The sequence below is a fragment of the Pseudomonas sp. IC_126 genome, from assembly GCF_004331835.1.
Classification (GTDB): Bacteria; Pseudomonadota; Gammaproteobacteria; order Pseudomonadales; family Pseudomonadaceae; genus Stutzerimonas.
This window is the reverse complement of the sequence record NZ_SJSS01000004.1, coordinates 1-56,745: the sequence shown is the minus strand read 5'-3', so window position 1 is coordinate 56,745 and position 56,745 is coordinate 1. Positions and strand designations below refer to the sequence as shown.

Genomic DNA, 56,745 nt, shown 5'->3' with positions numbered 1-56,745 from the left:
ACTGGCGGGTCAGGGCGGCTCCGCGTTGTGCGGCCTGACGCATGCCGTCCATCAGGCGCTGGCGGCGCTCCGGGTCCGCTCGTCGGTCGATCATGTCGAGGCCGCCGGAGATGACCATCAGCAGGTTGTTGAAATCGTGAGCGACGCCGCCGGTGAGCTGGCCGATGGCTTCGATCTTTTGTGTCTGGCGTAGCGTCTCTTCGATATGCGCGCGTTCGGCCATTTGCGTGCGAAGTTCGAGGTTGGCCTTTTCCAGTTCGCTGGTGCGCTCCATGACCAACGCCTCCAATTCAAGGGATACCTGTTCGCGCTCCTCGATCAGCGCCCGTACCTCGTACTGGCGATGCCTTCCACGCAACGCGGTCTGGAGCGCGCTGCTGAGGGTGATGCTTTGTACCGGGCGTTCGAGCAACGAGACGTTGCGCAACGCCGCCACCATACGCTGACGCCAGGCGGCGACGGCCGGTTGTTGATGTTTGCTGGTCAGGACTACGAACGGGAAATCGGACCAGGTCGGTTGTTGATCGACCCAGGCCGACAGCGCATTGAGGTCCTGACCGAAAAGACCTTCCTCGGCGATAAATACCGCGTCGGCATCCGTGCCGGCGTGCTTCAGCACTTCATCGACGCTGTGGCAGACGATAGCGTCCATGCCGCTGCGGCGGAGCAGATCGGCCGAGGCGGGACCGTCCCGTCCAATGGGGGCGTAAACGGCTACGGTCGGGCTTTTTGGCTCAGGCGTCGTCATGCTCGTCTTTCATGAGAGGAGAGGCGTCGCCGGTGTACTCAGGCGTGCCCGATAATATGCCGCTGAAGTTCGACAGCGGTTGCCCAACCTTGATGCCGGAAGCGCCAAGTCGGAATTCCCGGATAGTGTTTTCGTGGCGGCCGCTGCGTTTTTTGACCACTGACATCGCGCGGCGAACTACGCTGGCATGCTCGAAATAGCGCAGCATGATAACCGTATCACTCAGATAGCTGAGATCAACGGGCGTTTCCATCGGTCCGATCAGGCCATGCTGTGCCATCACCATCACGCTCATCACGCCTTGCTGGCCCAGATAGCTGAGTAACTCATGCATTTGCAAAATCTGGAAGCGGCCGTCTGGCATCGCGTTCAGATAGCCGTTGAGGCTGTCCAGCACTACCACCCGCGCGCCTTGTGCTTCGACGCTGTGGCGCACCGCGGCGGTAAATTCGCCGGGTGAAAGCTCGGCAGGATCGATCTGTTGCAGGTGCAGCAGCCCTTTTTCGAGCCAGGGTTCGATATCGAGTCCCAGCGCCCGGCCACGGGCCAGCAGGGTGCCGATGCCTTCGTCGAAGACAAAGAACGCAACCTGCTCGCCACGTTGGCACGCCGCGATGGCGTAGCCCAGCGCCAGCGAAGATTTGCCGACGCCAGCCGCGCCGATCAGCAATGCGTTGGTGCCGCGCTCCAGGCCGCCGCCGAGCATCTTGTCTAGCTCATCGTTGCCGCTGGAGGTCAGTTCGCCGGTAAAAGCCGCATGATGCTCGGCGGCGATGAGCCGCGGATAAATAGCCAGTCCACCCTTTTTGATACTGAAGTCGTGGTAACCGCCTCGGAACTGGATGCCCCGCATCTTGACCACCCGCAGCCGCCGCCGCTCGGCGCCGTAATCGATGGCCAGCTGCTCGAGCATCACCACACCGTGGGAGATCGAATGCAGCTGTAAATCACCGCTTTCCGAGGTCTGGTCATCGATCAGGATGACCGTGCAACTCCGGGTCGTGAAGAAGTGCTTGAGGGCCAGCACCTGCCGCCGATAGCGCAGCGGGCTCTGCGCGAGCAGGCGCATCTCGGACAGGCTGTCGAATATGACCCGGGTCGGGTTGGTTTCACTGACTCGATCGAAGACTTGCCTGATGGTCTCGCTCAGCTCCATCTCGGCCGGGTGCAGCACCGTCAGTTCAAGCTCGGGGTCGAGGCTGGCCTCGGGTGATACCAGCTCGAACACATCGATACCTTCGAGCGTCCAGCCGTGGCGCTTGGCAACGAGCTCCAGTTCCCGCTTGGTTTCCGAGAGTGTCACATAGAGCACCTGTTCGCCTTGGCGCGCACCCTCGAGCAGAAACTGCAACGCGAGAGTGGTCTTGCCGGAGCCAGGGCTGCCCTCGTAGAGATACATCCGGTTGGGGTCCAGACCGCCGCCGAGGATGTCATCCAGGCCTTCGCTGCCGGTCGAAATACGCGGCGAGTCGTCGTCTTGGGTGAAGGTAAGATCAGGGGATTCGGTCATTCCATACTCCTTTCGCGGGCTCTGCAGAAGGTCGCCGCGTTCCTTTACTTCTGGCGCTCCGACCATAGAGCGGTTGCCGATTACGAGGCAAAGTACGCCCAACAATAGCCGGGCTAAAGCCGCTCGATGGACGCTGCGGTGGGATATTGCGCAGATGATATGCGAGAGGCGCCGTTATTCAATCCGACTCGGCTTTTACCAGGCCGTTCCGCATGGCCAGCGCGTTAGAGCGGCATTCCTGGCGTCGCCGCGACGGCGACGCGAGGTGAAAAGCCGGGGTGGTGGGCGTTTCGCTGACGCGAAAAGCTGCTCGAATGGGGCAGCACTGAAGCCCTCATCACCCATCGTCGACCGCAGCGTTTCCGCGCGCTTTCGCATTTACAGCTTGAAGCGGCTCACCATGGCGATCAGGCGGTCGTTGGATGCGGACAGGCCATCGGTGCTCTTGCTCACCGTCACGCCAGATTCCACCAGTTCGTCGACCATATCCCGCACCGCAACCATGTTCTGGTTGATTTCCCCGCTGACGGCACTCTGCTCCTCGGCAGCCGCAGCGATTTGCGCGCTGAGGTCGTGGATGCGGTTGACCGAATCGGCCATTTCATCGAGCCCGCTATTGACGCGCGTGGTCCGCTCGGCGGTGGCCTGGCAGCTGCCTTTGGTTTTTTCCATCGCGTCTACCGCAGCATCGACAGCGCTCTGCAAGGCCGCGAGCATCTCGTTGATTTCCGACGTGCTCTGCTGTGTCCGACCGGCGAGCGCGCGCACTTCGTCGGCGACCACGGCGAATCCGCGTCCTTGCTCGCCCGCACGGGCGGCCTCGATGGCGGCGTTCAGCGCGAGGAGGTTGGTCTGCCCGGCAATTTCACCGATCACGCCCAATACATCGTTGATGCGGCGCGCGTCCTGCTGCATCGCCTGGACGCGCGCGGTGGCCGAGTCGACTTCATTGACCAGCGCCAGCACGCTTTGCGCCGCTTCGTCGACGGTGCGACGCGAATGCGCGGCGTGATCGTTGGCAGCCTGGGTGAAATTGGCGGTTTCGTTGGCGCTCTGGGCGACCGAGTCGGCCGTGGAGCTCATTTCGGTGATGGCCGTCACCGCCTGATCCGTTTCGCTGGCATGGCGAGCCAGAATGCCGTTGGTGTGATCGGATTGCTGCTTGAGCTGTTCGAGTTCGACCGAAATCTGGCGGGACGAGGTGGCCAGGTCGGCGATCATTTCCTGGAGATAGGCGATAAAGCGGTTCACTGCGACACCGATGCGGTCGACTTCATCGTCGCCCTTGATCTCGATGCGGCGGGTCAGATCCGCATCGCCGGATGACAGCGACTGGATGTTGGCCGACAGCAGATGCAGTCGACGCATCAGGTTGCGCAGCGCGACGACCATCAGCAGCAAAAGGAAACCCACCAACGGCAATTGCAGCCAGCCCAAGGTGCCGAGCACCGAGCGGGTCTTCTCGGTCAACAGGTGGCTGGGCAGCGCGGTTGCGAGCAGCCAGGGCGTGCCCTCGATGGGTTTGAGGAAGAACGAGGTCTGCTCGCCATTCTGGCCTTCGAACTCGGTGAAGCTGCGCTGGTCGCCACGGTCCAGCGCGGCCTTGATCTGCGCCACGAACGGCGTGCGTGACGCCAGCTCGGAGACGTTTTTCAGGACGATCTGTTCGCTCAGGGCAGGCAGGTTGCTGAGAATCTTGCCGTCCGCCTCGACGATCATGATCTGGCCCTGGATTTCCTTTTCCTTGGTCGCAACCAGTTCATTGAAGAAGCCCAGCGTCAGGTCGATCGTCGATACGCCATAGACGCTGCCGTTCTTGTTGATCGCCATGGCGCAGTTGGTGCGTGGTTCGGCACTGGCGTCGTCCTTGTAGGCGGCTGCCCAGGCGCAGCGCCCGCTAGGCGTTTGCGCGCCGGCCCGGTGCCAGGGCTGCTCGAAGTAGTTCAGCGACTCGGCGCTGTTCCAGTGCGTGTTGATCTTCAGCTGACCGCTGGCGTCACGGTGATAGAAGGTGCTGTGTTTCGCTACGCCGGGCGTCCGAGCGTTGGGCAGCGGCCAGATGCCTCCGCCGAACACCTTCTGATCGCCGTACTGGTCGATAAGCCCAGGCAGCACCGCGTCGATCTGGTCGCTGTCGAGCAGCGCGACGGTTTGGGTAATGGCGCGGGACTGGCTTTCGATCCGCGCCAGGTTGAGACGAATTGCCTGGGCGATTTCGTCGACCTTTTCTTCCACCAACTGGACTTCGGTGGCTTTCAGCTGAGGCGCGACGAATTGGTTGATGCCTAGCAGCGTCAGGCCAATGGCGACAAGGATGAAGGCCGCAAAAGTGGTGAGGTAGCGTGCCTGGATCGTTTTCAAGAAGGTCATGGTTGTGCTCGTTACAAGGGGCTACGGCGGAAGAACGCCCATACGTTCGCGTTATCGGCGCACCCTTCTGAAGCTGTAGGGCTATTGGTCGACTCGGTACGTTTGGCGAGCCGGGGACGCGAGCGTTTCTCGATGGCTGCATTGGCGGCAGGTCCGCAAGCGCTTCGAATCCTGTTTAAAATCGCGCGCTTTCTCTAACTAACGATGACCTTCATGCACGCCGATGCCCTTGTCACTTTGCAGAACCACCTCGCCACTGCCTTGATGCAGCTGCCCGATGAGACCCGCCGTCTGTTTCATGGACGCGGTCGCTGCTGGGAGGGGCTCGAGCATGTGACGGTCGATTGGCTACAGGGCATCGTGCTGGTTTCGTTGTTCCGCGCATCGGCGGACGCCGAGTTGGATGCGTTAAGGCTCGGCTTGTCGACGCTCACCCAAGGTGCCGAGTGGCAGAACAGTGGGGCGCATAGCCTGCTGTTGCATCACCGCTATCTGCCCGACAGCCACATGGAACAGCTGCTGGGCGAGCCGGTCAACGAATGGCTGATCAGCGAGAACGAGCTGCGCTACAAGCTGGATCTCGGCATCAAGCAGAACAACGGACTGTTTCTGGACATGCGCTACGGCCGTCGCTGGGTGCAGGAACAGGCGCACGGCAAGCGGGTACTGAACCTCTTCGCCTACACCTGCGGTTTTTCCATCGCTGCCATCGCGGGTGGCGCCGAGCATGTGGTCAACCTCGACATGGCGCGCGCCGCGCTCAGTCGCGGGCGCGACAATCATCGGCTCAACGAACATGACCTGAGCAAGGTCAGCTTCCTCGGCCACGAGCTGTTCAAGTCGTGGGGCAAGGTGAAGAAAAGCGGCCCGTATGACCTGGTCATCGTCGATCCGCCATCGTTCCAGAAAGGTAGCTTCGCGCTCGACAAGGATTACCGGAAGATCCTTCGGCGCTTGCCTGAGCTGCTGACGCCCACGGGTACGGTGCTGGCCTGCGTCAACGATCCCGACGTGGGTCCCGAATTCATCATCGAAGGCGTCGCTGCCGAGGCGCCGGACTTGGTATTTCAACAGCGTTTGCCGAACCCGCCGGAGTTCCCGGATGTCAACTCCGACAGTGGTTTGAAGGCACTGGTTTTCAGCCGCACGCCGGAGTAGCGTCGGCTGACGAGGGGAGTCGAAGCATTTCCTGTCGCTGTTACTCTTCGCTGCAGCTTCACCGGCCATTGGCTGACCGCTACTCTGGCCTGCGGCTTTGCATCTTCACGGCGGGGCGAGCACTCACAGCAACGTCGCGGGCGCGAATTCGACCCGCCACAGGAGATACCGCCATTCCTGATTCAGGCCAACAAGTACAGGCAATTTTCAACGCTGCCAGCGATTGCGCCATGCTCACCACCGATTGCGACGGCATCATCACGGCCTGGAGCTCGGGTGCCGAGCGCATCTTCGGCTGGACGGCGCAACAGATGTACGGACAACCCTTCGACCGCCTATTCAGCGGCGATGGCCGCAATGCGGAACTGCTGCGCGAGCAGATGCAGCGCGCCCTGCAGCAGGGCAGCACCAGCCACGAACGTTGGTATATCCGCGCCGATGGGTCACGTTTACATGGCGCGGGCACGCTCACGCCGCTGTTTGGCGAGAAGGGGCATTTCGGCTTCCTGAAAATCCTGCGTGACCGCACGGCGGAGGATGAGGCCGCGCGGCGATTGACCGAGAGCGACAACCGTTACCGCCTGCTGTTCGAGGCGATCGATGCGGGCTTCTGCATCATCGAGATGAAATTTGACGCGCAGGGTAAGCCGATCGACTATCGGTTCGTTGAAACCAATCCGGCCTTCGTACGCCAGAGCGGGCTGGTCGATGCCGGCGGCAAATGGATGCGCGACCTCGCGCCTGCACATGAGCAGCACTGGTTCGATATCTACGGTGAGGTGGCGCTGAGCCGCCGCCCGGTGCGTTTCGAGAACCATGCCGAGGCCTTGCAGCGTTGGTTCGAGGTGCAGGCGATGCCGATCGGCGAGCCGTCCGAACAGCGTGTCGCGGTTCTGTTCAACGACATCTCCGCACGTCGCAACGCGGAGCAGGCCCTACAAGCCCTAACCGCCTCGCTGCGCGAGGACGTCGCAACCCGTACCAAGGACCGTGACCAGCTCTGGGAGTTGTCCAGCGACGTGATGCTTCGCTGCCGTTTCGATGGCGACATCATCGCGGTCAATCCAGCCTGGGAACGGTTGCTGGGCTGGCCCGAGGAGCAACTTCTGGGTGCCAATATTCTCGACTTCATCCACTCGGACGACCTGGCGGACACGAGTGCGACCGTTGGACAGTTGTCGGAGGGGCGCTCCTTTCTGCATTACGAAAATCGCTACCGCTGCACCGATGGCAGCTATCGCTGGCTCACCTGGTCGGCCCGGCCGGCGGACGGTGTGATCAATGCCGTGGGGCGCGACATCACCGCAGAAAAGGAACAGGCGCAGGCGCTCGCCCAGGCAGAGGCGCAGCTGCGCCAAAGCCAGAAGATGGAAGCCGTCGGCCAGTTGACCGGCGGCCTGGCGCATGACTTCAACAACCTGCTGACCAGTATCGGCGGCAGCCTGGAACTGCTCGAAAAGCGCATCGAGCAAGGCCGTGTCGAATCGCTCGCGCAGTACGTGACGGTGGCCCAGAACGCGACCCGCCGAGCGGCGGCGCTGACGCACCGCTTGCTGGCGTTTTCTCGCCGCCAGACGCTCAACCCGATGGCCACCGATGTCTGCGAGCTGATCAGTGACCTGCGCGAACTGCTCAGCCGCACGGTCGGCCCTTCGATCACGCTGCAGACGCAGTGTGCCGAGGATCTGTCTCCAACGCTGGTGGATCGCAACCAGCTGGAAAACGCCTTGCTCAATCTCGCCATCAACGCCCGTGACGCGATGCCCGACGGTGGGACGCTGACGATCGGTGTCAGCAACATCTGGCTGGACGACCGCAAGGCGATAGATCTCGACGTGCCGACCGGGCAATACGTGCTCGTATGCGTCACGGATACCGGAGTCGGCATGTCCAAGGAAGTCGCCGCGCAGGCATTCGATCCGTTTTTCACCACCAAACCATTGGGCATGGGAACCGGTCTGGGATTATCGATGGTGTACGGCTTTACCCGGCAGTCAGGCGGGCAGGTGAAGATCCAGTCCGAACCGGATCATGGCACCACGATCTGCCTGTATCTGCCGCACGTAGTCGCGAATGTGCAGCAGGCCGATACGGTGATCGATCCCAAGTCGACACTTCAGGTAAGCGGTGGGTCAGGCGAGACGATCCTGGTCGTCGATGATGAACCGGCGGTGCGCCTGCTGGTGGTGGAGGTTCTCGAGGAGTTGGGCTATCGGGTGCTGCAGGCAATCGATGGTAAAAGCGGCCTGAGTATTCTTCAGAGTGGCGAACCGGTTGCACTGCTGGTCACGGACGTCGGGCTAACGGGCGGTATGAATGGCCGCCAGCTAGCCGACGCCGCTCGCCAGTCCGACCCCGCGCTGAACGTGCTGTTTATCACCGGCTACGCGGAAAGCACCGTGATGGGCAACGGTCAGCTCGAACCGGGCATGGGTCTGTTGACCAAGCCGTTCACGATCGATGCGCTGGCAGAGCGCATCGAAGCGTTACGCGGCAGGAACTGATGCCGCCATCGAGCCTGACCGTAACCGCCGGTTTGGCTCGCGACGGCGCCCGAACGCCGCCAGGATCAGTAATGGGCCTTTACGATGAAGTTGGTGACATTGTTGTCGGTGTTGAACGCAGCGCTGTCCTGCACACCGTATTTGTCCGACCAGTAGTCGTACTCGATACCGACGTATAGCTTGCCAGGGGTGTAGTCCAGCGCTTTGCCCAGGTCGTACTTGACCTGCGGGTTGATGTGCAGGTTCTTTGCGACGAAGTCGTTGCTGGTTTTGGAGCCGGCATCATTGACCACCCAGTCGATATAGCCATCGAAGAGGATGTCGGACTTGCCCAGCGGGAACGTGATGGCCCAGGTTGGCGTGATCTGCCATTGGCCGCTGGCCTGGCCGGTGATGCCGTCCGGCTTACGGTAGTAGGTGTTGATCGACAGACGATCGAAGCCCGGTACGGCCAGGTCGATGGCGGGGCCGAGCAGGTAGTTGCGGTTGCGTCCTTCGCCTCGCTCATAGGTCGCCGAAAGCAGAACGTCGGTGACTGGCCCAAACGATAGGTCTCGCCCGGTGATCTTGCCCAGTGAAAGACGGGGGCTGAATTCCCCGTAATAGGTGCGGCCATCATTGCCCGAATGACCGTTGAACCACTTGTGGTCGACGAACAGGAACATGTCGCCCCAGGTCCAGCCACTGGCATGTTCGAAGGTAATGGTCTGCTGGATATCGGCCTCACGCCCATCCTCGCCTGAGTCGACGGCGAAATTTTTGCCGTAGAGGTAGGTCAGGCTGTTGTTCTGCCAGAGCATTGGGTCGGCCATGGCTTGGCTGGCGAAAGTCAATCCCGCCGCGAAGACGGCGGTGCTGAGGCTGCATTTCATCGATGTGCTCCCTTGTTGCAGTTGCGGCTGCTTTATTTTGAGCTTTGTCCAAACGGGCAGGCGTTGTGCTCGAAGCAGTGCCGCGCCAGTCGATCAAGCGCAGCGGAAATACCACAGAAATCGTTTTATTTCATCGTTTCGTGAGGGCGCAACGCTGTCGCGTGGCGGTTTTGGGAGAAGCGGTCGATAACGAGCAAGCGAATAAGCGGCTCGTATCGGAGCTGTTGTACGCGTTTCGATTCGAATTCGGTTGCGGGTCGATCGCCCAAGGGAGCGTGAGTCAGAGGAACGCAGGCGGCGGCCCCAGAAACGAAACTGCCGGCGCAAGGCCGGCAGTCGCGAGGTGTAGCGCGGATCAGTGTTGGGTAACGATCGCCATGTTATTGAGGCCAGCCTGGCGGATCAGGGCGTTGTTGCCCATGCCGCTCTGGTCGACCAAGGCCTCATGGCCGGTGCCATTTTGAATGACGGTCGCCAGATGGCTTTCGCCGTACTGGGACAGAATGGCCATGTTGTTTACACCGTCCTGGGTGATGCTGGCCAGGTTGAGATCGCCGTCCTGGACGATATCGACGTCGTTACCAGCGTTGCTGCTGGAACCGGTGATGCGGTTGCCTTCACCTTCTTGCACGGCGCTGAGCATGTTGTACGTACCGGACTGGTTGAAGTTCAGCTCGTTGGAGTTGCCCAGCTGGTCCACCGTCGCGTTGTTGTAGCTACCATGCTGACCAACTGTGGCGACCTGATCACGGCCGTCCTGATCGAGCACTGCGCCGTTGCCAAACCCGTACTGATTGGCAGTGGCGGTGTTGCCATTGCCGCGCTGGGCGAGGTTGGCGTCGTTCTCATTGCCCTGCTGATAAACGAAGGCGTTCTGGTAGCTGCCGCGCTGATCCACGTTCAGGTTGTTGTTGTCACCACCCGAATAGGTATAAGCCTCGTGGTTGGCGCCAGTCTGGCTGACGGATGCATTGTTGAGGTTGCCGACCTGCTCGACTTCGGTGATCGAGCCAGCACTCCAGTTCTGAGCGATCTCCGCGGCGTTCTCGTTGCCTTGTTGGTCGATCATGGCGCGGTCGTTCGAGCTGAACGACTGGCTGACGCTTGCATCGTTGAGGTTACCGTCCTGGTAAAGCTCGGACTTGCTGCCGTTGGCCAGCGCCTGATAGCTGTTGGCGTAGTTCCGGTTGCCCAGCTGCTCTGTAACGGCGTCGGCGCCACGGGTGGCGACCTGTTCGGTTTCGGCGATATTGGCGTTGCCGTGCTGATGCTGGTCAGCGCTGCTGTCCCAGGTACCGCCCTGGCTGATGCTGGCCTCGTTGCCTTTACCGTTCTGCCATTGCTCCGCGGTGCTGCGCAAAGCGACCGTCTGGTTGACCTCGGCCTTATGGAAGTTGGCGATCTGGGTTTGCAGGACCGAGGACGAGAACGAGCTGTTCTGCTCGACCATCGCGCCGTTGCCCCGGCCGCTTTGCAGCTGCGTGGCCGTGTTCGAGCTGCCAGCGCTCTGCGTGACTTCGGCGATGTTATCGATGCCGTTCTGGCGTTGTTCGGAGGTGTGCTCAGCGGCGAAGGCCTGGGCAGTGGCGATAGTCAGGATGGCAGCTACAAGGGGTTTGATCTTGAACATTGTTATCTCTCCATGGAATGTTTTCAGCGGTACTTCCTGGTGGTGCTTTGTTTCAGCGGTACTGGCGAACCAGCACGCTCAGACCCTGGCCGTTCTGCGTGACGCTACTGCGATGCCCGGTACCGGTCTGTTCGATCAGCGCGTTGTTGTGCGCGCCGTATTGCTCGATCCGGGCCTGGTTGTAGGCGCCTGATTGAACAATCAATCCCTGGTTGTGGCTGCCGTGCTGCTCGATGGATGCAGCATGCGCATAGCCGCTCTGAAGGATGAAAGCTTCCAGAGCGCTGTCGGTTTGAGTGATAGAGCTGGTCAGGCTGTCGCCAAGCTGGGTGACGAGTGCGAAGTTCCCATGCGCGGCGCCGATGGCTGGCCGGGTCGATGCAATCGAATGGTTCTGGCTCGATGCGATTTCGCTGGGCCACAGATCGAGTGAGGATGGACGATCGGTCGCGTGGAGGGCTGGGCTGGCTAACCCTGCGAGAAGCAGCGGCAGCAGCGCTTTGCGGGCAATCCATTGCGCCTGGCTCATCAGTCATCCCTGGTTGAATCGCGGTAGGTCATCCTGTCCTAAACCGCGATCCGGCAAATCCATCAAACGGATGAAACCGCTGCGTTTGTTTCTGGGCTGTTTCATGCCCAGAAACAGAACGACCTACAGCTTGGTCGGCGCCGCGAGGTACTTCGCCAGTTCGGCCTCGATTGCGGGTGTCGTTTCGGCGGTCTGCCATAGCCGACGGTCGACGCCTTGGGCGATCAGGTGGGCGACCGCCGCCTCGATCGCCGACAGCACGCAGAGTTGCGCCGGTTCGTTGGTGGTATAGCCGGCCTCGGCCTCGAGCAGCTCCTTGAACTCGATGAACTTGTAGACGTTGGCGCTGCGCCCGATGGAATAGATCGTCTTGGTCGTCATCACGTTGGAGAGCACCTGGCCGCTGCGCACGTCGACGGCGCGCAGATTGACCGTGACCTGATCGACCCGGTACTCCTGCGATACGCCGATACCCAGATACCGCGCGCCCTGGCCACCGCTGCGCACGTTGGTTTCGTAGGCGACGATGGCGCCTTCCATGATGATGTTGGCGGCCAGCAGCGAGGGCAGTTCCGACTGTATGTTCGGTGCCACGTCCGGCTTGGCCTGGGAGGCGCGGATGATCTTGCGCTCGGTCAGCACGTTCTGCAGGCCCTCGCGCTCCAGCACGATGAACCAGCCGCTGGCCTGCATGGCATCGACCAGCATGCTTGCCGCGCCCTGGGTGACGGCGGTGGAAAAGGAACTCGCCGGGCTTGGTTTGTACTGCCCGGTCTGGTCGCGGAAGCCGTAAACGGCGGCGACCAGCGGGCCTTTGGGGCGGGGCAGTTGCAGCAAGTCCTGATAGGTCGAAGTGCGCGGGGTAAGGGTGGGTGTTTCCTGGTCTGCGGACATCGGTTCGCGCACTGCGCAGCCCTGCAGAACGGCCATCATCCCGATGGCGACGAATAGGCTTCTCATGGCCTTTGCTCTCCTTGATCAGTTTTCGCCGATGACGATTTCGGACACTTCGCCGGTCAGCCGGTCGGTGATGCTTACAACCAAGTTGCCGAGGTCGTCGTTGATGACATTTACGATGAAGTCATCCGTTGTGACCGACCCGGTCTTGCCGTCTCTAGCATCATTAAGCAGATCGCCAAGCAGCCGTGATTCCAACTGACTGGTGAAACGGTCCAGCGCCGAGGTGCCGGACAGCGAGGAGCGGTCGATCGCGTCCGGGTCCTTGGTGTCGTTTTGGGCCTGGGCATTGCCCAGCAGCCAGGCGCCGTTCAAAGGGCTGCCGCCAAAGGACGGATTGACTGGCGTATAGACCAGTTCGGTTGCCGTAACGGCAGAGCTGAGCAACAGCCCGGCCAGGAGAATGCCGGTGGTTTTTTGTTGTGGCCGGTTCATAACTCATCCTTCGCAAGATCAATGGTGTCTTCGAACATTGCTTCAACTTTCTTACGGTTTATCTCTTGCAGCACGTAATCCGCCGCGTCATAAGCGGTTTGCTCCATGTCGCCGACGTTCGGTTGCAGAAAGCGGCGGTAGAGCGGTTGGTTGTTCTGCTCGACCCATACCAGAATGCCCCAGCGTGCCGACGGTCTTTCCTTGACCGCCAGGTTGAAGTCCAGGGAGCTGGTGTCGTTCAGGCGTTCGCAGAACTTGCGGTAGAACTCCTGACCGGATCGGGTAACGGTGTTGTTGGTAATGAAGCCCTTGAGCTCTGCTTCTTCGGCATATGCCTGCGCAGCGAAAAGCAGCATCAGGCACAGGCACGCGGCCTTCATGTGCCGGCCTCGCTCACGTGCCCCAGCACCAGCGACGCACCCTGCGCGCGGTTGGATGCGCCCAGTTTGCCCAGCGCGTTATGGATATGGCTCTTGATGGTGTGAGTGCTCAGGTGCAGGCGGTCGGCGATTTCCGAGTTCGAAAGCCCCTTGCCTGCTAGCGCGAGGATCTGCTTTTCGCGCACCGATAAATCATCGATGGCGCGCGACGCATGGGTCAGTTGACGATAGCGACCGAGCAGTTTTTCCATCAGCGCGCGGGGCAGCCAGTCGCCACCGTTGAGCATGACAATGATGCCGCGGCTGAAATTGCTGCGGCTTGTGCTTGGGTAGAAGACGCCCTTGATCCAAGGGTGTAGTTCCAGCAGCCGGCGTGCCTGTTCCGGCTGCGCATTGACCAACGCGGTGACGGTATCGCGCAGCTGCCGGAGTAGGCGCAGGCATTCGTCATCGGTAAAGCTGCCGACGTCGACAAGTAGCAGGTCTGCATCGCTCACGCCGGGGCGAAGCGCGTTGCTGCGCGTCAGACGCAACTGAGCGCTGTCGTGAAGATGTTGGTGAAATGAGTTATCCAGCAGCTCGCTGTTGGACAACAGGACGAGACGCGCTGAGGGGGCGACGAGGGCCGTGCGGGCTTCATCGATCATGTGCATTTCCTTTGCTGTTCATGGCTGTGTCGGGCTGCGCCCGCGATCCTTGCCGGAGGCCTGGCGCTTTGACATTAACGCTAACAAGGTAGTTCAGCGGGGTGACAATAAAAAGTCGGAACTGTGAGTGCATGCCAGTTTTCCGACGAACTGCCTGCGCGGGTTCGAATTGCAAGCCTGGAAAGCCGAAGTCCGCTCGACTACATTCAGTGTCTTTCCTGCTCATGACTGGAGAGCCGAAATGTCGGACCCGGCGTTCTGGTTGGTCTTTTTCTCGGCTGCTCTGGCGCTGAACCTGTCGCCCGGTCCCGATCTGCTGTTCGTGCTGTCGCGTACGCTCTCCGGTGGGCGGCGTGTCGGCGTGGCCTCGGCATGCGGCGTCTGCAGTGGTGCTCTGGTTCATGTGGCAGCCGCCGCGCTGGGGATTTCGGCGATTCTGGCTACTTCGGCGCTGGCCTTTACGGTGGTCAAGTATGTCGGTGCGGCCTATCTGCTGTACCTGGGCATCCAGGCGTTGCGCTCTGCGGGTGCCGGTACGCAGCTCAACCTTGGAACGGCGCCGCGGACTACTGCCTGGCAGGCCTATCGCCAGGGCATTCTCGTGGACATTCTCAATCCCAAGGCGGCAATTTTCTTCATGGCGTTTCTGCCGCAGTTCGTGCGTCCGGACCAGGGCGCGGTGGCGCTGCAGCTATTGGTGCTGGGTGTGTTAGTCGTTCTGGTGGCAATCGTCGTGGAATGCACGCTCGTGCTGCTGGCGGCTCGTGCCAGCTCGGCGCTACGCGGCAATCAGCGACTGAGCCAATGGCTCGATCGTGTCCTCGGGTCGGTGCTGATCGGCCTGGGTATCCGCCTTGGCTTGGCCGAACGCGCATAACCGTGGGAACGTCGGCGCCCTTATCGGTCTGAATGCGTATGCGGTGCGTCTTGTACGACGGCGATGGCCGCGGCAATCGGAAGGAGCTTTCATGTCCCTGTACAGCAAAAACACCACATCCAATCTCATCCCCTGTCTGCATTACCGTGACGTACCCGCGGCGCTGGACTGGCTGTGTCGAGTGTTTGATTTCGAGCAGCATCTGGTGGTCGAGGACGCGCAAGTGGGCGTCATTCACGCGCAGCTCAATTTCGGTAGCGGCATGCTGATGCTCGGTCCGGTTAGCGATTCAGAATATGGTCGCCAGGTGCGGATGCCGGACCAGGTGGGCGGTGTTTCCACGCAGAGCATCTATGTCATCGTCAACAGTGCCGATGCGCTCTATACCAAGGCCAAGGCTGCCGGGGCGGAGATCGTCATTGAGTTGAAAGACGAGGATTACGGTGGCCGAGGCTTCAGCTGCCGCGACCTGGAGGGTCACCTGTGGAATTTTGGCACCTACGATCCCTGGGCCGAGCCGGTCGCTGAGCAGAACGTGCGAGGGAACGGCTGATGCGCACCCTGATACTGACAGATGGAACCGAAGTCCCTGTGATTGGCCAGGGCACTTGGCACATGGGTGAGAATCCGGCCGAACGCAACAACGAGGTAGGAGCGCTGCGCCTCGGCATAGAGCTGGGCATGACGTTGATCGATACCGCGGAAATGTACGGCGAGGGCGGTGCGGAAGAGGTTGTCGGTGAAGCGATACGCGGTCGTCGCGACCGGATCTTTCTGGTCAGCAAGGTTTATCCGCACAACGCCAGCCAGAAGGGCGTACCGGAAGCCTGCGAGCGCAGCTTGCGTCGGCTCGGTACCGAATGCATCGATCTGTATCTGCTGCACTGGCGCGGCCAGTATCCGCTGGCGGAAACCGTCGAAGCCTTCGAGCGGCTCAGAGAGCAGGGCAAGATCCGCCGCTGGGGGGTGTCGAATCTCGATCTGGACGACATGCGTGAGCTGAATGCACCCGCTTGTGCGGCCAACCAAGTGCTCTACAACCCTAGCGAGCGTGGGATCGAATTCGACCTGCTGCCCTGGAGCCAGGCTCAGGGTATGCCGGTCATGGCGTATTGTCCGTTGGGGCAGGGCGGTGCGTTGTTGCGGCATTCGGCAGTGGCCAACGTTGCCCGCCGACACGGTGCGCAGCCCGCTCAGGTGGCGTTGGCCTGGGCCTTGCGCCAACCCGGCGTTTTGGTAATTCCCAAGTCTTCCAACCCGGCTCATCTGCGCAACAATGCGTCTGCCGCAGAGCTGCAGTTGACGGCTGAAGATCTGAACATCCTCGACGATGCCTTCCCGCCACCGTCTCGCCGGCAGGCGCTGCAGATGGTTTGACCCCGACGATCCTCCGGACGGCGGGGAATGTTTGCCTCGCCGCGGCTGTCAGCTGTTAACGACAGCAAACCGGAGAATCGGGCATGACTGAAAACAGACTCGAAGGCGCGGTGGTGGTCATCACCGGTGCGTCCAGTGGTATTGGGCGCGCCACCGCACAAGCATTCGCACGTCGGCGTGCCCGTGTGGTGTTGGCTGCACGTGACGAGGAGGCGTTGCAGGAGGCGGCTGAAGAATGTTGGGCGCTCGGCGGCGAGGCGCTTGTGGTACCAACCGACACGACCCTCAGCGACTCGGTGGAACAACTGGCCACTGCCGCTGCCGAGTTCGGCCAAGGACGCATCGATATCTGGATCAACAATGCCGGGGTCGGTGCGGTCGGCACATTCGACGAGACGCCACTGGATGCTCACGAGCAGGTCGTGCAGACCGATTTGATCGGCTATCTGCGAGGCGCGCATGTGGTGCTCCCTTACTTCAAGCAGCAGAACGCCGGCATTCTGATCAATACGCTCTCCGTCGGCAGTTGGGTGCCGCAGCCATTCGCGGTGGCCTATTCGGCCAGCAAGTTCGGCCTGCGCGGTTTTTCCCAGGCGCTGCGCGGTGAGCTGGCGCAATGGCCGGGAATACATGTGTGTGATGTATACCCATCGGTGGTCGACACCCCCGGTTTTCGCGACGGCGGCAACTATGCCGGGCGTTCGCTGCAACCGCCGCCACCGCTGTGCGATCCCCGGCAGGTGGCCGAGGCGATGATCAGCCTGGCGTTGCATCCTCGCCATACCACCTCGGTTGGGATGGTGGCGACCTTGCTGCGCTTCGCGCATTTCGTGACGCCTGGTTTCAATCAGCTTTCGGGACTGCTGACCGGTGCCGCGCTGCGGCGTGCCGATCGAGTGGCGCCTTCTTCCGGCAATCTGTTCCATCCAGCACTGGGCCAGCGGCGAATAGATGGCGGATGGCGTAAAGACAGCCACCCGCAGCGCACCTTGATGCTGGCTGGAGGGGTTGCGGTAGGCGTAGTCGGACTGCTGTTGTGCTGTCGTAAACGCTAAGGAGGCCGCAGTCAGCGCTACTCCGGCAAGCAGGCCAGCGAGCCCAGATCCTTGCGCACGTTCTCCAATTGGCTGTCGAAATGGCTTCGCTGGTCAGTATCGGACATCGCGTAGAGGTCGCTGGCCAAATCCAGGGCAGCCTGTTCGATGCGGTCGAAGGCCGCTCGGTACTCGGCAGTCCAGAAGGCTTCGCCGCCTTGTAGCAGCCGCGCGATGCGATCATCGAATCCCACTTCGTGACGCTGGGCGACCGCGGCGCTCAGGGCGTGTTGCCATTGCACCCGGTTGTCCAGCCACAACCGGTTATGTTCTCCGAGGCTATGCGCCCAGACGAGAATGCGCTGCCGTTGCGCCGCGCTGATCGTACCCAGCCAATGCTCGACCCGCTCGCCCATGCGTTCGGCACGCTCTCTGATCTGCTGGTCCAGTGGTGGCTGCAAGTATTTTTCGGCCCGCTCGCGACGGTCTTTCTCTAGCGCCTCGTTGAGCGTTCTGACCTGTGCATCGTCAAGATCACGCAGAAGCTGCGTGGTGGTCGGGGTGATCTCTTCGGTAATTGCCTGAATCGCCTGTTTCGCATGCTGGTAGTGAGTGCGCAGCGTGGCCTCGTTGATTTCATCCCGCCGAACCTGGTGCTGCAGCTGTCCGATGATGTCGAGATAGACCGGTAATTGCGTTTGGCAGTGCCAGCTCAGATGGTCGCGCAGCTGCGCGCGGAAGCGCTTCTCCTGAGCGCGATCCAGGTCCAGATAGTCGTCGATCCACCACGGGATCAGCGTGTCCAGGTTGCGGTACGCGAGGTTGATGCGGCTGCAGCCGGCGATGATAAGCGTGAGTGCCACCAGCAATAGGAATGGCTTGCAGCCAAGTGTCTGACGGATCTGCATCGGAGCCCTCGTCTTCTCGGTATGGGCATCTCTCGATAAGGACGAAATGGCCTTCTCGCCTATTAATAGAACGACAGGACGTCCCGGCAGTTCGAGCCAAAACAGCAACGGTTTGTTTCGGCGAGAAAAACGGTCGAACTTGTGGTCCCTTTATTGAAGAGGGCGTGCCGCCGGCACGCCTGCAATAACGGTAATAGACGTGGAGGTAGGCATGCAGACGACGATCAGACAGCTGACCGGAGACCAGGTACCGCAGGGCTGGCGCCCGACCTGGGTGACTTGCTGGGTGGTGGAAATGGACGGCAAGACGATCGCCGGCCCCTATGCCACGCGCGAAGAGGCGCAAGCCGTGATGGATGGGGAGCAGGAACCCAAGGTATCGCAGACACCTACACCCCGGTGAGGCAGATCACAGGCATTTAGTGGGGCAGGGATCGACCCGCTCGGGTATTGGTGGCGGCGGCTCGACGAGCTGGGAAACCAGCTCCAGAGCTTTGTCGAAGGATGGATAGCCGCTGCGCGCAACATCCAGCTCGGCGTAGGCCTGGCGATATTCCTCGGCCTTGGTGGCGTCGCGTTCGTCCAGCAGATAGGGCTCCTGGTGCATTTTGTAGAGCAGCGCCGTCGCATGCGGGTGGCCCTTGGCGCGCGCCTGTTCGAGCAGGTTCAGCACGCCCGCTTGTTGCGGTCCCTGGCGTATCAGCAGCAGTGCCTGATAGAACTCGATTTCGCCGTGCTCGTCGAGGTGAGCACTGCGTTCGAGCAGGGCGTCGGCCAGTTCATAGCCGTCTTCGTCGCCAATGGAGATGAGAATCTTGGCCTGCAAAAGATCGTTCTGATAGAGCAGTCGCTCCGCACGACAGGAGCTGCCCGGTTGGTCACAGGGTTGAGAGGCGCAGCCGCCCAGGACGATGAGCAGTCCGAGTAGTAATGAGTTCTTCATCGCTGCCTTGTTCTCTGGATTGTTTATATGTGTCAGCGCGAGTTCTGACCTGCGAGTTTCGTTTCTGTTCAGCCTGACTCATGGCTCGCTGGCGATGGGCTTGAGGCCATAGTGAAACAGAAGGACCTGCCACTCGGGGTTAGCTGGAAGGGTGCTGAGCAATTGATCAAGATAGTCTTTCACCGCTTCGTCCAGCGTGTCGGTTATCAGCATGTGCCGCGCGAACTGGTACAGGGGCGTTGACGATATGTATAGCTCGCCCGGCTTATGTTCCTTGCGGTAATGGAGCAGGGTGGAGCGAGCGATCAATAAAGTATTGATGCGCCCGGAGAGCAGCTTCTCGAGGTTCTGCAGATCGTTGTGTACATTCTGGCGTTCTATCGCACCCTTGGCGATATCTTCCTCAAGTCCCTGATACCGGTGGCCGAGCACGCCACCCAGAACCAGGCCGTGCAAGGATTCCGGCCCTTCATATTCAACCGGCGCATCGGGTAGTGAGACGAATACCTGTTGATCGATCAGTAGCGGTTCCGACCATCTGGCGTTTGCTGTCTGCGCGGCAGTGAAAAAGCTCGGCGTTGCCCAGAGCAGGATGCCGGGGCGGTTTCGGGCGAGGCGAATGTCCACACGCTTGCGCGGTAGCTCCACTAGCTCGAAACGGAAGCGGCCACGGTTGGCCGGGTCGCGATTGAGCAGTTCGACGAACGCGTGCGAAAGGCCCTGCCCATCGCCGAGTATGAATGGGGGCGAGAAGTGATAGTTCCACACCTCGATCCGCTGTTGCGCGGTGCAGATCGAAGGCAGTAGAGCGAGCATGAGCACCACAACGAGTCGTTGCATGGCGCACCTTCAGAATGATGGCGAAGCGGCCGGTCCAGGACTCGGTGATGCTGCCCGCGGATGGCTTTTGCCTGTTCGATGATGAACAAGCATAGTCGACAGGCGGCAGGGAGCGAGCAGCCAGGCTGGTTCGTTTTTTTGCCGAGAGGCTGTTTCCGTTCTAGAAGCGTTCGTGCTCGCCGAGAAAGCGCCACTCGCCGACAGGCAGTTTGGCCATCGACAGGCGACCGACGCGTATGCGTTTGCAGCTGAGCATCTGCAGGCCGATGGCTTCGCAAAGTTGTCGCAGATCGCCCGCTTGCGGCGCCTTGAGCACGATGCGCAGACGGGTTTCGTTCTGCCAGCTGGCCTTGGCTTTCGGCAGGATCCGGCCACGGTGCCCGATGCCTTTGGCCAGCAACGCCAGGCCACCTTCCTCGGGTTCGCCGGCGACTTCCACGATGTATTCCTGTTCGAGCTTGTCGCGAGGGTCGGCGAGTTTGCGGATCACCTCGCGCTGCTGGCTAAACACGACCAGTCCGCTGGCATCCGGCTCCAGCGTTAGCAGTGCGGTCTGACGAGCGAAGTGCCGATCACGCGGTGCGAGACGAGCATCATCGCCCGTCCAGTGAGTGGCCTTGGCGAGCTGTTCCATGGCGCCCGCCGGGTCTGCGGCGGTTGCCTGGCCGGCCGGTTTGTGCAGCAGCAGCGTGACGGGCGGCAGCTCGGCTGCGATGGCGCCAGGCAGGAGTTCGATTCGCTGGTCGCCGACCTTGAAATAGGGGGCTTCGATGACCTGCCCATCGACGCTGACCCAGCCACCCTCGATGTACAGCTCAGCCTCACGCCGCGAACAGCCGAGTTGCTCGGCGAGGCGTTTGGACAAGCGTATCGGGTCGGTCATGGGTATCTCGGATGTCGCGGGAGGGGAAACCCGGCGAGCCACTGCAGTACTGCGTGACAGCTGAAGCTCGCGGTCAGGTGTTGCGGGTTTACTGCTTAGCTATTTATTTCTATTTCTTACTGATGGTGATCTGCCGCGATGGGCCTTGAGTCTGGCCACTGACGCCGTTGGGAATCTTCTGAACTTCACCGCCGGCCTTCAGAAAGGCTGCCATTTGCTCGGCCAAGGACTGGCTGGTTTCGCTGGCGGGTTCGGGTTTGCGTTTCGCGGATGTGGTCTTGGAGGCCATCGTCATCGGATTCCTGTGGATCAATCGAACCGGCCATTATACAGATCTGGCTAATTTTTGTTCGATTTTTCCTTGAACGGTCATCAGGTGAGCAAATCGCTTCGTCTATGGTCTTCACTAGATACCTGCCCGTTTCGCTCCGGAGGATTCTTCATGCCGCGCCATGCCATTCGCGCCATCATCTGCTGCACCACGCTTTCCTGTTCGACCCTCGCGGTCGCCGAGGTCGAATATTTCGACAGCGAGCAGGGTCGTGTCTCCGTCGAAGAAATCGCCACCGGTCTGGAGTACCCCTGGGCCGTTGCCTTCCTGCCGAACGATGCTGGCATGCTGGTCACAGAGCGTCCCGGCAGGTTGCGTGTGGTTGACGGCAACGGGCAGCTTTCCGAGCCGCTCGACGGCATGCCTGATGTCTATGCGCAAGCGCAGGGCGGGTTGCTGGACGTGCAGCTATCGCCCAGTTTCGCGCAGGATCGGTTGGTCTACCTCAGCTATGCCGAAGAAGGCGAGGGCAAGGCCGGCACCACCGTGGGGCGTGGTCGGCTGGCCGATGACCTGAGCGGGCTGGAAGATTTCACGGTCATTTTTCGCCAGCAGCCAAAGCTCTCGAACGGCATTCATTTCGGTTCGCGGCTGGTCTTCGATGGCAGCGGCCACTTATTCATAGCGCTGGGGGAAAACAACCAACGACCTACCGCTCAGGACCTGGACAAGCTGCAGGGCAAGCTGGTGCGGATTCACCCGGACGGCAAGGTTCCGGACGACAATCCGATGGTGGATACCGAAGACGCCCGGCCAGAAATCTGGTCCTACGGTCATCGTAATCAACAGGGGGCCGCGCTCAATCCCTGGAGCGGCGCACTCTGGACGCATGAACATGGCCCGCGTGGCGGCGATGAAATCAATATTCCGCAACCGGGGCTCAATTACGGCTGGCCGCTGGCGACTCATGGCATCAATTACAGCGGCCAGCCGATCCCCGAAGCCAAGGGTAAAACCGTGGACGGTACCGAGCCGCCGCACTATGTCTGGGAGCGTTCGCCCGGCATCAGCGGCATGGCGTTCTATGATGCGGAACGCTTCCCCGCATGGCAGCACAACCTGTTCATCGGCGCGCTGGTGGACCAGTCGCTGATTCGCCTGCAACTCGACGGCGACAAGGTGACCCATGACGAGCGCTTGCTGAAGGATCTCGGCGCGCGAGTTCGCGACGTTCGCCTGGGACCCGACGGCTATCTTTATCTGCTGACCGACTCGGCCAGCGGCAAGCTCCTACGCGTTAGTTTCGATGCGAGCGAAGGCGGACGTTGAGGGCATCTCATCGAGAGTGCTTGCACCTGCGCGCCTACGACGTCCCCACCGCCCAAGGAGTTGCGCAAGTGGCGGTCGCCGGCCGGCGGGCAGGCCGCTCCGATGACCATCTGAGTCGTGCGGGCCGTCAAATAGTGGTCGTGGTGGCCGGCGGTCATGGCGCGCTCGGAACCAAAGCGGGCGATTCGATCATCGCCTATGCATTGCCGCAATGAGTTACTCGGGGCGGACTTACGTCCAGCCTTACCCTTGTTTCAGTGCTATTCAGCTAACCGGTCGGACGCTGGCGTCCGACCGGCCTGCTAGAATCGCCGCATTCGACTCACAGGATCTTTCACATGGCCGCAATCGGGCGCTTCAATAGCATGCAAATCGTCAAGCACACCGGTTTCGGCCTTTACCTGGATGGCGGTCCGGATGGCGAAATCCTGTTGCCCAATCGCTACGTCCCGAAGAATGTGCCGACCGAGGTCGATGACTGGCTGAACGTCTTCGTTTACCTCGACAGCGAAGACAAGCTCATTGCGACTACGGAGAAGCCGAAGGTGCAGGTGGGCGAATTCGCCAGCCTCAAGGTCAAGGAGATCAACCGCGTTGGGCTGTTTCTCGACTGGGGGCTGACCAAGGATCTGCTGCTGCCGCATTCCGAGGAAAAACGCCAACTGAACGAGGGCGACTACTGCGTCGTTCACGTCTACCTCGACAAACACACCCGCCGCATCACCGCCACGGCGCGGCTGGATCGCTACCTGGACAAGACGCCGCCTCGCTACAAGGTCGGCGAAGCCGTTGACTTGCTGGTCGTGGAGGCGACCGACCTTGGTCACAAGGCGATCATCAATGGCAAGCATTGGGGGCTGATCCACAAGAACGAGGCGTTCAAGTTCCTGCGCAGCGGTATGCACGAAAAGGGCTTCATCAAGGAAATGCGCGCCGACGGCAAGATCAGCCTCAGCCTCCAGCCGGTGGGCAGCGAAGCCGCTGACGCCCTGCAAGCGCTGATTCTGCAGAAGCTGCAGGAAAACCAGGGCAGCCTGCCGGTCAGTGACAAAACCGCAGCCGATGAGATCGCCCGGTTGTTCGGTGTCAGCAAAGGCAATTTCAAGAAGGCCATCGGCGGCCTCTACAAGCAGGGCCGTATCGTCATCCATCCGGATCGCATCGAGCGCACCTAATTCGTTGGCGCGGCCACTGCAGCCAGGCGCCGACGTCCTTCTCCTCTCCTACGACTGCGCGCAGGCGCTGGGCTTTCCTGCGCCGGCTGTCTTTGCGTGACGCAGCCAAGTAGCTCGTCTCGATCAGTCGTTGCTGAATGTTACAGGCCTGTCGTTTGATCGCTGACTGTAGCGTTCACGACCTTGACTCCAGCAAGGCCGCAGCTTCAGTACTTGCCGATATGCACATAACCGGTGGCGCTAGCCTGTCCTGATGGGCCGTTGCGCGTGCGTTTATGGCGCTTTGTTCCGCCTCGCCCATTGATTCTGCAACTGTCCGGGATATTTGCGGTCTGTTGCGTGTCTATGCCTCCTCACAAGAACAGGCGTCGCGGCCAGAGTGCAGGCATGAACAACTATTTATCTCCGAGAAGGGATTCCATATGAGGAACATCACGCTTCCAGGTGTATCGCTACTGTGCCTTGTCGCTACCAATAGCTGGGCAGAGAACGAGCCGCAGGATATTCGCATCGGTGGTTTCGAGTTCACGCCTACGCTGGTCGTACGCGAGAGCTACGACGACAACTATCGCGGCTTGTCGGATAACGAGCAGGCGTCCTGGGTTACCGGAATCAATCCGACCTTCCTGCTCGGCACAGGGAACCGCAATAGCGAGTACGAACTCGAGTACTCGTTCAATAGCGACATCTTTCATTCGGACTCCGAAGCCAGTAATACCGACCATCACCTGCAGCTCAGAAGTGTCATGGAATTCACGTCTCGTCATCGCTTGAGCTGGGGGCTTGCCTACCATCGCGTAGAGGAAACGGCGGATACCGAAGTCGATACCGAAAACGACAAGTACAGCCGGGCCATCGCCCGCGCGGCTTACCGCTTCGGTGCCCAGAGCGCGCGCAACCAGCTCGAGTTCGGTACCAACTACGAACAGCGTCGGTACCACAACAGCGACAATCTCAACGCCTCCGAAGAACGCGATAGCCTGATGTTCAACTCCATCTGGTTCCATCGTCTTGGCGCCGACACGCGCTCACTCGTCGAGGTTCGTCACACCGACCACGATTACAAACTCTCCAGTGCGCTGCGCGACAGCACCAACGTGGCGCTGCTCGGCGGTATGACCTGGGAAGGCGGCGCGAAGACATCCGGCTCGGTCAAGGTCGGTGCCGAGCGCAAGGACTTCGACAGCGATCAGCGTGAAGATTTCACCAGCCCCATGTGGGAAGTCGGCGTTACTTACAGGCCACGTACGTATTCGGCATTCTCGATCGATTCCCGCCGTGCTTTCGATGAGGGTGACGACGGTGCCAGCACCATCAATGATTGGACGACCGTCGCCGCCTGGAATCATGACTGGACGTCGCGCATATCGACCGAACTGCTCTACCGCTTCTCGGATCGCGAGTACGAAGGCATCAACCGGGACGACGAGCGCACCGGCTACGGCGCCGGCGTGACCTGGTCGCCGGATCGCTGGATCGATGTGACCCTTTCATACCTCCGGACGGAGAACGATTCCAACTTGGACATCGAAAGCTACGACCGAAACGTTTACCTGCTGAGTTTCGACCTGAGCCTTTGAGGCCGGGCAGGACATTAACCCGTGCCTAAGGAGGAGCCAATCATGCGCATCCCGAACATCTTCAAATTCCTTTCCGTGCTCGTGCTGCTGGTATTCAGCGCAGCGGCCAGCGCCGCGCAGTACCAGTTGGGGTCGGGCGACATCATTCGTATCAACGTACACGGCGAGCCGGACCTCACCTTCGAAGAGATTCGTCTGACGGACGCCGGAACCTTCACCTTTCCCTTCATCGGTGAAGTCGATGCCAACGGCAAGACGCCGGGCGAGGTGCGCAACCTGCTGGTCGAGAAGCTGAAGGATGGCTATCTGATCGACCCGCGCGTGTCGGTATCGGTTGCCAACTATCGGGAGTTCTACATCTCCGGCGAAGTGAAGCTTCCCGGCGGCTATCCATTCCAGCCTGGGCTGACCTTGGATCGGGCCATCGCCTTGGCTGGAGGCCTGACCGAGCGCGCATCTACCAGGCGCATGACCATCGTTCGCGGCTCCGAAGGCAGCCGCGCCGAAGAAAAAGCCACCATGAACACATTGGTTCGCCCCGGCGACACGATCAACATCGATGAAGGATTCTTCTGATGAACAGCCCAGTTCGCCCGGATCGGCCATGGCAGCGCCCCGTCGGGCCGGCAACCGATAGCGATTTCATAGACCTCAAGAAAATCTGGCACGCGGTCTGGTCGCGCAAGTGGGGGATTGCCCTGCTGGTGGGCATCGTCGCGCTGCTCACGATCATTCTGCTGTCGCGGATGACGCCTATTTACAAGGCCGTCGCGACGGTGCTCATCGAGACGAAAGGCACGCCGGTATTGTCTTTCCAGCCTGCGTCCGACTCCCCTGTTGAGCTCAGCGAATACCTGCAGACCCAGCTCAGCCTGATGCAGAGCCGCGGCGTTGCCGAGCGTGTGGTGCGCGATCTTAATCTGACCGAGCACCCCGAGTTCGACCTGCGTCAACAGTCCGGACCGCTGATCGACTTCAGTGGCATTGCCGCTGCCCTGACCGGTGAAGAGGAAGAGGCGCCTACCGAAGCGCAGATCCTCGACTACGCCACTCAATCCCTGATGGAGCGGACGTCGGTATGGGTCGAAGGCAAGAGCCAGCTGGTCTATCTGTCCATCGCGATGGCCGACCGCATGACCGCCGCCGAAGCGACCAACCAACTGGCGCAGGCCTATATCGAAGCGCAGCTGGAAGCCAAGGTCGACATGTCGATGACCGCCGCCAGCTGGATGAACGAGCGTCTGGTCTCCCTGCGTGAAAATCTGCAGGACTCCGAAGACCGTCTCCAGGCCTACCTGGACGCCGAAGGTCTCGTGGATCTGGATGGTGTCGGCACCATCAGCGCCAACGAGCTGTCGCTGACCGGTGACCGCATGATCGATGCGCGTCGTCAACGGGCCGAAGCCGAGAGCCAGTATCGTCAGGTCGAATCCATGCGCAGCCAGGGCTGGGAGCGTCTCGCCAGTGTGCCGGCCGTTCTGGGTCACCCGCTGATTCAGCAGTTCAAAGCGGATCAGGCACATGCCCGGTCGCGTGTCGAAGACCTGTCCCGCCGTTATGGTGATCGTCATCCGTCGATGGCTTCCGCCCGCTCGGATCTCAACGCGGCTACAGCCAGTCTGCGACAGCAGGTCGAGCAGGTAGTGGCGAGCATCGAGCGCAACTATCAGTTGGCGTTGGCCAATGAAAACTCTCTGCGTGCTTCGTTCGACGAGAACAAAGGCCGCATCCAGGACATCTCGCGCAAGGAATTCAAGGTGCGTGACCTTCAGCGTCAGGTCGAAAGCGACCGCGCGCTGTACGACACCTTCATGACCCGCCTGCAGGAGACCACTGCGACTTCGGACCTGAGCACCACCAATGCCCGCGTGGTCGATTCGGCCATCCCGCCGACCGAACCCAGCGCGCCGAACAAGAAGCTGATTCTCGTCGTGGCGTTGTTCCTGGCCCTGGTAATTGGCGTTATTCAAGCGATCGTCCGCGAAATTCTCGACAACACCTTCAAGAGCTCCGAAGAAGTCGAAAACAAGCTCGGGCTGCCGGTCATGGGCATCGTTCCGATGGTGCCGCGCAAGCTGCGCAAGGAAGTCAGCCATCTGTTCGAACGCAGCGGCGACAAGCGCTTCTGCGAAGCCGTGCGGACCATCCGTACCAACCTTTTGCTGAGCGAAGCCAATCAGCCGCGGCAGGTGCTGGTGATCACGTCCACGGCGCCGGACGAAGGCAAGAGCTCGGTATCGGCCAACCTCGCGTTCGCCATGGGGCAGTTGCATCGTGTGCTGCTGATCGACGCCGACCTGCGCCGCGCGACCCTCGACAAGGCGTTCGACTTCAAGCCGGGTACGCCGGGGCTGGTCAATCTCATCGGCGGCAACGCCAAGCTCGAGGAGTGCATCCACACGGTCGGGAACGTCGACATGATCGCTGCCGGTGCGGTGCCTTCCAACCCGCTCGAACTGCTGTCCTCGCCACGCTTCGCGAAACTGCTCGAAGTGGTCAAGGGCCGCTACGACCGCATCATCATCGACTCGCCGCCGAGCCAGGCGGTCAGCGATGCCGCCGTGCTGTCGACCCTCGCCGATGCGGTGATCTATGTCGTCAAGTCTGACGCCACGCTGATTCCGCATGTACAGAAAGGTGTGAGCCAGCTGCAGAACAGCAATGCGCCGCTGACGGGTGTAGTGCTCAATGCCGTCGATATCGAGAAAGCCAAGAAGAACGGTCAGTTCCGTGGCTATTACGACCACTACGGCTACAGCGAGCAGACGGTCTAAGCCGGCTCGTTCATCCGTCACGGGTCAGGTTCGGCCAGCAAGGAACCTGACCCGTTTGAATCTGCCCAGTTTTGCGCCACCGGCCACCGAAAGGGTCGCGCCGAGGCATGCCTGTTTCAATGTCTAATCGAGGATCCTGCTATGAACATCACCGTCGTTGGAAGCGGCTACGTTGGGCTGGTTACCGGTGCCTGTATCGCTGAAATGGGCAACAGGGTTTACTGCGTCGACGTCGACAAGACCAAGATAGAGAACCTCAAGCAGGGCATTCTGCCAATCTACGAGCCAGGCCTCGAAGACATCGTCGTCGAGAACCACACCTCAGGACGTCTGCATTTCACCACTTCGCTGAGTGAGGCGGCCGAGCAGTCTGAAGTCTTCTTCATTGCTGTCGGCACCCCGCCTGGCGAGGACGGTTCGGCGGACTTGCGCTATGTGCTGGAAGTCGCTCGGCAGATCGGCGATACCCTGAGCGGCCCGGCGATCGTGGTGAACAAATCTACCGTGCCGGTTGGGACGGCGGACCTGGTGCGTACAGCGGTGGCGGAGCGTCTCGAAGCGCGCGGCGTCGACATCGAATTCTCGGTGGTATCGAACCCGGAATTTCTCAAGGAAGGTGCGGCGGTCGATGACTTCATGCATCCCGACCGGATCGTGATCGGCGCCGACAACGATCACGCTCGCGAGGTCATGAGTGCCCTCTACGCGCCCTTCATCCGCAACCGCCCGCGCACCATGTTCATGGGCATCCGCGATGCGGAAATGACCAAGTACGCCGCCAACGCGATGCTGGCGACCAAGATCTCCTTCATGAACGAAATCGCCAGCCTTTGCGAGCGCCTCGACGTGGACGTCGAGAACGTGCGCCTGGGCATCGGCTCGGATGAGCGCATCGGCTACCACTTTATCTATGCCGGGTGCGGCTATGGCGGTTCGTGCTTCCCGAAAGACGTCAAGGCACTGATCAACATCGCTCACCAGAATGATTTCGAGCCCAAGCTGCTGCAGGCGGTCGAGGCCCGTAACGAACAGCAGAAGCACTCGCTGTTCAATAAGATTTCCACCCACTTCAACGGTGACCTCAGCGGCCGGACCTTTGCCGTTTGGGGCCTGGCGTTCAAGCCGGGTACCGATGACATGCGCGAAGCGCCGAGCGTGGTGCTGATCAACAGCCTGATCAATGCCGGCGCCAAGGTGCGCGCCTTCGATCCGGTCGCGCGCGAGACAGCGCGCCGCGAGTTCCCTGAAAGCTGGTTCACCGAAGGTCGCCTGCAGATTGTTGAAGGCCAGTACGAGGCCGCCATCGATGCCGATGCCCTGTGCCTGGTGACCGAATGGAAGCCATTCCGTCGTCCGGATTTCCGTGCGCTGAAGCGCTTGTTGAACACTCCGCTGATCATCGATGGGCGTAACCAGTACGACCGCGAGCAGGTCAAGCGCGAAGGCTTCAGCTACTACGGCGTAGGCCGTCAGCCGGTTCAGGCCTGAACGAGGGGCTAGCGAGTGAGCGCTATCGAACAGCCCAACATGCGCAGCGGCTCCGCCCCAATCAGGGAGCGGCTGGCCGCGCTGCTGCGTGGCGGCCTGCGTAGCAAGCTGCTGCGCAACATCCTCACCGTGGTGACCGGCACCGCCGGTGCGCAGGCGATCACGCTGGCGTTCATGCCGGTGATCACGCGCATTTACGGGCCGGAAGCTTATGGCGTGCTGGGCACCTTTCTCAGCGTGACCATGATGCTGATTCCGGTCGCGGCGCTGACCTATCCCATCGCCATCGTGCTGCCCAAGCGTGATGGCGATGCCCGGGGCCTGGTGCGGCTGGCGCTGACGATTGCACTGGCGCTGGCTTCGGTGGTTGCGCTGGGGCTGTATCTGTTCGGTGTGCAGCTGACGACCGCGCTGGAGATGCAGATCATCCAGCCGTTCCTGATGCTCATCCCGTTCGTGATGTTCTGTGGCGCGGCACTGGAAATCTGCCAGCAATGGCTGTTTCGCACCCAGCGCTTCCGTATCACGGCGAGCGTGGCGGTCGGGCATTCGCTGCTGTTCAACTCGATGCGGACCATTGCCGGGTTGGTGCAGTCCTCGGCTTTGATGCTGGTGTGCACCACTGCGCTGCAGCAGGCGTTGCACGCGGCCATGTTGGGCCTGGCGATGCTGCGGGCCAAGCCCCACGAAGATAATCACGCCAGTGAAGCGGGGCAGGAGCGCCCCGGTATGCTCGAACTAGCCCGTCAGCACAGCGACTTTCCCAAGTTCCGCGCCCCGGTGATGCTGATCAATGCCGTCTCGCAGCATCTGCCAACCCTGGTTCTCGCGGCGTATTTCGGTCCGGCGGCCGCTGGGTTCTTCGCATTGTGCAAACAGGCGCTGACCATGCCGACCAATATGATCGGCAAATCGGTGGCCGATGTTTATTACCCGCGCATCAGCCGCGCCATTCACGACCGGGAACCGGTCGCAGCCATGTTGTTGAAGGCGACCACCGCGCTGGCGTTGGTCGGTCTGGTGCCGTTCTCGTTGGTGGTGGCGCTCGGGCCCTGGATGTTCGCGTTTGTGTTCGGTGAGCAATGGCATGTGGCAGGTGAGTACGCCCGCTGGCTTGCGCTGGCCGAGTACGTGATCTTCGTTTCGCGCCCGTGCGTAGTGGCGGTCCCGGCGCTGTCGCTGCAGGGCCGGTTCCTTCTGTTCGAGATATTCAGCACCAGCTTGCGCGTGCTTTCGCTGTTTGTCGGAGCACTGCTGGTCGGTAGTGCACTGGCAACTGTGCAGGCCTTTGCCGTCGCCTGCATCGTCATCTATTCGTCGCTGATCGCGATCGTGCTGATTGCCGCGCGCCGGTGGTATGCGGCCCAGCGTATTAAAGAGAGCCTAGATCAATGAAGGTTTTGCATTTGGTCGCTGGCGAATTGACCGGAGGCGCTGCTCGCGGCGCGTACTGGTTGCACCAGGGGCTGCGCTCGCTGGGGGTCGATTCCCGCGTCTATACCAATAGCCAGGTCACCCATGGCGATACCTCGGTGGTATCCGTCAGCCGCAGCAAGAAAGACAAGATCATCAGCATCGCCAGAAGCCAGGCCGACCAGGCGTTCGCCAGTTTCTACCGTGGACGCCAGTCGGGCATGTTCAGCGCTGGCGTGATGGGTGCCGATTTCACCAAGAGCGATGAGTGCCGTGAGGCTGACGTGGTGCATTTGCATTGGGTCAACGGCGGTTTCGTCGATATGAAGCACCTAGCTCAGCTGCGCAAGCCGGTGGTCTGGACAATGCGTGACATGTGGCCGATGACTGGTGGCTGCCATTACGCCATGGGCTGCGAGAAATTCACCACCGGCTGCGGCAGTTGCGATCAACTCGGCAGCCGCTCCGACCGAGACTTGTCGCGCTTCGTGCTCAACCGCAAACGCAAGTATCTGCCCAAATCGATGAAGATGATCGGCATCAGCGACTGGGTCTCCGAACAGGCCCGGCAGAGCCTGCTGTTCCGCGACTTCGACGTGCGCACCATTCATAACAACGTCGACGCCAGTGAATTCTTCCCGCTGGACAAGCAGCTGGCTCGGCAACTGCTCGGGTTGAATACCGAGAAGAGGATCATCCTCACCGGTAGCACCAGCGCTAAGGACACTTACAAGGGCTTCGGCAAATACCTCGAGATGCTTAAGCACCTCGATCCGGCCAAGTATCACCTGTGCTTCTTCGGCAAGCTGGACCAGTCCGTCGCCGATAGTTTGGGCTTCGACTACACCTCGTTCGGCTATCTGCACGACAGCATCTCGCTGCGCCTGCTTTATTCGGCCGCCGATGTGTTCATCGCGCCGAGCCTGATGGAGGCGTTCGGCAAGACGCTGGCCGAAGCCATGGGGTGCGGCACTCCCGTGGTGTGCTTCGACGCCACCGGCCCGAAGGACATCGTGACCCATAAGCACGACGGCTATAAGGCCGCGCCCTTCGATGCCAAGGGGCTGGCCGACGGCGTCGAGTGGGTCACGGGCGAGGCGGACTATCCACAGCTCGTGCTCAATGCGCGGGAAAAGATCACCAGCACATTCGACAGTCCTGTCATCGCCAGGCAATACCGGGCGCTGTATGAGGAAATGCTCGCATGAGAGGCCCGTCTGTCCGCACCAGGCCGCTCGGTAACGCCTCGTTAACCTTGGCTGCCAACAATCAATCGAACCAGCCGTCTGGCGGAGCAGGGCGCCTGGGCGCCGATGCGTCGTCCATTCGGTCTTGCATCAACACCCTTGTCATCTGGAACCTACAGGTACATTGAAATGGAAAAGAAACGCGCGCTGATCACCGGGATTACTGGCCAGGACGGTTCCTACCTCGCCGAACTCCTGCTGGAAAAGGGTTACGAAGTGCATGGCCTCATACGCCGTGCCTCGCAGTACAACACTCAGCGGGTCGACCACATCTGTCAGGACCCGCATGTCGAGCATCAGAACTTCGTTCTGCATTACGGCGACCTGACCGATTCGTCTAACCTGACCCGCATCATCCAGGAAGTGCAGCCGGACGAGGTCTACAACCTGGGCGCGCAGTCGCACGTCGCGGTCAGCTTCGAGTCGCCTGAATACACGGCCGACGTCGATGGCATGGGCACTCTGCGCATCCTCGAAGCCATTCGCCTACTGGGGCTGGAAAAGAAAACGCGTTTCTACCAGGCCTCCACCTCTGAGCTTTATGGTCTGGTACAGGAGATTCCGCAGAAGGAAACTACGCCGTTCTACCCGCGTTCGCCCTATGCGGTGGCCAAGCTGTACGCCTACTGGATCACCGTCAACTATCGCGAAGCCTATGGCATGTACGCCTGCAACGGCATCCTGTTCAACCACGAATCACCGCGCCGCGGCGAGACCTTCGTGACGCGCAAGATCACTCGTGGCCTGGCGAACATCGCCCAAGGTCTCGAGAAATCTCTGCATATGGGCAACCTCGACGCGCTGCGTGACTGGGGCCATGCCAAGGATTACGTGCGCATGCAGTGGATGATGCTGCAGCAGGAGCAGGCCGAAGACTTCGTCATCGCCACCGGCGTGCAGTATTCGGTGCGCGAATTCATCAAGTGGTCGGCGGCCGAACTGGGCGTCGAGTTGCGCTTCGAAGGCAGCGGCGTGGATGAGCGCGCTATCGTGGCAAGCATCGAAGGAGACAAGGCGCCGGCGCTCAAGGTCGGCGACGTCGTCGTCCGTGTCGATCCACGCTTCTTCCGTCCAGCTGAAGTGGAAACCCTGCTCGGAGATCCGACCCGCGCCAAGGAAAAGCTCGGCTGGACGCCGGAAATCAGCGTGCAAGAAATGTGCGCCGAAATGGTCCGCGAAGATCTGAAGGTCGCCCAGCGCCATGCCCTGCTCAAAGAGCACGGCTTCGACATTCCAGTGTCCGTGGAGAACTGATATGAATCGTGACGCTCGTATTTTCGTTGCAGGACATCGCGGCATGGTGGGCTCCGCCATCGTCCGTCGTCTGCAGGCGCTGGGGTACGACAACCTCATCACGCGTGGACGTGAGGACCTGGATCTGGTCGATCAGGCAGCGGTGAACACATTCTTCGCCGAGAACAAGATCGATCAGGTGTACATGGCTTCGGCAAAGGTTGGCGGCATTCATGCTAACAACACCTATCCGGCCGAATTCATCTACCAGAACCTTATGGTCGAGGCGAACATCATCCACGCGGCGCACTGCAACGACGTCAACAAGCTGCTGTTCCTCGGCTCGTCGTGCATCTATCCGAAATTCGCCGCACAGCCCATGAAGGAAGAGGCGCTGGTCACCGGCGTGCTCGAGCCGACCAACGAGCCGTACGCGGTCGCAAAGATTGCTGGTATCAAGCTCTGCGAAAGCTATAACCGTCAGTACGGTCGCGACTATCGCAGTGTCATGCCGACCAACCTCTATGGCCCGAACGACAACTTCCATCCAGAGAACAGTCATGTAGTGCCGGCGTTGCTCAAGCGCTTCCATGAAGCGACCCAGCGCGGTGATGACGAAGTGGTGATCTGGGGCAGCGGCAAGCCGCAGCGCGAGTTTCTTCATGTGGACGACATGGCCGCCGCCAGCGTGCACGTGATGGAGTTGGATGACGCGACCTACCAGGCGCATACCCAGCCGATGCTGTCGCATATCAACGTGGGTACCGGCGTCGATTGCAGCATTCGCGAACTGGCCGAAACCATTGCCCGGGTTACCGAATACCAGGGCCGGCTGGTTTTCGACAGCTCCAAGCCGGATGGGACACCGCGCAAGCTGATGGACGTATCCCGCCTCAAGGCGCTGGGCTGGCAGGCCAGCATCAGTCTGGAAAATGGCTTACGCGATGCCTATCGCTGGTTCGTCGAGAACCAACACCAGGCTCGGCACTGATTGATCGACAGCGCGGCAGCACAGTAGAACTGTGTGCGCTGCGCAGAAATACAGGGAAAGGCAGGGAAGAGGGCGGAACAGAGCAGACGCGCATCTTTTGGCGACTGAAAAGCAGAGGCCGGTAGCGCCTGGATGACGAACTCGGTGCCTTTTGGCCACGGCGGCGGACTTTTTTGCCGCTGTCGTTGTCCATCCATGGCACCTGATTCCTCGCCGTGGTGAACCGTCCTCCAAGGTCGTCAATCCAAGCCGGTTCGGTTCTGTGTTCGCCACGTCACATCTGGAAAATTGGGGAAAGCGCTTGTTAAGGAAAGTTCTGGCGTACAAGAATCTACTGTTCATGCTTCTGTTGCTGAACTCCACCTGCTTCTTCCTGACGGATGATAAGCGGGCCGGAATTCCATACTTTCAGGAGCTGTTCCTGCTGCTGGTCGTGGCAGCGACCGCCTGCCTATTCGTCGCATGGAAGTGGGTCTATCAGTCCAAAACGAGCCTGTGGATCATTTTCATGGGCGTCATGCTGCCGTTGATATCGGCAGTGCTTGCAAACCTGAATTTTGGCCAGCCGCTGGTGTACGGGTTGTTGGAAGAGCGCCGTTTCCTGCAATACCTGGTGTTCTTCCCGACGCTGTTCCTGCTGATCATGGCGTCTCCGACCCAAGAAGAGCTGGGGAAGTACTTCCTCTATGTAGCGCTGTTCTGCGCGACCCTGGGTTTTGCCTATTACCTGGGGATCATTCCCCAGAATAAAGGCGTTTCCTTCACCGTAGATGACTGGACGCAGTACGAAGATCTGTTGCGGCCGGATCGCTTCCGTATCGGCTCGCCCTTCGTCACCATCTCCGCATTCATGGTGATGTACAGCATGCGGGACCGCGTGACGGTCGGCAGGTTGCTGATTCTGCTCTACTTCGTCGCCTATCTGTGGTTGGTGCTGCAGACCCGGCAGACCATGGTGGTTTGGGCCTTGGCGGGTATGTGGATCTTCCGCAAGCGCATCGACTCGCTGATGAAGATGAGTGCGCTTGGGGTGGCGATTCTTGTTGTTTCCTATCTGCTGGCGCCGGAGTTCTATCACGCGCAATTTGCTCGATTCGATGCGTTGCTTTTCGACGCTACGTCCGGGCCGGGCGTACGGGAAAGAACCGTAGCGATCATTCTGGACGCCATTAGTGCGAACAACTACTTCGGTATGGGCGCATTGTCTCTGCAATGGGACGGTGGATTCTCACGAATCTACAATTCGCATTTCTATCTTGCCGACGTCGGAATATTCGGTGTGTATTATCGATTCGGATTCCTGGCGCCTATCGCCGCTCTGGTGTTCTATGGCGGCTTCATCTGGATCATGCGCCAGTGCGCGGATAAAGGCGCTCTCCTGGCTGCGCTGCAACTGTCATTTGTCGTCAGTATGCTTAACTTTGCGCTTTCCAACGCGTTGACCTTTTCTGGCGATATTTATGGCATGGCTGCAGCGTTCTTCCTTTATTACGCCAAGCTGCAAACAGAAAACTCGACTCTTACGGCAAATCTCGAACAGGTGAATTATGGTCAGTTTCAGTATCGTAACTATAAACTGGAATAATTTTGACGGCCTGAAGGAGACGTATCGGAGCCTGGCCGCCCAAACTTACCGGAACTTCCGCTGGATCGTTATTGACGGCGCATCCAAGGATGGCAGTGGTGAGTGGCTGAAAAGCCTGGATGATAGTCAGGCGGAAATCACTATCGAGCCGGACAAGGGTATTTACGACGCGATGAACAAAGGGCGGCTTCGTGCAGTCGAGACGCCCGGCTATACCTTGTTTCTGAATAGCGGAGACTCGCTTGCCGACTCGAAGGTACTTGAGCGAATAAGTGAACAGCTGTCTAAAACGGTTATTCAGCCAAAGTTCATCTACGGTGATTTCTATCGCAAAGAAGCTAACGGCGATTTGAAACTCACCAGTGCTCACCCCATCGAACGTGCTCCGCTGGGTTTGCCCGCCAGCCATCAGACCATGTATTTCGAAAACGAGCGGCTGCGCACGTTCGAGTTCAGGCTCGATTACAAGTTATCGGCAGACTACTGTCTATTGCTTGAATTTCTGAAAGGGCTGGATCTTCAAAGCGAAGTGATGCAGTTGTCGTTCCCATTGTGCATCTTTGACACTTCCGGTGTTTCGCACAAACGACGCTTCGAGGCGATTCGAGAGGATATGGATATCAGAACGCGTTTTCTGAACTTTTCCAAGCCCAACGCACTGGCCCTCTATGTACTTCACTATGTGCACACCCATACAAAGCAATTACGTGCGTCGTTGGGGCGCTGAACATCGACAGGTTTGTCATCTGGAAATGGACCGTTAAAAGAACAGGACACAGGAGTGCTCGATGAATTACCGAAGCCTGAATGATCTATCACGGCTCAGCAATGAATGTGCCAGCAAGATTCCAAATGATATCGACCTGGTGGTTGGTATCCCACGAAGCGGGATGCTGGTCGCCAGCATCATCGCGCTGAAGCAGAACCTGCCGCTGACGGATCTCTATTCGTTCCTGCGCAATGATGACCTGAAGAAAGGCAACACCCGTACTTACAAGCATGCCGAACTGGTCAAACCCAGGGATGCGAAAAGAATACTGCTCGTCGACGACAGTATCTCCTCGGCCAAATCGATGCGGGCCGCCGAAGAGCAGATACGTGCTATCTACAATGGCAACGTCGTGACGATGGCGGTGTTTGCCGAGCGGCATAACCGCCACCACGTGGATATGTATCTCGAGCTCGTCGAGCAGCCCCGCGTATTCGAATGGAACATCATGCATCACCCGTTTCTGACCCAGGCCTGTCTGGATATCGACGGTGTGCTTTGTGTCGACCCGACGATCGAGGAAAACGATGACGGGCCGAACTATCGGGATTTCCTCAGTTGCACACGGCCCCTGTTCATTCCTTCGGTCAAGGTCGCGCATCTGGTGACCAGCCGCCTGGAAAAGTATCGCGCCGAAACGGAAGAATGGTTACAGCGCAATGGTGTGCAGTACGGAACCCTGCACATGCTCGACCTTCCCACCGCTGAAGAGCGTCGCCGGCTGAATATTCATCACAAGTTCAAGGCGGAGGTGTATGCCAAACAACCGCTGACCCGTTTGTTCGTCGAGAGCGAGGTCAAGCAAGCTATCGAGATCATGAAACTCAGCGGCAAGCCGGTGTACTGCATCGAAACCAACGAGATGTATGTGCCGGGCCAGGTCTACAACCTCAAGGCCAATACACTGCGTAAAAGCTATAGCCTGAAGGCGAAGCTGATCGGCAAGGCCAAATCGATACTCGGCAGAGGAGTGCCGGTAGCACCTTCTTCGAAGAGCTGAAAAGAGAACTCTCGGCTGCCTGCGCAGCCGAGAGATGTCATTCAGGCGTTTGGCCCGATGCGGGCGCATTCGCCCTGACCGACGTACTTGCTGAGAATGTCCCACTGCGGGCGGTCCTGACCGTCCTTCGGCTCAATGGACAGTTTGTATTTGCCCCATGCCGATCCTGCCGCCCAATACGTCATCGGAATGCAGTGTTCCTGCAAATAAGCCAGCAGGTTATCCATCGCTTCCAGCAAGCGCGGTTCATCTGCCGGAATACCAAACTCACCGATATGGCCTTGCCTGTCATGCTTGATCAGCCAATCGATGAAAGGTTTGACCCGTTTGACGCCGAGCATGGTGTCGAAGTCGTCTTCCAGCGGTTCTTTGTATTGTCCGCTACTGTGTTTGTCCAGATACAAGTGGGCGGAAAATATCAACTTGTCGGAGGGGTCTTTCAGTTGCAGCAGCGGATCATTGAACTTGGGCCAAAGAAAACTGCTCGACCAGAAGTTTCCTTCGATGAACAAGGGGCGCTTCTCGTCATGTTTTCTGATGGCGTCGATACCGGCCTGGGCTGCTGCCGGCCAGTATTCGTCGGCGCCGTGTGGCTCGTTCATGATGTCGTAGGCGTAAAGCCCTTTCTGATCTTTCCAGCGCTTGGCGATGCGTTCCAACAAGTCCTCATATGCCGATATCGGTACGGCTTCGGTTCCTATGATCTGTTTCTGATAGCGGGCATAGTTATGGATATCGAGGATCACACGTATGTCATGGTCGGCGGCTTGTTGGAAGGTTTGCTCGATCAACTGTGCGTAATCTTCGTCAAGCTCTGCATACAATTCTCGTTGCAGGCGTTCCCACATGATTGGGAAGCGAATGGTCTTAATTCCCTTCTCTTGCCACTGGGCAAAGTAGCCGGGGGCGGGGAAGAAATAATTTGTTTTATATTTTCCAGGAATGACATTCCCGGAGAATGCGGCTCCGCCAATGTTGAGGCCGATCAAATCGATATTTTCTGCCTCGCTTGCGGCACTCCCGAGCACAAGTGCGAGTCCGAGGAGTATTCCTTTTGACCGTTTCGAAGCGCTGCGTGTCCTTATCATCTGACTACCTCTTCTTGCTCTTTGAGAAGGTGCCGCCGGGGCGGCTGCTTCGTTTGTCCGACATGGGCGGGCAATGTTCAGTTTTTTCTAAGCGAATCTTCCTCACCGCGGTGTGTGATCCATGACTTGTCGCGGCGGGTATCCAACGAGTTTTCAATCGAATTACAGACAGAGAAGCTATTTATGAAAAATCCCCTCACCAAAAGGACGGATCCTTTGATAGGGAAGCTGAAACTACTGGATGAAGTGGAGACCGGGCATTTCATTTCCGAGCTGAGAAAGCGTGAGTCACCAACGATTCTTGGTTTTCTCAATCAGCACGGCTACAACATTGCGCAACGTCACCCTTCGGTTCGGGATAGTTTTCTCCAGGTCAATTACCTGCTGCGCGATGGCATCGGCATCAAGATCGCCTGCATGCTCAACGGTTTGGAACCGAAGGCCAATCTCAATGGTTCTGACTTCATTCCAGAGTTGATCGACGATCTGGTAGGTGACTCCGAGGATCGTTACGAGCTGTTTGCGATGGGCACGCGAGAGCCGTGGTTGAGCGATGGCGCCCGCAAGCTGTTTGGGAACCGCATGTTCCATGCGATAGATGGATTCAAGCGTTCCGAGGATTACCTGGCGTTTTATCGGCAGCACCATGTACCGGGTCGCTATCCAATCATCGTTCTGGCTATGGGCATGCCGAAGCAAGAGCATGTGGCTCTGCATCTTCAGAAGGCGATGGACACTCCTGCATTGCTGATCTGTGGCGGTGCGATTCTGGATTTCACGGCGCAGCGCTTCCCGCGTGCGCCGATGTTTTTTCGTCGATTCGGACTGGAGTGGGCGTTCCGCATGCTCATGGAGCCGCGCCGGCTGTTCAAGCGTTACGCCGTGGGTATCCCGCTATTTTTCTATTATCTGTCGCGTAATGCCTTCGCTGGATCTCGGCGCGTCGGCGGCTTCAACGCACTCAAGCGCGAACCCTGAACACAGACGAAAGGACGGACGCGTTATCGGCGCGTCCAGCAGCCCCTTGAAACTGCCTGCAGTTGCCCTTTTCACTGACTCGCTAGCGGGGAATGACCCGTAGCGTCATTAGCAAGCTGAACAGGTAGTGGCCCGAAAGCGTTATTGCATAAAGCAGCAGCACCGAGGTGATCGGTAAGTCCAGTAAATGCGCGCTGACGAAACAGGCGACCGTCAGGATTGCACGCTGCACGTTCAACATCAGGAGCAGGCGCTGGCCTTCGAATATCGATAGCAGATGCGACGCTGGCGCGTGTATGAACTGGAACAGAAGGTAGATCGCCAGGATCGATGCCAATTCACCCGCCAGCTCCCACTGAGCCCCGAACGCAAGGGAGAATAGCGCCGGGCCGAAGACCAGCAGCAATAGCGTGGGAGCGACCGCGAGTGCAAGCAGCCGTTTGATGACCGAATAGGTGACCACGCGAATTTCGGCTGGGCGTTTGCGTCCCATCGAGGCGATTTCGGCGTAATAAGCCTTGCTTGTGGAATGCCCCAGCAGATTCATAGGCAGCGCCAGCGTCATCATCGCCAAACCCAGTTGCCCGGTGGTTCGGGCGTCATAGACGGATGCGGTCAGTAATAGTGGCGCCTGGCTTGAGAAAATTTGCAGCAACTGCGATGGCAAGCGGTAGGCGGGAAAGCTCCTGTAGCGCTGCAACATGTACCAGCCTCGCCTCAGCGTAACGTGGCGCCAGTAGCGTTTCACGTCCGCGCGAAACGTCCGTATCAGTGTCATCGTTCCCGCGCCGGCGCCCAAGACCTGGCCCGCGAGAAGCCCGAGCGGCTTCAGTCCCACCATTCCCAACGCAATCTTGGCAATCGACCCGATAACGCTCTGCTGCAGCTGAGTCCGAGCGATGGTCGGATAGGCGCGTCGGCGTACCGCCCAGATCAGCAGCACCTCATATATACCTGCACTGAGCAGGGCGAAGATCAAAATCCAGCGATACGGTATCAGCGCCTCCACCGAGGCTACGGTCAGCAGAGCGGGGCCGACCAGCGCGAGCATCACGCTCAAGGCCAAGGTCATCAGGACGATGAGGAGGGCGGACAGCGCCATCAGGATCATGGCCGTGCTGTCTCGGCGGGGCAGCGGGACGGCAAGCTCGTAACGCAGCGTCATCAAGGGCGTCAGTATCAGCAGCAGGGCGGTGAAAACCGAAAGAATGCCGAAGTGCTCGGGGCTGTAGATCCGGGTAAGGAACGGTATGGCTGCCAAGCCCGCGATTCTCGCCAGCCCATTGCCGACGGCGAGAGTCGCCATACCTTTGAATATCTTCGCGGAAGAACCGCCTGCGAACCGTTGTGTGGCTGCAACGAGCTTTTCTGACAGGCTTAGAGTTGGCAATTGCAGTTCTCCCTGAGCGTGCCGTTTAGAGCAAGCGGGTCCGTCGCGGTCCTATGAGGGTGTTGCGCAGTGGCGTTTGGCTCTATTGCTGAAGCCGGAATGCGGCGGCTGCGAGCGATCCAGCCATATGAAGCTATGAAGACGGAAAAGTTTCGCCCGCTCCGGCCTGAGCAGGCTTCGCATGGATGCGGCTGCGGCCGATGCTTCACTGCCTCTCAGCGTTGGTTGCACTCAGGATGCGCCAGGCCCGGTTGTCTTGAGCGGCTCACCCGCACCTTCGTCGTAGGTCAGCTCGCCATGTTCCAGTCTTGCCGGCGAGGTGTAGGGATGCAGCGTCAGCCGTTGTTCGTCCTGGATATGCCATACCTCGATACCCTGCAGCTTCAGCACGTCCGACACCATGGAGCGATGGCATCGCCACCAGAGAACCTCCGCGCACATCATGGCGGTTGGCTGGCGGGCGGCCAGACGCAGGAGCCGTTGCAATCCGCTGGCGAACTCCTCGCTTTTCAGATGCTCGGCGTAGCCGCGGAACGAGGTGTTGCGCCACGCACTCATGCTCGGCCCTGGAGGAGCTCGGCGGCGGCCGCCGAGCTCCTCTATCCACTCATAGCCGATGCCATGCTGGGCGAGCGAGGCTTCCAGATTCGCCGACATGAACTGAGGCAGGCGTCTCGATCCCGGGAAGCGGCGAACATCTGCGATCGCCTCGATACGGTAGTGGCGTAGCAGCGCGATGAGCGCCTCCGGCGTGTGCGTGGAATGGCCAATCGTCCAGATCTGTTGGGGCAGGGTCATCCGATTTTGCTCAGCGCGCTTCCTTTGTGCATCGCAACGTGGTCGGTCTTGTCGCTTTTGATCTCGTATTGGGGCTCGTCGGGGCTGGCCCTGCGCGTGTGCCCTTTGTAGTCGGTATCGCGGGTATGGACCTTGGTGATATGGCCAGTGACATGGCCGGCTTCTGAATTCCAGCGGACGTGATCACCGACTTTGAACGTGTGCTGCGTCATGGTGGCTCCGATTGCTGTCGTGGGGGTTCGTTTCGGGAATTACCGGGGCGGAAATCTCCCTTCCTCTCCTATCAGCCGACCGGAAATTAGAGGGTCTTGCTGTGACCGTTCGTCGGTTCGTCCTATAGCCGAAAGCGAACCTGCCGAGGGCGAAATTCAAAAAAATGACGCCGACTTGGCGAGTAAATAAACGATCTAAAGCGGCTGGGATACTATTAAGCGCAATATCAAAAAGCCACATGCTAATAGCGCATTAATGGCTGGCCAAAAAGATGGCGGAGATTTGGCGATCTAATGCCGTCAAAAAAATTTTGAGTTCTTTTTAAAACCTATTATAAAGCCGCCACGCAACGGATTGCCGGGTTCACCCACTAGGTAATCTGGCGTCCTTTGCCAAGCGGTTCGTCCGGTTGCGCGTAGTGAGATATCTGCCAGTAAGCGCCTGTACGACTTAATTAACTCCCGCACTTTTTTAAAGGCTCCGGCCTTTCGAAGTATTAAGTTTCGGAGAGACTGAATGTCTATCAATGTTTTTACTGGTGCCCCTAAGGCACTTGTTCGCTCCATCGCTCTTGCTGCAGCATTTGGCACTTTCGCCATGAGCGGTCACGCAGCTGCTGATATTTCGATAACTGCATCGTCGGCGACTGCCTTCACCTCCTCGATCAACAAGTTCAACAGCACCGATTTCCTCAATGGTGTCTGGCGCAAGTCTGCAGGCCTTTCGGTCCCGGCATCGTCCGCTGCGATCGCCGCATTCAAGCCGGGCGTACAGATCAAGTTCGCTGACGGCCAGGTGCGCAAGATCACCCGCGTCTACGTGGTTGGTAAGAACATCAGCCTCTACGTCGACGGCGGCCTGCTCGATGGCGCCAAAGTTGGTGCACCGCGCACTGTCAGCACCGTAGTCAGCTCGAATACTGCCGCGAAGCCAGCGCCGGCGCCGACTGCGCCCGCACCGACTCCGGCTCCGACTGCACCTAGCAGCAGCTACACGGCCAGCATGAATAGCTTTACCAACACAGATTGGGAAAATGGCATCTACCGTAAGTCGGCTGGCTTCTCGATCCCTGATAACGCCGCTAACAAGTCCGCGTTCGTTGTCGGTACCTCGGTGAAACTGGCCGACGGTCAAGTGCGTCAGGTCGCTGCGGTCTATGACGTTGGCGCTCACCTGTCGGTGATGCTGAAGGGCTCTGCACTGTCGGCCAGCGCTGTGGGCTATCCGAAGACCATCAGCGTGGTGTCCAGCACTGGCGCGACCACGCCTTCGGTATCGAAACCCGCTCCGGCTCCGGCTCCAACGCCTGCTCCGACTCCAGCTCCGGCGCCTACCCCCCCGGTGGTCTCCGACGGCAGCGGCATCGACCTGGTTGGCGTCAACTTCGGTTCCGGCGTGTTCGATCCGGGCACCGTTCCGGGCGTCTACAACAAGGGCTACACCTACGCTGACGAGTCCTACTACAAGCGTCACAGCGAGCTGGGCTTCAAGCTGGTCCGTCTGGGCTTCCTTTGGGAACGTATCCAGCCCAAGCTCGGTACAGAGCTGAACGCGGCTGAGCTGGGGCGCATCAAGCTGTCGCTGGATCATGCACAGAAGCACGGCATCAAGGTCATCCTTGATATGCACAACTACTACCGCTATTACGGCAAGGTGATCAACTCACCGGAAGTACCGCGGGCGCAGTTTGCCGAGACCTGGCGCAAGATTGCCGTGGAGTTGTCCAGGCACCCGGCGCTGTATGGCTACGGTCTGATGAACGAGCCGTACAACACTGGCAATAACATGTGGCCGCAAACTGCCCAGGCAGCTGGTCAGGCGATCCGTAAAATCGACCCCACCAAGTGGATCATGATTGCCGGCGATCGTTACTCCAGCGCCTTCCATTGGCAGAAGTACAACACCCAGCTGATCAACGATCCGTGGATGCGCGATCCGAAGAACAACCTGGTCTACGAAGCGCACCAGTATCTGGACTTCGATTACTCGGGTACCTATACCAAGCGCGCCGAAACCTTCCATCCGATGCTTGGCGTCGAGCGGGTCAAGCCGTGGGTGGAGTGGCTGAAGAAGAACAAGCTGCGTGGTTACATTGGCGAGCATGGCATCCCGGATTTCTCCCCGTCTGCTGTCGTCGCTACCGACAACCTGCTGGCCTACCTGAACGAGAACTGCATCCCGAGCACCTACTGGGCAGCTGGTCCGCGCTGGGGTGAGAACATCATGTCGCTGGACGTTCGGAGCGGTAAGCACCGCCCACAATTGGCTCCGCTGCAGAAGCATGCAAAAGCCAAGAAAACTTGCTCCACCATCGGTCCGCTGTAAACCGCGACCAAAAATGAAAACGGGCCTACGGGCCCGTTTTTTTATGCTTTGAAAAAGGCGGCTACAAACAAGAGTGCTGCTCGTCGGATGCGGTTTCGCTCGGTGGGAAGGGTGGGGCGCGACTTCGGTTTATCTGAGCTGTTTAAACTATCGAGCAACCGTTTCGCTTGTTAGCTACGCCGTTACGCTTAAACCCATTAGTTTGGCGGCATTGCAAAGAATTGCGGGCAAGTTGCCATTAGCCGGGTTTGGAAAAGTTAAGAAAAAAGACAAGTTTACGCAACTAACTTTCCCGGTCGGGGGGCTTGCCGAAATAAGGGAACTCGAAAATACAGACCCGGTCACCATATATGTGCGCACCGAAATTACACAGTTCGCGGTTCTGCAATTGCTGTTTTTCTACGGACCGTGGTCTTCCGGCCAAGCCATATAAAAGGTGAATCAAAATGACGACACCCGACGAAGAAATCACTGGTTACGGTGGCCAGCCCAAGACCGGCCCCAATTCTGCTTCCAGCACTCCAACCTCTACCTCCAGCCAGTCCACCACCGGCTCGACGATGGGGCATGCAGCTGAAGACGCGAAAGCCAAGGCTCGGCACGCTGCCGATGAGGTGAAAACTCAAGGCAAGAGCCAGCTTGAAGGCTATCGCGAAACAGCTGCCGATGAGCTAGAAGCTGTCGCTCAAAGCGCGAAGGCAGCTGCTCAGGAACTGGAAGGTCAGGATCGTCTGGGCTTGTCCACTTATGTTTCAACCATGGCGCAAAGCATGGTCAAGCTCTCGGATGATCTACGCGGAAAGAGCGTGGATCAGCTGTTTCAGGACGTGAATCGGCTGGCACGGGATAACCCGGGCTTGTTCATTGCCGGCAGCGTTGCCCTCGGTTTCGGGCTGACCCGGTTCGCTCGTGCCTCCAGCAAGCGAACTTCTCATGGCGACTATGGCCATCACGATAGCTCCACTTCGTTTTCATCCTCGGGCAGCCGGGGTGGCCATTTCTCCGATCAGGATGAGCTGAACGAACGTCTGAACACCGGTGAGTCTGGAACGATTGGCAGCATCAGCAACGCCGGGGTTTCCTCAGCCACCAGTTCGCGTCCCGCTACGTCTACGAGCGGAACGGGCGCCGGTATCGGTAGTGGCACCACTGGCGCAGGCGTCGGGTCCGGTCTTGGCATCAGCAGCACTGGGACCAGCACAGGCACCGGTAGCGGCCTGGGTTCGACATCGGGCGCTGGTCTGGGCTCCACAACCAACCGCGACGGCAAAGGTACTGACGGAGGGCTTTTCCCATGAGCGAAGCACGTAAGACAACTACGACCACGGTGACACCGGAGCCAGGCATGCGCACCGAGAACGACACCTCCGTAGGAGGGCTGCTGCGACAGCTGACTCACGAAGTGCCCTCGCTGGTGACCAAAGAGCTGGCGTTGGCGAAAGCCGAACTGAGCGAATCCATCCGCGCCACCAAGGCCGGAGCTGCCAGCGTTGCGACCGGCGGTGCGGTGCTGCTTGGTGGTTTCATCGTCCTGCTGATGTCGGCGGTGTATGGCCTAAGTACGGTCATGGAGCAATGGCTCGCCGCGCTGATCGTTGGCGGTGTCGTCGTAGTGATCGGGCTGGTGATGGTGTCTGCCGGCAAGAAAAAGTTCGAGGCCTCCTCGTTCAAGCCTGAGCGCACCATTCATTCGGTCAACAAGGATAAAGAAGCCGTCAAGGGGCACACATCATGAGCACACGTAATCAGATAGATGCCGAAGCACAGAAGGATCCCGCCGAGCTGGAGCGGGAAATCGACCAGCAGCGAGCCGAGATAGGCAACATCGTTCATGCGCTGGAGAGCAAGTTGTCTCCGGGCGAGCTCATCGACACCGCACTGGGGTACGTGAAAGGTGGTGGCGGAGAGTTCTTTTCCAACCTGAGCAATACGGTCAAGGCCAACCCTGTGCCGACGGTACTGACATCGATAGGGTTGCTTTGGATGATGGCGGGACAGAATCGTCAGCCGCATTCGAATGTCACGACTACCAGCTATGGCGCCTCAACCGGACCCTCGATGGGTGAGAAACTTTCGGCCAAGGCCGCTGGAGTCAAGCAACAAGGCGCTAGCATCAAGGACAAGGCCAGTCAGATGAGCCACAACATGTCCGAGTCGCTCGGTAATGCCCGTACACGGGCCAGCGACTCTGGGCGCCATGCCTCCGAAAGGCTGCGCGGTGGCGCTGACCGGGCGCGTGGTGGCTTCAATCAACTGCTCCAGGAGCAACCGTTGGCGCTTGGTGCCATCGGTATCGCGTTGGGTGCGTTGCTGGCTGCTTCGGTGCCGCCGACGCGGCGTGAGGACGAGATGCTGGGTGAGGCCAGTGACCGCATGACCGACAAGCTTCGCCACAAGGCTGAGGAGGGATATCAGAAGATATCCGCCAAAGGCGAAGAGGTCGCGGCTCAGGTCAAGCAGCAAAGCGCCGAACACAGCGAAGCTCCTCGATCGAACTCAAGTTCGGCCAGCACAACCGGCTCGACCTCGGCTGGCTTGTGACGTCACGCAGCGTCGCTTCCGGCTCTGCCAAGCGGTAGATTTCGCCGGGAAGGGGCTTGAGCCGCACCGGCGAAACTCAATGATGCGCCGCTTGTTGCCGGTGTAGCTCAGTAGGTAGAGCAGCGCATTCGTAATGCGAAGGTCGGGGGTTCGACTCCTCTCACCGGCACCAGTAAATTTAAGGCCTGCAGCGATGTGGGCCTTTTCTTTTCAAGCGACTGGAGTGGCTTGCATCAGGTAAGCAGAGGCTGAAACTTCCAGGCCGCCAGCGATGTCCAGAATGGAAAGGCGGTACCTGCCCACACGGCAAGCAAAGGCGCATGAAGCCGTGCCTGATCGCCCGGAATCCGGGATTGATCGTAGCGCTGCTAATCCAGCCAAGCCGTTGGGGCTCATCAGAGTTGCACAGGGCAAAGACATGCTACGGGACAGTGCAACAACGTCCTTTCACACAACCTGATCAGGTACAGCATATGACCTTTCTACCCAAGCCCTTTTATCCAGCCCTGTTGGCAGGCCTGCTGCTCAGCCTGGGCGTCAACGCCAATACCCAGCTGGAGCAGCAAGTGCGCAAGGATGCCGCCGCGATAGAACCCCAGCTGATCGAGTGGCGGCGGGATATCCACCAGCACCCTGAATTGGGCGAGCAGGAAACCCGCACCGCCAAGCTGGTCGCCGATCATCTCAAGTCGCTGGGCCTGGAAGTCACGACCGACATCGCCCGTACCGGCGTCGTCGGTATCCTCAAGGGCGCCAAAGCCGGGCGCACGGTGGCGTTACGCGCCGATGTGGATGCGCTGCCCATCAAAGAGCCGGCGGGCTTGCCCTTCGCCTCCCAGGCGCGGGGCGACTACCACGGCACTGAGGTGGATGTGATGCATGCCTGTGGCCACGATGCGCACACGGCCATGCTGATGGCCACTGCCAGTGTCCTGGCCGGGATGAAGGACAGCTTGAAGGCACGGTGATGTTTATCTTCCAGCCCGCCGAGGAAGGTTCCAGCCTGGTCCAGCCAGGACCAGACGCCAGCTGGGGCGCGAAGAAAATGCTGGAGGAAGGGCTATTCGAATCGTTGAAGCCGGACGCCATCTTCGCCCTGCACGTTATGCCGGGCCCATCAGGGCAGATTAGCTGGCGCACCGGTGCGACCACCGCCGCCAGCGACATGCTCAATATCCGCGTCACCGGCAGCCAAGGCCACGGCGGCATGCCCTGGAATACCGTTGACCCCATCGTCACGTCGGCTCAAGTGATCAACGGCATCCAGACCGTAGTCAGCCGCAAAGCCAACCTCACGCTTTCGCCGACGGTCATCACTATCGGCACCATCAACGGCGGTAGCGGGCCGAATATCGTCCCGGAAACCGTAGAGATGTCCGGTACCATCCGCACCTACGACGAGGGTGTCCGCGCTCAGGTCGGTGATGACCTGAAGCTCAGCGCGCTGAAGATTGCCGAAAGCGCTGGAGCAACGGCGCAGGTATCGGTCGAGCCCATGTACAGCACTACTATCAACGACGCCGAACTGGCCGAGCGCATGGCCCCTGCCATCGAACGGGCTGCCGATGGCAAGGTGGGCACTGCCGAACTGCCAGGCGCGGCTGAAGACTTTTCCTTCTTTGCCCAGCAGGTGCCGGGCCTCTATATGTTTCTCGGTATCACTCCGGAGGGCCAGGATCCGGCTACCTCCGCACCCAATCACAATCCTGAGTTTTTCGTTGATGAGGGCGCGCTGGTGGTGGGAACGCGAGCGATGTCGACGATGGTGGTGGACTTTCTGTCAGGCGGGAACTGACAGAGCTTGCTCCGCTGCTTGCTTAACCGCCAGTGAATCCATTGGTTAGGCTGTTATGCATAGGAACGTTTAAGCAGAGCTCTGGCACGAGCAGTTTTGTAGAAGCAGCTTGCTGGCGTTTGGCGACCTGTTCGGAGCGATCGCAGCAAGCCGGCTCTTACGGCAACGAAGGAGCAGACTTCCTGTCCCTATCGCCAATTATCGTTGGCCGCTCCAGAGGGAGCGACCTTGCAGGTAGCCCGTTAGCGGGCGTGAATTTCGTTAACCGCATCGTTACGGGGTGTTTGTCGCTGTTTTTCACGTGCTTGTCGGGAAGCTCAGTTCGCGGCGAGAGCTCCTGAATCGGGTTGCCCATTTGTCGCCGTCTCGCCTCGAGCCGGCGCCTGCTCGTAAAGCTTGACCATATGGTCGAGGTTGGCGCGCACGCGACTTTTCATGGCCTCGACTACAGCCCGCAGTTCGGCTCGCTGGGTGTCGCCGAAGGCGTTGATCAGGTTGGAACCGATCTGGCTGATCTGGGGGACCTCCGCGAATCCGCAAGACTGCTTCGGCACCCAGGTTTCGAGAAAACTCGACAGTTTGACGACGCGCTGCGGAAGCAGCGCGATCTGCGGAACGGCATATGCCAGGGCGGTGATGGCGCCATGCAGGCTGGTGCCGCAGTAGAGCTTGCTGGTGGCGATGCAGCGAATGATGTCTTCGATGTTGCCGCTGTCGACACGGTAAGCGCGCTCGTCGCCCAGCAGGCTGTGCAGCTTATCGAGCGGGCCGTCGTCGGAATGCCCAGGGGCCTTACCGATGGTGAGTAGGGCGATCTTCAGCCCGGTGCTGACGTTGAGTTCGGTCAGTTGCTGGGCGATCGCCTCGATGCGCCGCTTGGCGTGGTGATCGGATATATGGAAGACGATATGGCCGGGCTCGGTCGAGTCGACCTGCTGCGGGAAAATATCGGATATGAGAATGGCGCTGTCGGGCACCAAGTTGTGCTCGACACTAAGCTTGTCCAGTTCGGCCGAGGTCTCGCGGTCACGCACCGAAACATAGGTGCAGTCCTTGAGATTCCGTCTGATGGCTTGATGAATCAGCGGTTTCTTCCGGCTGATCTCGTTACCGCCCACGCTGTTGTACATCACCTTGTAACCGGGCAGGTCGCGCTCGCCCAATACCAGCGGGATATCCGACGGAATCGAGGTGAACAGTCGGCTCAGGCGAATGAATGCCTTGTGGCCGATGAGGTAGGGGCTGGCCTTGATCGGGTAGTAGATCGCCTGCGGCGCGAGGTAGCCGATGATGCTTTCCCATTGCGCGGTCAGGCATTCGCCGCCGGCGACGATGAGCATGGTTTTAGGCTGGTCACGGGTTATTTCCAGTGCTTTCTTCAGCGGAATGGTAGGTAGCGCGCCATAGCTCGAAAGATCGGATTTCTTGGTCGCCGCGACCAGTACGGAAAAGCGGCCGTCCGCTTCCAGGTAACGTTTGAGGACGATTGCAAAGAGCAGGTCGCCATAGTTGTGCCGGTCATAGGCTCCGTAAGCAATTACGTTTACCCGGTCAGTCATGGCGTCGGACTCCTTTCGATTTGTTTGAACTGGACGTAGAGCAGGGCGTTTTTCAGTGTCAGCGCCACGGCGGTGGCGAAACAGGCGCCATTGACGCCGTAGCGCGGAATCAGAATGAGGTTGAGCGCCACGTTGATCACACAGGCGGCGATGTTGTTGTGCAGGTAGCGGCGATGGTTGCCTGTCATGGTCATGAAGATGCCAAGCGGTCCTGCGGCCAGCACGAAGAAATAACCAGCAGCCAGCACCAGCAACGGGTAGACGCCCTGTTCCCGATACTCGGCGCCGAACACGGCCAGGATGTATTCGCGCAGCAGGCCGATGGCGAGCAGGATCACCAGGGCCAGCGCAAGCATGAAGCGCGAATACTTACGCACGATGGCGAATGCCCCCGCACGGTCGTTCCGGGCCCAGCGTTTCGAGATGTCGGGGGCGATGGTGCCGTTGATGATGAACAGCAAGGTCGTCGAGAGCGCGGCGATCTTGGCAGCTATGTAATAGATGCTGACCTCGCTGGCCGAGCGCAGTACGCCGAGCATCAAGGTGTCGGACAGCTCGATGATGCTGTTCATCACGGCGATGAGCATCAGCGGTACGCACAAGGTGAGCATTTCCTGCCAGCTGAGCGCGTGTTCGGAATCGGACGCCGGTAAGCTGGAATGGGCGCGCCATATCGAGCCAAGAATGGCCAGGCCATAGCTGATCGCAAAGCAGCTGGCTACAGTGGTCAGGTCATTACCGGAGATCGCGACCAGCAGCAACGTCAGCGTTGGTTGAAACGCGGTCTGCCAGAACAGTCCCTCGCTGGTTCTATGTTTGGCTTTCAGCGTCTCGCTGGAAATGCTGAGCAACGACAGGCCGAGCGCGGTGACCGCGAACAGTACGGTGGCGTGAGCGAAATGCGCCTGGGTGGTTTCGGAGAAATACACCACCGCCAGGCCGATCAGAAAGACCGGAACGTTCATCAGCGTGGCGAGGCCCAGCGCACGGTGAAAGTAGCGGCGTTGCTGGCCATTGCTCAATGAAGAAATACTCTTCAGACAGGCGATGTCCAACCCAAGCCGCGCCAGCAGCGACAGAAAGATGCCCAAGGCGACGCAAAAGAACACCGTACCGGCGAGCTCGGGAACCAATAGGCGCGCCAGCAGAATATTCAGGCCGAGCGTAGCCGCGGCGCCGCTGCCTTTGGTAAAGATCAAGCGGGCGTATTTGAGAATGTCTGCGCTCATTCGTGGCTGTGGGGCGTCCGTTGCATATCCCGATTTCATTCGATGCTCCTGCGGCCGCGAAAGCGGCATAAGCCATATCTGGCGTATCCGCGTGGCAATTTTCGGGGCGAGCCGAGATTCGCCGACAGATCAACCGCATGTTCCGGTCGTTGCGCTGCGCGGTTGCGCCTGCAGTCAGCGATGCACTGAACTGAGACTCCATCAAGAGCGTTGGCGAGGCCGAAAGTTCCTTGGTTACCGTCGCCACACGCAACAATTACGCTCCGCTCAGGCCGATAACGCGGGCCACTCCGGTACGTCATGGATACCGGCGCAGGCGGATTTCACGAGTCTCTGTCTGGGCGACAGCCGGGGCGGCCGTAGGAGAACTCTTGTACGGTCCGGTCGTCCCATTTTTTGATGGTTTCGGTTTTTATCAGCTCGGGGGTAACGCAATGGCATTGCTGGATACGCGCGGCATCGGCAGTTTCGAGTTGCTGAAACGCACCGTGAAGGAGTTCAGCAACGATGACATGACGACCTATGCATCGGCGCTGGCCTATCGAGCGATTTTTTCGTTGTTCCCCTTCCTGCTGTTTCTGATTGCCATGCTGGGCATGCTCAATCTTGAGGATTTCTTCGCCTGGCTGCGCGAGCAGGTATCGCTGATGCTTCCGCCCGATGCACTGCAGCTGGTCAATCCGGTGATCGACCAGATGCAGGAGCAGAAAAGCGGGCTGCTATCGATAGGTATTCTTGTTGCGTTGTGGTCCGCGTCGATCGGCGTTCGCTCGCTGATGAATGCCATGAACAAGGCCTACGACGTCAAGGAGGGCCGGCCGACCTGGAAGCTGATGCTGTTGGCGGTCGTTTATACCGTCGGCCTGGCGCTGATTCTGCTCTCGATGGCAGGTTTGATGGTGACTGGACCGCAGGTGATCGAGTGGCTCGCAGAGCAGGTAGGCCTGAAGGACATTGTGGTAACGCTGTGGACGTGGCTGCGCTGGCCGGTAATCGTGTTTCTGATGATGCTAGTCGTGGCGTTGCTGTATTACGTCACGCCAGACGTCGAGCAGGAGTTTCGCTTCATCACGCCGGGTTCAGTGCTGGCGGTCATCGTCTGGATTGCCGCATCGGTGGGCTTCGGTATCTACGTGCAGAACTTCGGCAACTACGACGCCACCTACGGCAGTATCGGGGCGGTCATCGTGCTGCTGCTCTACTTCTATATTTCCGCAGCGGTGCTGCTGTTCGGAGCGGAGATGAATGCTGTCATCGAGCATGCGTCGTCCGAGGGCAAGGATGAGGGGGACAAGCGCGTCGATGGCTAAGGTCGCCGACTCGGCTCGCGCGAACAACTGTCAAGGCTGGTGGTCCATTGATTTCATTGCAGAATCTTTCGGGCGCAGCCGGCGCTAGCCGCGGTGGGTTCCGGCTGAGCGAGTTAGCCGTCGCTCGTCTTCCGAAGGTGCTGCATCGAGACCTTACGGAGACGCTCCATCTTGCATATCGCCGACATGACAATGTTTTACGCCCCCGCCAGTGGTGGGGTGCGTACCTATCTCGAGGCCAAACACCGCCGGCTGCAACTGTATTCGGGGGTTCGCCACAGCATCTTGGTGCCGGGCGACAGTCATAGCCATAACGGCGGTATTTACCAGATACCCGCACCGGCGCTGCCTTTCGGCAAGGGCTACCGCTTCCCGGTACGGCGCGCTCCGTGGCGCAATCAGTTGCGCATCTTGCGCCCCGATGTGATCGAAGTCGGTGATCCGTACATGACCGCCTGGGCGGCGTTGGACGCGGGGCGACGCCTCGACGTTCCGGTCATTGGGTTCTATCACTCCGACCTGCCGCTGCTGGTAAGCAACCGCATCGGCGGGTGGCTGGGCACGAACATGAACGGCTACGTCTCGCGGCTGTACAGCGGCTTCGACCGTGTGCTTGCGCCGAGTCGGATAATGGCCGAAAAGCTGCAGGACCTTGGCGTCGGCGATGTCTATGTGCAGCCCTTGGGCGTGGATCTGGAAACCTTCCGCCCGGACCGACGCGATCCTGAACTGCGCCGGAAGCTGGGGTTGCCAGACGAGGCGCGGCTGATGATCTTTGCCGGACGCGGTTCCAGAGAGAAGAACATCGATGTCCTGCTGGACACCGCTCGGTCACTTGGCAAGCCCTATCATCTGTTGTTGGTTGGGTCGCGCATGCCTCACCGGGTGCCGGAGAACGTTACGGTGATCGACCGTTTCTGTCCGGCAGCCGACGTGGCGCGTTATATGGCCAGCTGCGATGTGTTGCTGCATGCCGGTAACCAGGAAACGTTCGGGCTGGTAGCACTGGAAGCCATGGCCTGTGGCATTCCGGTGGTTGCTGCGCGAGCCGGTGCATTGCCTGAGCTGGTGCCGTTTCATACCGGCCGCCTGTGCCGCCCGCTGGATGCACTGGCGATGGCGCAGACGGTGCGCGAGATCTTCGAGGACGACCCACGCTTGCTGGGTGCCCAAGCCCGCCAGCACGTCGAAGCTCATCATGCCTGGGACGCCGTAGTGGCCGGCCTGCTCGCGCACTATCACGCGGTAATGGGGACTGTCGATCTGCCGGTCGCCGTGCATGGCTGAGCGCAGCCTGATGCTGGTGCTGCATGACGTGGCGCCGGAAACCTGGCCTGACTACGAACCCTTTGTCGAAGCCGTCGATGCGCTGGGCGGGATTCCGATTTCCTGGTTGGTGGTGCCGGATTTCCATCACCGCAACCGACTCGAAGACCATCATCAATTCAGGCATATGCTCGATGGGCGTCTCGCCCGCGGTGATGAGCTGATACTGCACGGCTACCATCACGCAGACGAGGCGCCGGCGCCTCGCACGCCTCGCGAGTGGTTCATACGCCGGGTGTTTACGCATGAAGGCGAGTTCTATTCGCTGGATCGGCACGAGTCAGCCAGGCGCCTGCAGCGAGGCATCGAGCTGTTCGAGCGAAACCAGTGGCCTTTGCACGGTTTCGTCGCGCCGGCGTGGTTGTTGGGTACCGGGGCGCGGCAGGCCTTGGCGGCAACTGGTCTGAGCTACACCAGCGACCCGGGGCATTTCTACCTGTTGCCCGATTACACCGCAATAGACGCACCCGGCTTGGTCTGGAGTGCGCGCAGCGCCTGGCGCCGCGGCATGTCGCATATAGTCAGTGAAAAGATGCTCAGCCGGCATCGTCAGGCAGCGGTGTTGCGTCTCGGGCTGCATCCGGTCGATATGCGCCACGAGTTTTCTCGTCGCTACTGGCTTGATTTGCTGGCTCGGCTGCTGGCGGAAGGAAGAACGCCAATGACCAAAATCAAGTGGTTGCGCCGGCACGCACCTGTATCGAGCGCCGTGGCATGAACCGCCGCTGGTGGCTATTGTTCGGCGCCTTGCTGATCGCGGCACTGGTTCCGTTTCTGTTGGGCGGCAGCGGACTGTTCGAGCGGTTGCTGCGCTTCCCGCCGGGGCTGTTGTTGGCGATGCTTGGCATGATCGTGCTTGGCTGGTATCTCAATGCGTTTCGGTTGCGACTGCTGATCGGGCGCCGTCGCCTGCGGCAGCCTCGCGCGCTGGGCATCGTCATCGCCACCGAGTTTGCAATCTGCGCCACGCCGGGCGGTGCCGGCGGGCCGCTGACAATGATGGCATTGTTGCTTCGCCAGGGCGTGACGCCTGCCAAGGGCACCGCAACCTTTGCCGTCGAACAATTGGCCGATCTACTGTTCTTCAGCTGCGCGCTGGTGGGTGTGTTGATTTACGCGGTAACTCACTCGATCAACACCTATATCGCCAGCCTGCTGGGTTTCAGCGCTGCGTTGCTGCTCGGCCTGATGGTGCTGCTGGCGTTGCTCGGGCGTTTCCATCGGCAGGTATTTTTGATCAATGGTTGGCTGGCCGGTCGTCTGGGCATGAAGGCCCCACGAAAGCGCTTCTGGGCGCGCAAGGTGTTGAGCTTCCGCAATGCTCTGTTGGATTGTTTCCGGCTGCCGCGGGCGATCCTGCTTGGCGTGTTCGTACTGACGACACTGCACTGGCTGCTGCGTTACAGCGTGCTTTACCTCACTCTGCAGGGGTTGGGTAGCCAACTCGCCTGGGCGTGGACCTTCATCATCCAGCTACTGGCCCTTACTGCCGGGCAGTTGAGCTTGTTGCCGGGTGGTGCAGGCAGTGCCGAATTGGCATCGGCTGCCTTGCTTGCGCCTTTGGTAGGCAAATCAACCGCTGCGGCCGCCATCCTTGTCTGGCGCTTCGTTACCTATTACTTCTATCTGATCGTTGGCGCGCCGCTATTTTTTCACCTGGCCGGACGACCGCTGTTCAACCGGCTGATGAAAAAAGCACGGAGCGGTTGAACCTTTCTGGCCTGGAAGCGTGTCGATACCGCTTTTCGGAAAAGCGAAACTATCGCGCGATTGGCTCGGTCCATTGTTCATAACCCACGAAGCGAGAGGAACATGCCATGAGCAGCTCTGAAGACAAAATGAAAGGCAACCTCAATGAAGCGGCCGGAAAAGTAAAACAAGGGCTCGGTGAGGCTACCGACAACCAGCGCATGAAGAACGAAGGGCAACGTCAGGAAGTCAAGGGTGAGGCGCAGCAGGTGAAGGGTGAAGCCAAGGACACCCTGAAAAAAGGCATCGATCGCGCCTGATGACGCCATGAGAAATGCCCGCTCCCTGCGGGAGTGAAATGACGAACCCCACTTAAGAGTGGGGTTCGTCATTTTTTCGAGCCTGAATGCATGGCGGTAGCCTGCTCGCAGCGAAGCGAAGCCGCTCAAATAAAAAGCCCCGGCTAGAAACCGGGGCTTTTAGTTGGAGGCCCTGCATGCAGGGCTTCAACAGCTGTGGCTATCAGCTCTGACGCTTCTTGTCGTCGTCCTGCTCGTCGGCTTCGTCAGCCTCAGGCTCCGCGTGCGTGGCGGGCTTGAACGGCTCCGCCTCGGGTTGCGTGGTCTCGGCGAAGACTTGTTCGACTTCCGGCTCTGTTGTGAACTGCTCAGGCTGTGGAGTGGCTTCAGCAATCTTTTCCTCGCTGCTGGCTGCGTTGGCCGTTTGTTCGGCTGGTGCATCGCCAATTGGCGCGCTCACGATCTCCGGGCTGGCCAGGTCTGACGACAAGTCTGCTTCGGCTTGAGTTTCGGTTGCTGTCGGAGCCCGAGTTTCGGCTGCTTTTGCTTCAGTTTCAGCGGCTTCCTTTGCCAGACGCTCCTGCTCGAGGCGGCGACGACGTACCTCGCGCGGATCGTTAGGCGCACGACCGGTCATGGTCGGGGCTGGTGCCGGCTCGATCGACGCCGGAGCAGGCTGCTCAGCGACAGGTGCGGCTGCTTCAGTGGGCGTGGGCTCGCTCACGATCGACTCAGGCTGGCTGGCTAC

At 59.7% G+C, this 56,745-nt stretch carries 50 protein-coding genes, 1 tRNA gene and 5 pseudogenes (1 of these 56 only partly in view); 33 read left to right on the top strand and 23 right to left on the bottom strand.

Annotated features, from left to right (window positions below; genetic code table 11):
- The 4 genes and pseudogenes from E0D86_RS13610 to E0D86_RS21970 all read right to left on the bottom strand — a co-directional run.
- Positions 1-652, bottom strand: partial view of a response regulator gene (locus E0D86_RS13610; RefSeq protein ID WP_371924077.1) — the start only. It extends 950 nt beyond the left edge of the window; the window shows 652 of its 1,602 coding nt (coding positions 1-652); the start codon lies at positions 650-652; the stop codon falls past the left edge of the window.
- A gap of 82 nt (positions 653-734) precedes the next feature.
- A complete protein-coding gene (locus E0D86_RS13605) occupies positions 735-2,258 on the bottom strand; it encodes an ATPase domain-containing protein (protein WP_131650581.1) in 1,524 nt (507 codons plus the stop codon).
- 378 nt (positions 2,259-2,636) lie between these two features.
- Positions 2,637-3,155 (bottom strand): annotated as a pseudogene (locus E0D86_RS21975) (methyl-accepting chemotaxis protein); the annotation flags it as partial.
- A gap of 336 nt (positions 3,156-3,491) precedes the next feature.
- A pseudogene (locus tag E0D86_RS21970) lies at positions 3,492-4,628 on the bottom strand (cache and HAMP domain-containing protein); the annotation flags it as partial.
- A gap of 213 nt (positions 4,629-4,841) precedes the next feature.
- Here E0D86_RS21970 and E0D86_RS13595 point away from each other — a divergent pair.
- On the top strand, positions 4,842-5,786 hold the full coding sequence (locus tag E0D86_RS13595) for a class I SAM-dependent methyltransferase (RefSeq protein WP_131650579.1): 945 nt from the start codon (positions 4,842-4,844) through the stop codon (positions 5,784-5,786).
- Between the two features lie 89 nt (positions 5,787-5,875).
- Positions 5,876-8,290, top strand: coding sequence for a PAS domain S-box protein (locus E0D86_RS13590; RefSeq protein ID WP_305955870.1), 2,415 nt, complete (start codon positions 5,876-5,878; stop codon positions 8,288-8,290).
- A 65-nt stretch (positions 8,291-8,355) separates the two neighbouring features.
- Here the strand turns inward: E0D86_RS13590 and E0D86_RS13585 are convergent, their stop codons facing one another.
- From E0D86_RS13585 to E0D86_RS13555, 7 genes are all read right to left on the bottom strand, one after another.
- Entirely contained in the window at positions 8,356-9,162 is an 807-nt protein-coding gene (locus E0D86_RS13585) for an outer membrane protein OmpK (RefSeq protein ID WP_131650577.1), read from the bottom strand.
- A gap of 355 nt (positions 9,163-9,517) precedes the next feature.
- The gene (locus E0D86_RS13580) at positions 9,518-10,792 is read right to left on the bottom strand and encodes a hypothetical protein (RefSeq protein ID WP_131650576.1); all 1,275 of its coding nucleotides are present in this window, start codon (positions 10,790-10,792) and stop codon (positions 9,518-9,520) included.
- A 52-nt stretch (positions 10,793-10,844) separates the two neighbouring features.
- Positions 10,845-11,321, bottom strand: coding sequence for a curli production assembly protein CsgB (locus E0D86_RS13575; protein ID WP_131650575.1), 477 nt, complete (start codon positions 11,319-11,321; stop codon positions 10,845-10,847).
- 123 nt (positions 11,322-11,444) lie between these two features.
- Complete coding sequence (locus E0D86_RS13570) at positions 11,445-12,281, bottom strand: CsgG/HfaB family protein (protein ID WP_131650574.1); 837 nt, start codon at positions 12,279-12,281, stop codon at positions 11,445-11,447.
- An 18-nt stretch (positions 12,282-12,299) separates the two neighbouring features.
- Complete coding sequence (locus E0D86_RS13565) at positions 12,300-12,713, bottom strand: curli assembly protein CsgF (RefSeq protein WP_131650573.1); 414 nt, start codon at positions 12,711-12,713, stop codon at positions 12,300-12,302.
- Complete coding sequence (csgE, locus tag E0D86_RS13560; protein ID WP_131650572.1) at positions 12,710-13,093, bottom strand: curli production assembly/transport protein CsgE; 384 nt, start codon at positions 13,091-13,093, stop codon at positions 12,710-12,712. The genes E0D86_RS13565 and csgE overlap by 4 nt, the downstream gene beginning before the upstream one ends.
- Entirely contained in the window at positions 13,090-13,740 is a 651-nt protein-coding gene (locus E0D86_RS13555) for a response regulator transcription factor (RefSeq protein WP_131650571.1), read from the bottom strand. The genes csgE and E0D86_RS13555 overlap by 4 nt, the downstream gene beginning before the upstream one ends.
- Positions 13,741-13,981: 241 nt before the next feature.
- Here E0D86_RS13555 and E0D86_RS13550 point away from each other — a divergent pair, with 241 nt between their 5' ends.
- From E0D86_RS13550 to E0D86_RS13535, 4 genes are all read left to right on the top strand, one after another.
- The gene (locus E0D86_RS13550) at positions 13,982-14,617 is read left to right on the top strand and encodes a LysE family translocator (RefSeq protein WP_131650570.1); all 636 of its coding nucleotides are present in this window, start codon (positions 13,982-13,984) and stop codon (positions 14,615-14,617) included.
- 91 nt (positions 14,618-14,708) lie between these two features.
- A complete protein-coding gene (locus E0D86_RS13545; protein ID WP_131650569.1) occupies positions 14,709-15,170 on the top strand; it encodes a VOC family protein in 462 nt (153 codons plus the stop codon).
- Positions 15,170-15,994, top strand: a complete 825-nt coding sequence (locus E0D86_RS13540) for an aldo/keto reductase (protein ID WP_131650568.1) — start codon at positions 15,170-15,172, stop codon at positions 15,992-15,994. The genes E0D86_RS13545 and E0D86_RS13540 overlap by 1 nt, the downstream gene beginning before the upstream one ends.
- Positions 15,995-16,077: 83 nt before the next feature.
- The gene (locus tag E0D86_RS13535; RefSeq protein ID WP_131650567.1) at positions 16,078-17,049 is read left to right on the top strand and encodes an SDR family oxidoreductase; all 972 of its coding nucleotides are present in this window, start codon (positions 16,078-16,080) and stop codon (positions 17,047-17,049) included.
- 17 nt (positions 17,050-17,066) lie between these two features.
- Here the strand turns inward: E0D86_RS13535 and E0D86_RS13530 are convergent, their stop codons facing one another.
- The gene (locus E0D86_RS13530) at positions 17,067-17,936 is read right to left on the bottom strand and encodes a DUF6279 family lipoprotein (protein ID WP_131650566.1); all 870 of its coding nucleotides are present in this window, start codon (positions 17,934-17,936) and stop codon (positions 17,067-17,069) included.
- A gap of 211 nt (positions 17,937-18,147) precedes the next feature.
- Here E0D86_RS13530 and E0D86_RS13525 point away from each other — a divergent pair, with 211 nt between their 5' ends.
- Positions 18,148-18,339 (top strand): hypothetical protein, encoded by a 192-nt coding sequence (locus E0D86_RS13525; RefSeq protein WP_131650565.1) that lies wholly within the window; start codon positions 18,148-18,150, stop codon positions 18,337-18,339.
- A gap of 6 nt (positions 18,340-18,345) precedes the next feature.
- On the opposite strand, the gene E0D86_RS13520 is transcribed toward E0D86_RS13525, so the two are convergent.
- From E0D86_RS13520 to E0D86_RS13505, 4 genes are all read right to left on the bottom strand, one after another.
- On the bottom strand, positions 18,346-18,879 hold the full coding sequence (locus E0D86_RS13520; RefSeq protein WP_131650564.1) for a hypothetical protein: 534 nt from the start codon (positions 18,877-18,879) through the stop codon (positions 18,346-18,348).
- A 78-nt stretch (positions 18,880-18,957) separates the two neighbouring features.
- Positions 18,958-19,719 carry an ABC transporter substrate-binding protein gene (locus tag E0D86_RS13515; RefSeq protein ID WP_131650563.1) on the bottom strand — a complete coding sequence of 254 codons (762 nt, stop codon included), beginning with the start codon at positions 19,717-19,719 and terminating at the stop codon, positions 18,958-18,960.
- A 160-nt stretch (positions 19,720-19,879) separates the two neighbouring features.
- Positions 19,880-20,602 carry an RNA pseudouridine synthase gene (locus tag E0D86_RS13510; protein WP_131650562.1) on the bottom strand — a complete coding sequence of 241 codons (723 nt, stop codon included), beginning with the start codon at positions 20,600-20,602 and terminating at the stop codon, positions 19,880-19,882.
- Positions 20,603-20,711: 109 nt separating this feature from the next.
- Positions 20,712-20,891, bottom strand: a complete 180-nt coding sequence (locus tag E0D86_RS13505) for a hypothetical protein (RefSeq protein ID WP_131650942.1) — start codon at positions 20,889-20,891, stop codon at positions 20,712-20,714.
- A 153-nt stretch (positions 20,892-21,044) separates the two neighbouring features.
- Between E0D86_RS13505 and E0D86_RS13500 the strand changes: the two genes are divergently transcribed.
- The 14 genes and pseudogenes from E0D86_RS13500 (at position 21,045) to E0D86_RS13440 (ending at position 37,457) form a co-directional block, all read left to right on the top strand.
- The gene (locus tag E0D86_RS13500) at positions 21,045-22,202 is read left to right on the top strand and encodes a PQQ-dependent sugar dehydrogenase (protein WP_131650561.1); all 1,158 of its coding nucleotides are present in this window, start codon (positions 21,045-21,047) and stop codon (positions 22,200-22,202) included.
- Between the two features lie 23 nt (positions 22,203-22,225).
- Positions 22,226-22,417: pseudogene (locus tag E0D86_RS21415) on the top strand (hypothetical protein); the annotation flags it as partial.
- A gap of 123 nt (positions 22,418-22,540) precedes the next feature.
- Positions 22,541-23,377, top strand: coding sequence for a S1 RNA-binding domain-containing protein (locus E0D86_RS13495; RefSeq protein ID WP_131650560.1), 837 nt, complete (start codon positions 22,541-22,543; stop codon positions 23,375-23,377).
- Positions 23,378-23,799: 422 nt separating this feature from the next.
- Positions 23,800-24,957, top strand: coding sequence for an outer membrane beta-barrel protein (locus E0D86_RS13490; RefSeq protein ID WP_131650559.1), 1,158 nt, complete (start codon positions 23,800-23,802; stop codon positions 24,955-24,957).
- 42 nt (positions 24,958-24,999) lie between these two features.
- Positions 25,000-25,533 carry a polysaccharide biosynthesis/export family protein gene (locus E0D86_RS13485; RefSeq protein ID WP_131650558.1) on the top strand — a complete coding sequence of 178 codons (534 nt, stop codon included), beginning with the start codon at positions 25,000-25,002 and terminating at the stop codon, positions 25,531-25,533.
- Positions 25,533-27,731 carry a polysaccharide biosynthesis tyrosine autokinase gene (locus E0D86_RS13480; RefSeq protein ID WP_131650557.1) on the top strand — a complete coding sequence of 733 codons (2,199 nt, stop codon included), beginning with the start codon at positions 25,533-25,535 and terminating at the stop codon, positions 27,729-27,731. The genes E0D86_RS13485 and E0D86_RS13480 overlap by 1 nt, the downstream gene beginning before the upstream one ends.
- Before the next feature lie 141 nt (positions 27,732-27,872).
- Positions 27,873-29,219 carry a UDP-glucose/GDP-mannose dehydrogenase family protein gene (locus E0D86_RS13475; protein ID WP_131650556.1) on the top strand — a complete coding sequence of 449 codons (1,347 nt, stop codon included), beginning with the start codon at positions 27,873-27,875 and terminating at the stop codon, positions 29,217-29,219.
- Positions 29,220-29,234: 15 nt separating this feature from the next.
- Complete coding sequence (locus E0D86_RS13470; RefSeq protein WP_131650555.1) at positions 29,235-30,614, top strand: lipopolysaccharide biosynthesis protein; 1,380 nt, start codon at positions 29,235-29,237, stop codon at positions 30,612-30,614.
- On the top strand, positions 30,611-31,840 hold the full coding sequence (locus E0D86_RS13465) for a glycosyltransferase family 4 protein (protein WP_131650554.1): 1,230 nt from the start codon (positions 30,611-30,613) through the stop codon (positions 31,838-31,840). The genes E0D86_RS13470 and E0D86_RS13465 overlap by 4 nt, the downstream gene beginning before the upstream one ends.
- Positions 31,841-32,008: 168 nt before the next feature.
- Positions 32,009-33,133: a GDP-mannose 4,6-dehydratase gene (gene gmd / locus E0D86_RS13460; protein ID WP_131650553.1), complete on the top strand. Its 1,125-nt coding sequence runs from the start codon at positions 32,009-32,011 to the stop codon at positions 33,131-33,133.
- A 1-nt stretch (position 33,134) separates the two neighbouring features.
- Positions 33,135-34,103, top strand: a complete 969-nt coding sequence (locus tag E0D86_RS13455; protein WP_131650552.1) for a GDP-L-fucose synthase — start codon at positions 33,135-33,137, stop codon at positions 34,101-34,103.
- A 340-nt stretch (positions 34,104-34,443) separates the two neighbouring features.
- Positions 34,444-35,688, top strand: a complete 1,245-nt coding sequence (locus E0D86_RS13450) for a hypothetical protein (RefSeq protein ID WP_131650551.1) — start codon at positions 34,444-34,446, stop codon at positions 35,686-35,688.
- The gene (locus E0D86_RS13445) at positions 35,651-36,415 is read left to right on the top strand and encodes a glycosyltransferase (RefSeq protein WP_131650550.1); all 765 of its coding nucleotides are present in this window, start codon (positions 35,651-35,653) and stop codon (positions 36,413-36,415) included. The genes E0D86_RS13450 and E0D86_RS13445 overlap by 38 nt, the downstream gene beginning before the upstream one ends.
- Positions 36,416-36,476: 61 nt before the next feature.
- Positions 36,477-37,457, top strand: a complete 981-nt coding sequence (locus E0D86_RS13440) for a phosphoribosyltransferase family protein (RefSeq protein WP_131650549.1) — start codon at positions 36,477-36,479, stop codon at positions 37,455-37,457.
- 41 nt (positions 37,458-37,498) lie between these two features.
- On the opposite strand, the gene E0D86_RS13435 is transcribed toward E0D86_RS13440, so the two are convergent.
- Positions 37,499-38,545, bottom strand: coding sequence for a glycoside hydrolase family 5 protein (locus E0D86_RS13435; RefSeq protein ID WP_131650548.1), 1,047 nt, complete (start codon positions 38,543-38,545; stop codon positions 37,499-37,501).
- Positions 38,546-38,659: 114 nt separating this feature from the next.
- On the opposite strand from E0D86_RS13435, the gene E0D86_RS13430 reads away from it, so the two are divergent.
- A complete protein-coding gene (locus E0D86_RS13430; protein ID WP_231752222.1) occupies positions 38,660-39,523 on the top strand; it encodes a WecB/TagA/CpsF family glycosyltransferase in 864 nt (287 codons plus the stop codon).
- Positions 39,524-39,605: 82 nt separating this feature from the next.
- Here the strand turns inward: E0D86_RS13430 and E0D86_RS13425 are convergent, their stop codons facing one another.
- From E0D86_RS13425 to E0D86_RS13415, 3 genes are all read right to left on the bottom strand, one after another.
- Positions 39,606-40,829: a lipopolysaccharide biosynthesis protein gene (locus E0D86_RS13425; RefSeq protein ID WP_131650547.1), complete on the bottom strand. Its 1,224-nt coding sequence runs from the start codon at positions 40,827-40,829 to the stop codon at positions 39,606-39,608.
- Between the two features lie 315 nt (positions 40,830-41,144).
- On the bottom strand, positions 41,145-41,711 hold the full coding sequence (locus tag E0D86_RS13420; RefSeq protein ID WP_131650546.1) for a DUF488 family protein: 567 nt from the start codon (positions 41,709-41,711) through the stop codon (positions 41,145-41,147).
- Positions 41,708-41,923, bottom strand: a complete 216-nt coding sequence (locus E0D86_RS13415; RefSeq protein WP_131650545.1) for a DUF2945 domain-containing protein — start codon at positions 41,921-41,923, stop codon at positions 41,708-41,710. The genes E0D86_RS13420 and E0D86_RS13415 overlap by 4 nt, the downstream gene beginning before the upstream one ends.
- 517 nt (positions 41,924-42,440) lie before the next feature.
- Here E0D86_RS13415 and E0D86_RS13410 point away from each other — a divergent pair.
- From E0D86_RS13410 to E0D86_RS21965, 6 genes and pseudogenes are all read left to right on the top strand, one after another.
- Entirely contained in the window at positions 42,441-44,249 is a 1,809-nt protein-coding gene (locus tag E0D86_RS13410) for a glycoside hydrolase family 5 protein (RefSeq protein ID WP_131650544.1), read from the top strand.
- A 446-nt stretch (positions 44,250-44,695) separates the two neighbouring features.
- Entirely contained in the window at positions 44,696-45,547 is an 852-nt protein-coding gene (locus tag E0D86_RS13405; RefSeq protein ID WP_256681213.1) for a hypothetical protein, read from the top strand.
- The gene (locus tag E0D86_RS13400) at positions 45,544-45,984 is read left to right on the top strand and encodes a phage holin family protein (RefSeq protein ID WP_177493054.1); all 441 of its coding nucleotides are present in this window, start codon (positions 45,544-45,546) and stop codon (positions 45,982-45,984) included. Before E0D86_RS13405 ends, E0D86_RS13400 begins: the two co-directional genes overlap by 4 nt.
- Complete coding sequence (locus E0D86_RS13395; RefSeq protein ID WP_131650543.1) at positions 45,981-46,790, top strand: DUF3618 domain-containing protein; 810 nt, start codon at positions 45,981-45,983, stop codon at positions 46,788-46,790. Before E0D86_RS13400 ends, E0D86_RS13395 begins: the two co-directional genes overlap by 4 nt.
- A 96-nt stretch (positions 46,791-46,886) precedes the next feature.
- Positions 46,887-46,962, top strand: a tRNA-Thr gene (locus E0D86_RS13390).
- A 301-nt stretch (positions 46,963-47,263) separates the two neighbouring features.
- Positions 47,264-48,585: pseudogene (locus E0D86_RS21965) on the top strand (amidohydrolase).
- Positions 48,586-48,902: 317 nt separating this feature from the next.
- On the opposite strand, the gene E0D86_RS13380 reads toward E0D86_RS21965, so the two are convergent.
- Together E0D86_RS13380 and E0D86_RS13375 are read right to left on the bottom strand one after the other, a co-directional pair.
- A complete protein-coding gene (locus E0D86_RS13380) occupies positions 48,903-50,144 on the bottom strand; it encodes a polysaccharide pyruvyl transferase family protein (protein WP_131650542.1) in 1,242 nt (413 codons plus the stop codon).
- Positions 50,141-51,412, bottom strand: coding sequence for a lipopolysaccharide biosynthesis protein (locus E0D86_RS13375; protein ID WP_131650541.1), 1,272 nt, complete (start codon positions 51,410-51,412; stop codon positions 50,141-50,143). Before E0D86_RS13375 ends, E0D86_RS13380 begins: the two co-directional genes overlap by 4 nt.
- A 395-nt stretch (positions 51,413-51,807) precedes the next feature.
- On the opposite strand from E0D86_RS13375, the gene E0D86_RS13370 reads away from it, so the two are divergent.
- The 5 genes from E0D86_RS13370 (at position 51,808) to E0D86_RS13350 (ending at position 56,018) form a co-directional block, all read left to right on the top strand.
- The gene (locus tag E0D86_RS13370; protein ID WP_131650540.1) at positions 51,808-52,683 is read left to right on the top strand and encodes a YihY/virulence factor BrkB family protein; all 876 of its coding nucleotides are present in this window, start codon (positions 51,808-51,810) and stop codon (positions 52,681-52,683) included.
- Between the two features lie 171 nt (positions 52,684-52,854).
- Positions 52,855-53,970 carry a glycosyltransferase family 1 protein gene (locus E0D86_RS13365; protein ID WP_131650539.1) on the top strand — a complete coding sequence of 372 codons (1,116 nt, stop codon included), beginning with the start codon at positions 52,855-52,857 and terminating at the stop codon, positions 53,968-53,970.
- A complete protein-coding gene (locus E0D86_RS13360; RefSeq protein WP_131650538.1) occupies positions 53,963-54,727 on the top strand; it encodes a DUF2334 domain-containing protein in 765 nt (254 codons plus the stop codon). Before E0D86_RS13365 ends, E0D86_RS13360 begins: the two co-directional genes overlap by 8 nt.
- The gene (locus tag E0D86_RS13355; protein WP_131650537.1) at positions 54,724-55,719 is read left to right on the top strand and encodes a lysylphosphatidylglycerol synthase transmembrane domain-containing protein; all 996 of its coding nucleotides are present in this window, start codon (positions 54,724-54,726) and stop codon (positions 55,717-55,719) included. The genes E0D86_RS13360 and E0D86_RS13355 overlap by 4 nt, the downstream gene beginning before the upstream one ends.
- A gap of 107 nt (positions 55,720-55,826) precedes the next feature.
- A complete protein-coding gene (locus E0D86_RS13350; RefSeq protein ID WP_131650536.1) occupies positions 55,827-56,018 on the top strand; it encodes a CsbD family protein in 192 nt (63 codons plus the stop codon).
- A 202-nt stretch (positions 56,019-56,220) separates the two neighbouring features.
- Here the strand turns inward: E0D86_RS13350 and E0D86_RS13345 are convergent.
- Positions 56,221-56,745: pseudogene (locus E0D86_RS13345) on the bottom strand (ribonuclease E/G); the annotation flags it as partial.

Coding starts and splice junctions, on each gene's coding strand:
- E0D86_RS13605 (WP_131650581.1), bottom strand. CDS start 2,258: ATGACCGAATCCCCTGATCTTACCTTCACCCAAGACGACGACTCGCCG.
- E0D86_RS13595 (WP_131650579.1), top strand. CDS start 4,842: ATGCACGCCGATGCCCTTGTCACTTTGCAGAACCACCTCGCCACTGCC.
- E0D86_RS13585 (WP_131650577.1), bottom strand. CDS start 9,162: ATGAAATGCAGCCTCAGCACCGCCGTCTTCGCGGCGGGATTGACTTTC.
- E0D86_RS13580 (WP_131650576.1), bottom strand. CDS start 10,792: ATGTTCAAGATCAAACCCCTTGTAGCTGCCATCCTGACTATCGCCACT.
- E0D86_RS13575 (WP_131650575.1), bottom strand. CDS start 11,321: ATGAGCCAGGCGCAATGGATTGCCCGCAAAGCGCTGCTGCCGCTGCTT.
- E0D86_RS13570 (WP_131650574.1), bottom strand. CDS start 12,281: ATGAGAAGCCTATTCGTCGCCATCGGGATGATGGCCGTTCTGCAGGGC.
- E0D86_RS13565 (WP_131650573.1), bottom strand. CDS start 12,713: ATGAACCGGCCACAACAAAAAACCACCGGCATTCTCCTGGCCGGGCTG.
- csgE (WP_131650572.1), bottom strand. CDS start 13,093: ATGAAGGCCGCGTGCCTGTGCCTGATGCTGCTTTTCGCTGCGCAGGCA.
- E0D86_RS13555 (WP_131650571.1), bottom strand. CDS start 13,740: ATGATCGATGAAGCCCGCACGGCCCTCGTCGCCCCCTCAGCGCGTCTC.
- E0D86_RS13550 (WP_131650570.1), top strand. CDS start 13,982: ATGTCGGACCCGGCGTTCTGGTTGGTCTTTTTCTCGGCTGCTCTGGCG.
- E0D86_RS13545 (WP_131650569.1), top strand. CDS start 14,709: ATGTCCCTGTACAGCAAAAACACCACATCCAATCTCATCCCCTGTCTG.
- E0D86_RS13540 (WP_131650568.1), top strand. CDS start 15,170: ATGCGCACCCTGATACTGACAGATGGAACCGAAGTCCCTGTGATTGGC.
- E0D86_RS13535 (WP_131650567.1), top strand. CDS start 16,078: ATGACTGAAAACAGACTCGAAGGCGCGGTGGTGGTCATCACCGGTGCG.
- E0D86_RS13530 (WP_131650566.1), bottom strand. CDS start 17,936: ATGCAGATCCGTCAGACACTTGGCTGCAAGCCATTCCTATTGCTGGTG.
- E0D86_RS13525 (WP_131650565.1), top strand. CDS start 18,148: ATGCAGACGACGATCAGACAGCTGACCGGAGACCAGGTACCGCAGGGC.
- E0D86_RS13520 (WP_131650564.1), bottom strand. CDS start 18,879: ATGAAGAACTCATTACTACTCGGACTGCTCATCGTCCTGGGCGGCTGC.
- E0D86_RS13515 (WP_131650563.1), bottom strand. CDS start 19,719: ATGCAACGACTCGTTGTGGTGCTCATGCTCGCTCTACTGCCTTCGATC.
- E0D86_RS13510 (WP_131650562.1), bottom strand. CDS start 20,602: ATGACCGACCCGATACGCTTGTCCAAACGCCTCGCCGAGCAACTCGGC.
- E0D86_RS13505 (WP_131650942.1), bottom strand. CDS start 20,891: ATGGCCTCCAAGACCACATCCGCGAAACGCAAACCCGAACCCGCCAGC.
- E0D86_RS13500 (WP_131650561.1), top strand. CDS start 21,045: ATGCCGCGCCATGCCATTCGCGCCATCATCTGCTGCACCACGCTTTCC.
- E0D86_RS13495 (WP_131650560.1), top strand. CDS start 22,541: ATGGCCGCAATCGGGCGCTTCAATAGCATGCAAATCGTCAAGCACACC.
- E0D86_RS13490 (WP_131650559.1), top strand. CDS start 23,800: ATGAGGAACATCACGCTTCCAGGTGTATCGCTACTGTGCCTTGTCGCT.
- E0D86_RS13485 (WP_131650558.1), top strand. CDS start 25,000: ATGCGCATCCCGAACATCTTCAAATTCCTTTCCGTGCTCGTGCTGCTG.
- E0D86_RS13480 (WP_131650557.1), top strand. CDS start 25,533: ATGAACAGCCCAGTTCGCCCGGATCGGCCATGGCAGCGCCCCGTCGGG.
- E0D86_RS13475 (WP_131650556.1), top strand. CDS start 27,873: ATGAACATCACCGTCGTTGGAAGCGGCTACGTTGGGCTGGTTACCGGT.
- E0D86_RS13465 (WP_131650554.1), top strand. CDS start 30,611: ATGAAGGTTTTGCATTTGGTCGCTGGCGAATTGACCGGAGGCGCTGCT.
- gmd (WP_131650553.1), top strand. CDS start 32,009: ATGGAAAAGAAACGCGCGCTGATCACCGGGATTACTGGCCAGGACGGT.
- E0D86_RS13455 (WP_131650552.1), top strand. CDS start 33,135: ATGAATCGTGACGCTCGTATTTTCGTTGCAGGACATCGCGGCATGGTG.
- E0D86_RS13450 (WP_131650551.1), top strand. CDS start 34,444: ATGCTTCTGTTGCTGAACTCCACCTGCTTCTTCCTGACGGATGATAAG.
- E0D86_RS13445 (WP_131650550.1), top strand. CDS start 35,651: ATGGTCAGTTTCAGTATCGTAACTATAAACTGGAATAATTTTGACGGC.
- E0D86_RS13440 (WP_131650549.1), top strand. CDS start 36,477: ATGAATTACCGAAGCCTGAATGATCTATCACGGCTCAGCAATGAATGT.
- E0D86_RS13435 (WP_131650548.1), bottom strand. CDS start 38,545: ATGATAAGGACACGCAGCGCTTCGAAACGGTCAAAAGGAATACTCCTC.
- E0D86_RS13425 (WP_131650547.1), bottom strand. CDS start 40,829: ATGGCGACTCTCGCCGTCGGCAATGGGCTGGCGAGAATCGCGGGCTTG.
- E0D86_RS13420 (WP_131650546.1), bottom strand. CDS start 41,711: ATGACCCTGCCCCAACAGATCTGGACGATTGGCCATTCCACGCACACG.
- E0D86_RS13415 (WP_131650545.1), bottom strand. CDS start 41,923: ATGACGCAGCACACGTTCAAAGTCGGTGATCACGTCCGCTGGAATTCA.
- E0D86_RS13410 (WP_131650544.1), top strand. CDS start 42,441: ATGTCTATCAATGTTTTTACTGGTGCCCCTAAGGCACTTGTTCGCTCC.
- E0D86_RS13405 (WP_256681213.1), top strand. CDS start 44,696: ATGACGACACCCGACGAAGAAATCACTGGTTACGGTGGCCAGCCCAAG.
- E0D86_RS13400 (WP_177493054.1), top strand. CDS start 45,544: ATGAGCGAAGCACGTAAGACAACTACGACCACGGTGACACCGGAGCCA.
- E0D86_RS13395 (WP_131650543.1), top strand. CDS start 45,981: ATGAGCACACGTAATCAGATAGATGCCGAAGCACAGAAGGATCCCGCC.
- E0D86_RS13380 (WP_131650542.1), bottom strand. CDS start 50,144: ATGACTGACCGGGTAAACGTAATTGCTTACGGAGCCTATGACCGGCAC.
- E0D86_RS13375 (WP_131650541.1), bottom strand. CDS start 51,412: ATGAAATCGGGATATGCAACGGACGCCCCACAGCCACGAATGAGCGCA.
- E0D86_RS13370 (WP_131650540.1), top strand. CDS start 51,808: ATGGCATTGCTGGATACGCGCGGCATCGGCAGTTTCGAGTTGCTGAAA.
- E0D86_RS13360 (WP_131650538.1), top strand. CDS start 53,963: ATGGCTGAGCGCAGCCTGATGCTGGTGCTGCATGACGTGGCGCCGGAA.
- E0D86_RS13355 (WP_131650537.1), top strand. CDS start 54,724: ATGAACCGCCGCTGGTGGCTATTGTTCGGCGCCTTGCTGATCGCGGCA.
- E0D86_RS13350 (WP_131650536.1), top strand. CDS start 55,827: ATGAGCAGCTCTGAAGACAAAATGAAAGGCAACCTCAATGAAGCGGCC.